At 71.2% G+C, this 57,055-nt stretch carries 48 protein-coding genes and 3 tRNA genes (1 of these 51 cut by a window edge); 37 read left to right on the plus strand and 14 right to left on the minus strand.

Annotated elements, in window-relative coordinates; all coding sequences use genetic code 11:
• The first annotated feature begins 443 nt into the window (after positions 1-443).
• The 16 genes from ACFQRD_RS14835 to ACFQRD_RS14910 all read left to right on the plus strand — a co-directional run bounded on the left by ACFQRD_RS14835 (position 444) and on the right by ACFQRD_RS14910 (position 22,091).
• Positions 444-1,451: a polyprenyl synthetase family protein gene (locus tag ACFQRD_RS14835; RefSeq protein ID WP_377019903.1), complete on the plus strand. Its 1,008-nt coding sequence runs from the start codon at positions 444-446 to the stop codon at positions 1,449-1,451.
• 388 nt (positions 1,452-1,839) lie between these two features.
• Complete coding sequence (locus tag ACFQRD_RS14840; RefSeq protein ID WP_377019902.1) at positions 1,840-2,814, plus strand: AAA family ATPase; 975 nt, start codon at positions 1,840-1,842, stop codon at positions 2,812-2,814.
• Complete coding sequence (locus ACFQRD_RS14845; RefSeq protein ID WP_377804670.1) at positions 2,811-4,238, plus strand: DUF58 domain-containing protein; 1,428 nt, start codon at positions 2,811-2,813, stop codon at positions 4,236-4,238. The genes ACFQRD_RS14840 and ACFQRD_RS14845 overlap by 4 nt, the downstream gene beginning before the upstream one ends.
• The gene (locus tag ACFQRD_RS14850; RefSeq protein ID WP_377804672.1) at positions 4,235-6,745 is read left to right on the plus strand and encodes a transglutaminase family protein; all 2,511 of its coding nucleotides are present in this window, start codon (positions 4,235-4,237) and stop codon (positions 6,743-6,745) included. Before ACFQRD_RS14845 ends, ACFQRD_RS14850 begins: the two co-directional genes overlap by 4 nt.
• On the plus strand, positions 6,742-8,616 hold the full coding sequence (locus ACFQRD_RS14855) for an RDD family protein (RefSeq protein ID WP_377804674.1): 1,875 nt from the start codon (positions 6,742-6,744) through the stop codon (positions 8,614-8,616). The genes ACFQRD_RS14850 and ACFQRD_RS14855 overlap by 4 nt, the downstream gene beginning before the upstream one ends.
• Positions 8,613-9,491 carry a PP2C family protein-serine/threonine phosphatase gene (locus ACFQRD_RS14860; RefSeq protein ID WP_377019896.1) on the plus strand — a complete coding sequence of 293 codons (879 nt, stop codon included), beginning with the start codon at positions 8,613-8,615 and terminating at the stop codon, positions 9,489-9,491. The genes ACFQRD_RS14855 and ACFQRD_RS14860 overlap by 4 nt, the downstream gene beginning before the upstream one ends.
• Positions 9,488-12,256, plus strand: coding sequence for an FHA domain-containing protein (locus ACFQRD_RS14865; protein ID WP_377804676.1), 2,769 nt, complete (start codon positions 9,488-9,490; stop codon positions 12,254-12,256). Before ACFQRD_RS14860 ends, ACFQRD_RS14865 begins: the two co-directional genes overlap by 4 nt.
• Positions 12,253-13,899 (plus strand): protein kinase, encoded by a 1,647-nt coding sequence (locus ACFQRD_RS14870; protein WP_377804677.1) that lies wholly within the window; start codon positions 12,253-12,255, stop codon positions 13,897-13,899. Before ACFQRD_RS14865 ends, ACFQRD_RS14870 begins: the two co-directional genes overlap by 4 nt.
• 111 nt (positions 13,900-14,010) lie before the next feature.
• On the plus strand, positions 14,011-14,724 hold the full coding sequence (locus ACFQRD_RS14875; protein WP_377019892.1) for a hypothetical protein: 714 nt from the start codon (positions 14,011-14,013) through the stop codon (positions 14,722-14,724).
• A gap of 73 nt (positions 14,725-14,797) precedes the next feature.
• Entirely contained in the window at positions 14,798-19,261 is a 4,464-nt protein-coding gene (locus ACFQRD_RS14880) for an FtsK/SpoIIIE domain-containing protein (protein ID WP_377804678.1), read from the plus strand.
• A gap of 155 nt (positions 19,262-19,416) precedes the next feature.
• Positions 19,417-19,686, plus strand: a complete 270-nt coding sequence (locus ACFQRD_RS14885; RefSeq protein WP_377804679.1) for a WXG100 family type VII secretion target — start codon at positions 19,417-19,419, stop codon at positions 19,684-19,686.
• Between the two features lie 119 nt (positions 19,687-19,805).
• Entirely contained in the window at positions 19,806-20,288 is a 483-nt protein-coding gene (locus ACFQRD_RS14890) for a hypothetical protein (protein WP_377792930.1), read from the plus strand.
• Positions 20,289-20,603: 315 nt separating this feature from the next.
• On the plus strand, positions 20,604-20,870 hold the full coding sequence (locus ACFQRD_RS14895; RefSeq protein WP_377792929.1) for a hypothetical protein: 267 nt from the start codon (positions 20,604-20,606) through the stop codon (positions 20,868-20,870).
• A 47-nt stretch (positions 20,871-20,917) separates the two neighbouring features.
• A complete protein-coding gene (locus tag ACFQRD_RS14900; protein ID WP_377019886.1) occupies positions 20,918-21,184 on the plus strand; it encodes a hypothetical protein in 267 nt (88 codons plus the stop codon).
• Positions 21,185-21,496: 312 nt separating this feature from the next.
• Positions 21,497-21,760 (plus strand): hypothetical protein, encoded by a 264-nt coding sequence (locus tag ACFQRD_RS14905; RefSeq protein ID WP_377019884.1) that lies wholly within the window; start codon positions 21,497-21,499, stop codon positions 21,758-21,760.
• Between the two features lie 61 nt (positions 21,761-21,821).
• Positions 21,822-22,091 carry a hypothetical protein gene (locus tag ACFQRD_RS14910; RefSeq protein ID WP_377804680.1) on the plus strand — a complete coding sequence of 90 codons (270 nt, stop codon included), beginning with the start codon at positions 21,822-21,824 and terminating at the stop codon, positions 22,089-22,091.
• A 206-nt stretch (positions 22,092-22,297) separates the two neighbouring features.
• Here ACFQRD_RS14910 and ACFQRD_RS14915 read toward each other — a convergent pair whose 3' ends face one another.
• Positions 22,298-22,786 (minus strand): YajQ family cyclic di-GMP-binding protein, encoded by a 489-nt coding sequence (locus tag ACFQRD_RS14915; RefSeq protein WP_377019882.1) that lies wholly within the window; start codon positions 22,784-22,786, stop codon positions 22,298-22,300.
• Between the two features lie 279 nt (positions 22,787-23,065).
• Between ACFQRD_RS14915 and ACFQRD_RS14920 the strand changes: the two genes are divergently transcribed.
• The 8 genes from ACFQRD_RS14920 to ACFQRD_RS14955 all read left to right on the plus strand — a co-directional run bounded on the left by ACFQRD_RS14920 (position 23,066) and on the right by ACFQRD_RS14955 (position 26,924).
• A tRNA-Tyr gene (locus ACFQRD_RS14920) sits at positions 23,066-23,147 on the plus strand.
• 86 nt (positions 23,148-23,233) lie between these two features.
• A tRNA-Thr gene (locus ACFQRD_RS14925) sits at positions 23,234-23,306 on the plus strand.
• A 54-nt stretch (positions 23,307-23,360) separates the two neighbouring features.
• A tRNA-Met gene (locus tag ACFQRD_RS14930) sits at positions 23,361-23,437 on the plus strand.
• Positions 23,438-23,535: 98 nt separating this feature from the next.
• Positions 23,536-23,706: a 50S ribosomal protein L33 gene (gene rpmG, locus ACFQRD_RS14935; RefSeq protein ID WP_114855632.1), complete on the plus strand. Its 171-nt coding sequence runs from the start codon at positions 23,536-23,538 to the stop codon at positions 23,704-23,706.
• Between the two features lie 163 nt (positions 23,707-23,869).
• Positions 23,870-24,319 (plus strand): MaoC family dehydratase, encoded by a 450-nt coding sequence (locus tag ACFQRD_RS14940; RefSeq protein WP_377019881.1) that lies wholly within the window; start codon positions 23,870-23,872, stop codon positions 24,317-24,319.
• A 103-nt stretch (positions 24,320-24,422) separates the two neighbouring features.
• Positions 24,423-24,890, plus strand: a complete 468-nt coding sequence (locus ACFQRD_RS14945; RefSeq protein WP_377804681.1) for a MaoC/PaaZ C-terminal domain-containing protein — start codon at positions 24,423-24,425, stop codon at positions 24,888-24,890.
• Positions 24,887-26,014: a UDP-N-acetylmuramate dehydrogenase gene (locus ACFQRD_RS14950; protein WP_377804682.1), complete on the plus strand. Its 1,128-nt coding sequence runs from the start codon at positions 24,887-24,889 to the stop codon at positions 26,012-26,014. Before ACFQRD_RS14945 ends, ACFQRD_RS14950 begins: the two co-directional genes overlap by 4 nt.
• A gap of 40 nt (positions 26,015-26,054) precedes the next feature.
• Positions 26,055-26,924, plus strand: a complete 870-nt coding sequence (locus tag ACFQRD_RS14955) for a helix-turn-helix transcriptional regulator (protein ID WP_377804683.1) — start codon at positions 26,055-26,057, stop codon at positions 26,922-26,924.
• A 26-nt stretch (positions 26,925-26,950) separates the two neighbouring features.
• On the opposite strand, the gene ACFQRD_RS14960 is transcribed toward ACFQRD_RS14955, so the two are convergent.
• Positions 26,951-27,853 carry an oxidoreductase gene (locus ACFQRD_RS14960; RefSeq protein ID WP_377804684.1) on the minus strand — a complete coding sequence of 301 codons (903 nt, stop codon included), beginning with the start codon at positions 27,851-27,853 and terminating at the stop codon, positions 26,951-26,953.
• Between the two features lie 194 nt (positions 27,854-28,047).
• On the opposite strand from ACFQRD_RS14960, the gene glyA reads away from it, so the two are divergent.
• Genes glyA through ACFQRD_RS14975 form a run of 3 tightly spaced genes read left to right on the plus strand, consistent with a single transcriptional unit; the run spans position 28,048 to position 31,071 of the window.
• Positions 28,048-29,316 carry a serine hydroxymethyltransferase gene (gene glyA, locus ACFQRD_RS14965; protein ID WP_377019876.1) on the plus strand — a complete coding sequence of 423 codons (1,269 nt, stop codon included), beginning with the start codon at positions 28,048-28,050 and terminating at the stop codon, positions 29,314-29,316.
• Between the two features lie 37 nt (positions 29,317-29,353).
• On the plus strand, positions 29,354-30,253 hold the full coding sequence (locus tag ACFQRD_RS14970) for a bifunctional methylenetetrahydrofolate dehydrogenase/methenyltetrahydrofolate cyclohydrolase (RefSeq protein ID WP_377019875.1): 900 nt from the start codon (positions 29,354-29,356) through the stop codon (positions 30,251-30,253).
• Positions 30,250-31,071, plus strand: a complete 822-nt coding sequence (locus tag ACFQRD_RS14975; RefSeq protein WP_377804685.1) for an exodeoxyribonuclease III — start codon at positions 30,250-30,252, stop codon at positions 31,069-31,071. Before ACFQRD_RS14970 ends, ACFQRD_RS14975 begins: the two co-directional genes overlap by 4 nt.
• Positions 31,072-31,176: 105 nt before the next feature.
• On the opposite strand, the gene ACFQRD_RS14980 is transcribed toward ACFQRD_RS14975, so the two are convergent.
• From ACFQRD_RS14980 to sdhC, 4 genes are all read right to left on the minus strand, one after another.
• A complete protein-coding gene (locus ACFQRD_RS14980) occupies positions 31,177-31,926 on the minus strand; it encodes a succinate dehydrogenase iron-sulfur subunit (protein ID WP_377792920.1) in 750 nt (249 codons plus the stop codon).
• Complete coding sequence (gene sdhA / locus ACFQRD_RS14985; RefSeq protein WP_377804687.1) at positions 31,926-33,701, minus strand: succinate dehydrogenase flavoprotein subunit; 1,776 nt, start codon at positions 33,699-33,701, stop codon at positions 31,926-31,928. The genes ACFQRD_RS14980 and sdhA overlap by 1 nt, the downstream gene beginning before the upstream one ends.
• A 112-nt stretch (positions 33,702-33,813) precedes the next feature.
• On the minus strand, positions 33,814-34,281 hold the full coding sequence (gene sdhD / locus ACFQRD_RS14990) for a succinate dehydrogenase, hydrophobic membrane anchor protein (protein WP_377019870.1): 468 nt from the start codon (positions 34,279-34,281) through the stop codon (positions 33,814-33,816).
• 2 nt (positions 34,282-34,283) lie between these two features.
• Complete coding sequence (gene sdhC / locus ACFQRD_RS14995; protein WP_377019869.1) at positions 34,284-34,661, minus strand: succinate dehydrogenase, cytochrome b556 subunit; 378 nt, start codon at positions 34,659-34,661, stop codon at positions 34,284-34,286.
• Between the two features lie 279 nt (positions 34,662-34,940).
• Between sdhC and ACFQRD_RS15000 the strand changes: the two genes are divergently transcribed.
• From ACFQRD_RS15000 to ACFQRD_RS15035, 8 genes are all read left to right on the plus strand, one after another.
• Entirely contained in the window at positions 34,941-36,107 is a 1,167-nt protein-coding gene (locus tag ACFQRD_RS15000; RefSeq protein ID WP_377019868.1) for a mannose-1-phosphate guanylyltransferase, read from the plus strand.
• Positions 36,108-36,136: 29 nt separating this feature from the next.
• Positions 36,137-37,378 (plus strand): M20 family metallopeptidase, encoded by a 1,242-nt coding sequence (locus ACFQRD_RS15005; RefSeq protein ID WP_377019867.1) that lies wholly within the window; start codon positions 36,137-36,139, stop codon positions 37,376-37,378.
• A 215-nt stretch (positions 37,379-37,593) separates the two neighbouring features.
• Positions 37,594-38,712, plus strand: coding sequence for a BMP family protein (locus tag ACFQRD_RS15010; RefSeq protein WP_377019866.1), 1,119 nt, complete (start codon positions 37,594-37,596; stop codon positions 38,710-38,712).
• Positions 38,713-38,836: 124 nt separating this feature from the next.
• A complete protein-coding gene (locus ACFQRD_RS15015; protein WP_377019865.1) occupies positions 38,837-40,408 on the plus strand; it encodes an ABC transporter ATP-binding protein in 1,572 nt (523 codons plus the stop codon).
• Complete coding sequence (locus ACFQRD_RS15020) at positions 40,405-41,862, plus strand: ABC transporter permease (RefSeq protein WP_377019864.1); 1,458 nt, start codon at positions 40,405-40,407, stop codon at positions 41,860-41,862. The genes ACFQRD_RS15015 and ACFQRD_RS15020 overlap by 4 nt, the downstream gene beginning before the upstream one ends.
• Entirely contained in the window at positions 41,859-43,196 is a 1,338-nt protein-coding gene (locus ACFQRD_RS15025) for an ABC transporter permease (protein ID WP_377804688.1), read from the plus strand. The genes ACFQRD_RS15020 and ACFQRD_RS15025 overlap by 4 nt, the downstream gene beginning before the upstream one ends.
• 57 nt (positions 43,197-43,253) lie before the next feature.
• Positions 43,254-43,688, plus strand: coding sequence for a cytidine deaminase (locus ACFQRD_RS15030; RefSeq protein ID WP_377804689.1), 435 nt, complete (start codon positions 43,254-43,256; stop codon positions 43,686-43,688).
• Complete coding sequence (locus ACFQRD_RS15035) at positions 43,681-45,003, plus strand: thymidine phosphorylase (protein ID WP_377804690.1); 1,323 nt, start codon at positions 43,681-43,683, stop codon at positions 45,001-45,003. Before ACFQRD_RS15030 ends, ACFQRD_RS15035 begins: the two co-directional genes overlap by 8 nt.
• 28 nt (positions 45,004-45,031) lie before the next feature.
• On the opposite strand, the gene ACFQRD_RS15040 is transcribed toward ACFQRD_RS15035, so the two are convergent.
• The 3 genes from ACFQRD_RS15040 to ACFQRD_RS15050 all read right to left on the minus strand — a co-directional run bounded on the left by ACFQRD_RS15040 (position 45,032) and on the right by ACFQRD_RS15050 (position 49,030).
• A complete protein-coding gene (locus ACFQRD_RS15040; protein WP_377804691.1) occupies positions 45,032-46,108 on the minus strand; it encodes an NUDIX domain-containing protein in 1,077 nt (358 codons plus the stop codon).
• Between the two features lie 96 nt (positions 46,109-46,204).
• On the minus strand, positions 46,205-47,278 hold the full coding sequence (locus tag ACFQRD_RS15045) for a hypothetical protein (protein WP_377804692.1): 1,074 nt from the start codon (positions 47,276-47,278) through the stop codon (positions 46,205-46,207).
• 102 nt (positions 47,279-47,380) lie between these two features.
• The gene (locus ACFQRD_RS15050; RefSeq protein WP_377804693.1) at positions 47,381-49,030 is read right to left on the minus strand and encodes a DUF222 domain-containing protein; all 1,650 of its coding nucleotides are present in this window, start codon (positions 49,028-49,030) and stop codon (positions 47,381-47,383) included.
• Positions 49,031-49,103: 73 nt separating this feature from the next.
• On the opposite strand from ACFQRD_RS15050, the gene deoC reads away from it, so the two are divergent.
• Positions 49,104-49,769: a deoxyribose-phosphate aldolase gene (gene deoC / locus ACFQRD_RS15055; RefSeq protein WP_377804694.1), complete on the plus strand. Its 666-nt coding sequence runs from the start codon at positions 49,104-49,106 to the stop codon at positions 49,767-49,769.
• Between the two features lie 30 nt (positions 49,770-49,799).
• Here the strand turns inward: deoC and ACFQRD_RS15060 are convergent, their stop codons facing one another.
• Together ACFQRD_RS15060 and ACFQRD_RS15065 are read right to left on the minus strand one after the other, a co-directional pair.
• Complete coding sequence (locus ACFQRD_RS15060) at positions 49,800-51,587, minus strand: phospho-sugar mutase (protein ID WP_377804695.1); 1,788 nt, start codon at positions 51,585-51,587, stop codon at positions 49,800-49,802.
• A complete protein-coding gene (locus ACFQRD_RS15065; protein WP_377804696.1) occupies positions 51,584-52,438 on the minus strand; it encodes a purine-nucleoside phosphorylase in 855 nt (284 codons plus the stop codon). The genes ACFQRD_RS15060 and ACFQRD_RS15065 overlap by 4 nt, the downstream gene beginning before the upstream one ends.
• Before the next feature lie 79 nt (positions 52,439-52,517).
• Between ACFQRD_RS15065 and ACFQRD_RS15070 the strand changes: the two genes are divergently transcribed.
• Positions 52,518-53,981, plus strand: coding sequence for an NAD(P)H-quinone dehydrogenase (locus tag ACFQRD_RS15070; RefSeq protein WP_377804697.1), 1,464 nt, complete (start codon positions 52,518-52,520; stop codon positions 53,979-53,981).
• 28 nt (positions 53,982-54,009) lie between these two features.
• Here ACFQRD_RS15070 and ACFQRD_RS15075 read toward each other — a convergent pair whose 3' ends face one another.
• The 3 genes in view from ACFQRD_RS15075 to ACFQRD_RS15085 are tightly spaced (at most 56 nt apart) and all read right to left on the minus strand, a layout consistent with a single transcriptional unit that may run on beyond the window.
• Positions 54,010-55,788 carry an acetyl/propionyl/methylcrotonyl-CoA carboxylase subunit alpha gene (locus tag ACFQRD_RS15075; protein WP_377804698.1) on the minus strand — a complete coding sequence of 593 codons (1,779 nt, stop codon included), beginning with the start codon at positions 55,786-55,788 and terminating at the stop codon, positions 54,010-54,012.
• 56 nt (positions 55,789-55,844) lie between these two features.
• Positions 55,845-56,579 (minus strand): Maf family protein, encoded by a 735-nt coding sequence (locus tag ACFQRD_RS15080; RefSeq protein ID WP_377804699.1) that lies wholly within the window; start codon positions 56,577-56,579, stop codon positions 55,845-55,847.
• Positions 56,579-57,055: the 3' end of a DUF885 domain-containing protein gene (locus ACFQRD_RS15085; protein ID WP_377804700.1), read on the minus strand. Its footprint extends 1,215 nt past the window's final position; 477 of the gene's 1,692 nt are visible here — the last part of the coding sequence; the start codon falls outside the window, past its right edge; the stop codon is at positions 56,579-56,581. Before ACFQRD_RS15085 ends, ACFQRD_RS15080 begins: the two co-directional genes overlap by 1 nt.

Below are 57,055 nucleotides of genomic sequence, written 5' to 3' on the forward strand. Positions count from 1 at the left end.
GCCGGACATCTTCACTGGGAGTGGGAGTGAGCTGGAGACCCCTTGAACAAGGGGTTTCGCTCCTCCCACTCCCTTTTTTCGCGCCCGAAAACAACCGACCCCAGCGCAGATCGGCGATCCCGGGATGCGGGCGCGAGGGAGGCGGTCCCAGGGTCCCAGGTACTCGGGGGAGCCGGCACGGAAGCCCCGCCCCAGCGCCGCGTGCACCGGGCAGAACAGGCCCGTCCGCCCGGCGAGCGGCCGCTGGGCGTTCTCCCCGTCACGCCGGGACCGACCCCACAGGGCGGCGCGGGCTCGCGCGGGTAGACTTGGTGGCCGCGTGCGTGTTGTGTTCCTTCCGTGGCCGGCGCATGCTCGGCAGCGTCGACCGCCGCCGACCCGCCCGATGTCCGTGTCGGGGGCAGGCGTCCCAGGCGCCGCCCTCGCCCAGCCCCAGGAGAGCCATGCCGTCCTCGCTGCCGGTCGTGCCCGACATCGATGAGCAGCTCGCCTCGCGCGTCGCCGAGCGCCTCGCGTCCGTGGAGAGCGAGCTGCGCGAGTCCGTGGCCACCTCCGATGACATCGCCCGGTGGACGGCTCGCCACCTGATGGATGCCGGCGGCAAGCGCGTGCGCCCGATGCTCGTCCTGCTCGCCGCCTCCCTCGGCGATATCGACCGCGACGGCGTGCTCGATGCCGCGGTTCTGGTGGAGCTGACGCATCTGGCGAGCCTCTATCACGACGACGTGATGGACTCCGCGCCCACCCGCCGCGGCACCGACAGCGCCCACGCGCTCTGGGGGAACAACGTCGCCATCCTCACCGGCGATTTCCTGTTCGCCCGGGCCAGCGCCCTCAGCGCGCGTATAGGCGCCGAGGCGGTCCGGCTCCACTCGGAGACCTTCGAACGACTGTGCCTCGGTCAGCTCCACGAGACCGTCGGGCCGACTCCGTCCGACGACCCGTTCGAGCACTACATCTCGGTGCTCTCCGACAAGACGGCCTCGCTGCTCGCTCTGGCCGGTCAGCTCGGGGCTCTGCTGGCCGGTGCCCCCGAGGGAGCCGGTGACGTGATGCGGCGTTATGGGGAGAAGGTCGGTGTGGCTTTCCAGCTCGCCGACGATGCCCTCGACCTCGCCAGTGATGGCGAGACCAGCGGGAAGACCCCCGGCATCGATCTGCGCGAGGGCGTGCCGACCATGCCCACCCTGCTGATCCGTCGCCGTGCCGCGGAGGCTGCGGACCCGCGCAGCCGCGAGATCGTGGCCCGGCTGGACGGGGATATCAGCAGCGACGACGCGCTGCGCGAGCTGGTCGCCATGCTGCGCGAGGACCCGGCACTGGAGGAGACCCGCGACTTGGCCCGTCGCACAGCTGACGAGGCCGTCGCCATTCTGGCTGAGCTTCCCGACGGACCGGTTCGCGAGGCGCTCACGGAGTTCACCCGGACCCTGGTCCAGCGCCGGCGGTGAGCCGCGCGTGACCCGTCCCCAGGGTCGGTGCCCTGAAATCCCCGACTGATCGCGCTGGAGCGGTCCCTCGTGGCATGGGCAACTCCGGACGAGTACCCTGTGACCGTCGTGCGCGCGCCAGGGGCGGCCCGCCCGCGGGCGTTACCCGTCAGGACGGCCGGGGGGCACCATGCGCACGGCGAGTCGACCACGATCGTGTTCGGGGGGATCCATCATGTCGGTCACCGCTGGAGTGACGCGGCTGCGGCGGCATCACGGCGCCCCCGCGAGCGCCGTGCTCCCGGTCCTCTTCGCGCCGCCGGCCTCGAGCCCCGGCGCGGGTCCACCGGACGAATCCTGACCACGTGAGAGCCGCCCACCCCTCCGAGCAGAAAGCATTGCCCCTGACATGAGCATGACCCCCGAACAGGCCCGCTGGTTCGCCGAGACGTTCGACAAGCTCGTCCAGAGCGTCGGCCAGGCCGTTCTCGGCAAGAACGAGGTGGTCCGCCTCGTACTGACCGCCATGATGGCTCCCGGCCACGTGCTGCTCGAGGACGCTCCCGGCACCGGCAAGACGTCGCTGGCGCGGTCGATCGCTGCCACCGTGCAGGGCACCAGTACCCGCATCCAGTTCACTCCGGATCTCCTGCCCTCGGACGTCACGGGCGTGACGATCTACGACCAGAACACGAAGTCCTTCGAGTTCCACAAGGGGCCGGTGTTCGCGAACGTCGTCCTGGCCGACGAGATCAACCGCGCCTCCCCGAAGACCCAGTCGGCGATGCTCGAGGTCATGGAAGAAGGTCGGGTCACGGTGGACGGCGTGACCCACGAGGTGGGCAACCCCTTCATGGTTATCGCCACCCAGAACCCCATCGAGCAGGCCGGCACCTATCGGCTTCCCGAGGCGCAGCTGGACCGCTTCCTGATGAAGACGTCGATCGGATACCCGGACCATGCCTCGAGCGTGCAGATCCTCCAGGGGTCCGCGCTGCGCGATCGCAGCAGCCACCTCACTCCCCGGATCTCCCTGCAGGCCGTCAACGACATGACCGAGCTCGCGGCCACGGTGCACGTGGACCCGGCGGTCCTGGAGTATGTCTCCCGCCTGATGGAGGAGACGCGGATGGCTCCCGAGGTACGCGTCGGCGTGTCCATCCGCGGCGCGCTCGCCCTGATGCGCGTGGTCAAGGTCTGGGCGGCGGTCAGCGGACGCCACTACGTCATCCCGGACGACGTCAAGCACCTCGTCGAGCACGTGTGGCTCCACCGTTTCGTCCTCGATCCCGAGGCCGAGTTCGCCGGCACCACCGCCAAGTCCGTGATGACCAAGATCCTCAGCGAGGTGGCGCCTCCGCAGGCGCGTCAGCAGTCCGCATGAGCCCCGAGACGCCCCTCCCCACCGATACCGCCGAGGCCGAGGTCGCCAAGGCGGAGGCGAGGCGACGCCGCGCCACGGCCAGGGCCGAGGCCCGAGCCGAAGCACGCCGGCGGCGCAAGCAGACCAGGGCCGCTCGCCACGGCACCGCCGGGGCGGGAGCCCCGTCGGCCGACGACGCGGTGAGCCCCGGCGGCGAGGACGGGGCCGCCTCCAGCACCGGACTCGCCGCGTGGCGTGATCGGGGCGCCGAGCTGTGGATGCGGCGCATCCATCCGGTCCTCGACGTCGTCTCGCCGATCGGGTGGGCGGTCCTCGCGGTCGCTGCATTCTGCTGGATCGTCGGCCTCTGGCTGCACGTGACCGAACTGAACGTGGTCGCACTCGCCCTCACAGTGCCTCTGGTGGTCGCGGCGCTGTTCGTCCTGGGCCGGGCCTCGTATCGGGTCACGCTCGATCTCCAGACGCACCGGGTAGTGGTCGGTACGCGCGCCGTCGGTCGCGTCGAGGTCGCGAACCCCACCCAGCGCACCATCCTGCCCTCGCGCATCGAACTGGCGGTCGGTTCCGCCACCGCCCAGTTCATGGTGCCGCGGCTGGCCGCCGACGCCGCTCACGAGGAGCTGTTCGCCGTGCCCACCAAGCGTCGTGCCGTGCTCGTGGTGGGGCCGGTGCGTTCGGTCCGCGACGATCCGCTCTCGCTGATGCGCCGCCAGGTCACCTGGGCCCGGTCGCAGGAGCTGTACGTCCATCCCCGCACGGTGCGACTGGACGAGGCCGCCAGCGGCTTCCTCCGCGACCTGGAGGGCACCCCCTCCTCGGATCTCTCCAGCTCCGACATCGCCTTCCACGCGCTGCGCGACTACGCGCCCGGCGATGACCGGCGCCATGTCCACTGGCGCACCACCGCCCGCACCGGCAAGCTGATGGTCCGCCAGTTCGAGGAGACCCGCCGTTCCCACGTGGCCGTGGCACTGGACAACCTCGCCGAGCACTACGCCACCGAGGGGGAGTTCGAGCTCGCCGTCTCCGCGGCCGCCTCCATCTCGGCCCAGACCCTGCGGGAGGAGAAGGAGCTGACTCCCTTCTCCTTCGACAGGCGTCAGCGCACCGGCAGCTTCCGCCAGCTGATGGACGATTACACGGTCATCGACCAGCTCGGTGGGCAGCTCGCCCTGCATGAGCTCGGGCAGAAGGCGGCGGATCTGGCCCCCAACGCCTCGGCGGTGATGATGGTGGTCGGCTCCCACACGACGGCACGGGAGCTGAACTCGGCCGCGAACCAGCTTCCGATCGGCGTGATGGCCGTGGCGATCCGGTGCGTGGACGACGCCGAGGTGCGCCGGTCCGCGATCGGGGGCCTCGACGTGGTCACCGTCGGGAGCCTGGACACGCTGGCCCGAGCATTGCGGGCGGTGGGTCGATGACCGCCACCGATCCTCGCGCCACCTACTTCGCGTCCGTGTCGACCCCTCGCCGCGCCACGGACATCGTCGTCCTGGCCGCCCTGTTCGTCCTGGGCCTGTTGGGCTTCCAGCACGTCTACGGCGGGGTGCAGTACATCCTGACCGGGATCATGGCGCTCGCGCTGGCCACCCTGATCGCGCTGATCGGCGCCCGCTGGCGGTGGGGGCCGCTGCGGATCACCCCGCTGCTGCTGGTGGTGTACTTCCTGTTCGGCTCCATGTTCGCGGCTCCCACCCGGGCGATCTGGGGAATCATCCCCTCCCTCGGCTCGCTGAAAGAGTTGCTGTTCGCCCCCGTGACCAGCTGGAAGTCCGCCCTGACCGTGGCCCCGCCCGTCGGATCCGCGCAGGGCGTGCTCGCCGTGGTCTGGATCAGCATGCTGCTGCTGACGCTGCTGTCGATGACCATCGTCATGCGTACCCGCCGCTACGTCCTCGCATGGCTGTTCCCCCTCGCGCTGACGCTGCTGTCGGTCCTCTTCGGCACCCACGAGGCCTTCCTGCCCCTTGTGCGCGGGGTCCTGTTCGCGATCATCTCCGTGGCCTGGTTGACCTGGCGTTTCGAGAGCGGCCGCCTGGACAGTGCGCAGTCCACCATCATCTCCGACACCGTCCGGCCCGGCTCCTGGCAGAACCCCGTGCTGCGCCGCCGCGTGATCGGAGGTGCCGTCATCATGGCGATCGCGGGCGCCGCCGCCTTCGGTGCGCATTCGTTGCTGGATCCGCCCGAGGGGACGACGCGATACGCCCAGCGGGACCAGATGACCCCGCCGTTCGACCCGCGCGAATACGTCTCCCCGTTGACGCAGTTCCGCGGCTATCTCAAGGACCAGCGCGAGGAGGAGCTGTTCACGATCTCGGGAGTGACCAGCGGCGAGCACGTCCGCCTGGCCACGATGGACAAGTATGACCTGCACGTCTACGAGGTCGCCGGCAGCCAGGAGAAGAACACCGCCTCGGGTGCATTCCTGCGCACTGCAGGCGGCGTGAACCTTCACGACCCCAGCGAGCAGCAACGGACCTCGACCGTCACCATCGGGGCGTACACAGGGGTCTGGCTGCCCACGCTGGGCGCGCGCACCGACCGTATCGATCTCGGCGATCTGCCGCCCGAGAGAGCGGGCGTGACAGCTGAGAACCTCTATCTCAACGAGAAGTCGCAGACCGCGGTCAACGTCGTCGGGCTGCGTGAGGGCGACACCTATGACCTGCGCTACGAGCCGTACACCGAGCCGACCACCGAGGAGACGCGCACGGCTCGATTCGCTGATGTCGACCTGCCGGAGAACAGCAGGGTCGACGAGATCAGCGCGCTCGCCGAGGAATGGGCCGGCGAGCCGGGCTCGGACTACGAGAAGTTCCAGAACCTGTCGCGGTCGATCAAGACCGACGCCTACTTCTCGCACGGCCTGGACGACGACACCGCCTCACTGTCCGGGCACGGCGTGAGCCGGCTGCTCGCGATGCTCGAGGAGCCCAGCTTCGACGAGGAGCAGGCGGACGCACAACCGCTGGGGCGCATCGGCGACGAGGAGCAGTTCGCGGCCCTGACCGCGGTGATGGCGCGTTCGATCGACATCCCGGCGCGCGTGGTCATGGGATTCGAGGTCCCCGAGGGCGAGGAGGGGACCGTCTCCATCACGGGTGGGGACGTCACCGCGTGGGTCGAGGTCGCCTTCGACGGACTCGGGTGGGTGCGCTTCGACCCTGCCCCGGACGAGGACGACGAGCCGACCCAGCCCGAACCCAAGGAGGTCGAGAAGCCCCTGCCTCAGGTCGCTCAGCCCCCGCCTCCGCCCGCCGAGCCGCCGAGCCCCCCGCCCGGCGCGATGAGTGATGACACCGACGACGAGGAGGACCCCCAGGACGAGACCGTCTCCTGGGCCGTGTACGTCGGAGCCGGTCTGATCCCGCTCGTGATCGGGATGGCGCTGGCGGCCATCATCGTGGCGAAGGCCGTTCGGCGCGGCCGACGGCGCAGCCGCGGGCCCCTGCCCCAACGCATCGACGGCGGCTGGCAGGAGATCCTCGACCTGATGACGGACCTCGGTCAGAGGCCTGACCCGATGATGACCCGGGCGGAGACTGCGGCGCGCCTGGAGGCGGCGACCCCGGCCATGGGGGCGTTGACCCTGGCCGGTCGGGCCGACCGCGCCGTGTTCGGGCCCGACGACCTGCCGGACGCGGCGGCCGAGGAGTACTGGTCCCACGTGATGGCGGCCCGGCGTACCATGTCTGCCGCCGTGCCGTGGTACAAGCGGATGTTCGCGGCGGTGTCGCTGCGCTCCTTCCGCAGGAGATCGGCGGATCGCCGCAGCGATCGCAAGCGCACCCGCGCCGCCGAACGCGCCCGTGAGAAGGCCCGGCGTCGCACCGAGGCGATGCGTCGTCGGTCCTCACGCGGCACGCTGCGGGGCATGTCCACCAGCGCCGCGAAGAAGTCGCCGAGGAGGGGCCCGTCCCGATGAACCAGACGCGTTATTGCAGCACCTGCGGGACTCTGCTGATGGAAGGCGCCGCGATCTGCGGCGAGTGCGGGGCCCGCTATCAGGCGTCGCCGTACGAGCGCCGGGCGACGGACGCCCCAGGGGCATGGTCACAGCCCCCCAAGCCCCGTTCACGCGACCTCGGCGGTCCCGAATCGGAGGAGTCGGAGGAGGAAGGGATCGAACTGATCTCGCGCGACGCCCTCGAGCCGAAGCAGCCGGGCGCGACGGCACTCCGCTCCCAGGAACAGTACGATCAGGTGATGGTCACTCAGCCACCGATGAACCAGAGCGGTCCCGGCGCATCGTTCAGCCAGCCGAGCGGGCCGGGGTCACCGGGCTCCGTGCCGGCGTCCGAGGAGCCGAACAGCCCTGAACTGGGCCCACCCCTGGACGGCTGCGCGCCCGCGACGCCCCTGAAGCGCTTTCTCGCGGCGCTGATCGATGCCGTGATCGCCCTTGTGGTGCTGGTCCCGTTCCTGATCGGCGTGATCCTGCTGCTGATCCAGGACCCCATCACCCTGCTGCCGCAGATCCTCATCGGAGTCGGCGCCGCTCTTCCCGCCGCCTATGCCGTGCTGATGATCTGGCTGTCCGGCGCGAAGGGCATCAGTCTCGGCAAGCTCATCCTCGGGCTGCGCATCACCCGATACAGCGAAGGTGGTCCGATCGGTTTCCTGCGCGCGCTGGGTCGCTGGTTCCTGTACGGCATCATCTGGCCGGTCATGGCGCTGTCGATCTTCCTGGATCCGCGCAAGGTGCTGAGGGGCTTCCACGACCGGGCGGTCGATTCCGTGGTGGTCGACATCAAGGCCGGCCGCAATCCCTTCACGCCGCGACCCGACGACTTCGAACGGCCCGGGGCCGAGCATTACCTCGGGGCTTCCTCGGTGCACGTCGACGCCCACGAGAACCTCCTGGCCGAACCCGGTGCGGCATGGAGGGGAGACGCCCAGGCCCAGGGGACCGGCGCATCGGCCGCGGCGCACCCGTCGTCCTCCGGCGCGTGGGCCGCGCAGCCACAGGCCGAGAGCCCGTACGCGCCGCCCGCCCCGTCGGGCTCCTCCGCCTCGGAGCCCCAGGTCTCCGCTTCTCCCTGGTCCTCCCCGCCGCCGGCGTCGTGGGAGAACCAGTCCGCTGCGCCGCAGCAGAGCGAGGACAGCGGATGGGCGCCCCCGCCCCCTGCTCAGCAGGTGCCGGCACCGCAGCAGCCGCAGCCCTCATCGTGGGACGAGCCGCAGCATCCCGAGACGCAGGCGCCCCAGCTGTGGAGCCCGCCGCCTGCGGCAGCTGCCCCGCCGGCACCGGCCGCCGCCGCCCCGCCGGCTCCCGGCAGCGCACAGCCGCCCGAGCCGCAGCATCACCCTGATGCTGCTGCGGAGCCGGTCCCTGCTCCGAGCGAGCTCACCGCGGATGCCTGGGACCCCGGCGATGGCGAGGTCGACGAGCGGACTCGGATGACCGCGCCGGATGAGCCGCTGGAGGATCTCGAGCAGACCCGGGTCTCCGTGGCCTCGCTGCCGCCGGCGAGGAAGCTCCGTCTGACCGATGACACCGGCACCGATCGGGTGGTGGACAGGGCCGTCGTGATCGGGCGCAATCCCACGGCCGCGGGCGGAGAGGTGCTGTTCGTCCTGAAGGACGACACCCGCTCGGTCTCCAAGACCCACCTCCGTGCCGACGGCACCGGCGAGGAGATCACGGTCACCGATCTCGGGTCGACGAACGGATCGACCATCCTGCGCGAGGACGGTTCCCGCGAGCACCTCGTCCCCAACACCCCGACCGTCCTGCCTGCCGGGGCCAAGGTCACGCTGGGGGATAGGACCCTGTCCGTGGAGAGGGAGCAGTGATCGACCGGTCTCTGTCGGATCCGGACATCCAGGGGACGATCCGGGCCGTCTCGGCGGCCGTGACGCACGTGGGCCACGTCCGCGCGACCAACGAGGACGGCGTTCTCAATGCGCCGCCGATCTATCTGGTCGCGGACGGCATGGGAGGTCACAATGCCGGCGAGGTGGCCAGCGCTATCGCGGTCGAGGAGTTCGAGAAGCTCACGATCCAGGAGAACGTCACCGTCGAGCAGCTCGGTGACGCCTTGCGCACCGCCGCCGAGAGGATCGGCGAACTCGGCGGGGAGACAACGCTCGGGGCCGGGACGACCGTCGCGGTCGTGGCCACGATGGTGCTCGACGGGATCGGGTACTGGGTCGTCCTCAATCTCGGCGATTCTCGGGTGTACCGACTCTCCGGGGAGATCTTCGAACAGGTCAGCGTCGATCACTCCGTGGTCCAGGAACTCATGGACCGCGGAGAGCTCAGCATCGATGAGGCCCGCGTGCACCCCTACCGTCACATGGTCACCCGCGCGCTGGGCGCCGGGCCGGAGTCGGAGCCCGATTACTGGCTGATCCCGGCCGAGGCCGGCGACAGGATGCTGATCTGCTCCGACGGCCTGACCGGCGAGGTCGAGGACGCCACGATCGAACGGATGCTGCGCGCGCCCTCGGACGTGCGCACGCTCAGCGAGGACCTGGTGCGCCTCGCGCTCGACAGCGGCGGTCGGGACAACGTCAGCGTGGTCATCGTCGAGGCCGTCGAGGTGGTGGGTGCGGCGCCGGGGCCCCGGCCCTCCGCCGCCGACGTCGCCACGCCCGCTGAGGAGTTCGAGGTCGACGAGGACACCTTGCCCCGGGCCATCCCGGGTGAGGGAGGCGAGAGGGGATGAGCGAGGAGGACGAGAAGACGACTCTGCTCGGGCCCGGGACGTGGACCCAGCAGGGCCCCGCCACCCTCGTCGTACGCGAGGCCGGCTGGGTGGTGCTGGTCCCGGGGCTCCGGAAGGAGGTCACCGAGGCCGCATGGACCGTGCTCGGCGAGAACCCGGCCCCTGAGGAGTTCCTCGACAAGCTGGTCGAGGCGGCGGAGCTCGAGAGCGCGGACAAGCTGACCGCGATCCTGTTCGGCTTCCTCGACGGCACGACGGGGACGTTCGGCGTGAAGGGGAAGACTCCGATCGCGGTCTACACCCCGGAGGGCTCCATCCAGATCGCCGGGACCGACGAGGAACCCTTCGTGCTGAAGACCCTCGAGGATGTGCGCCGCACCGCCTTCGGCGACCTTCCCGCCGAGGAATCCGTGGGCGCGCCGCGCGTCGCGGCCGGTATCGCCCGGGTGCGGGGATTCGTGCACGTGACCGTGGACCCCGCAGAACTGGACGAGGACGCCCGCGCGGCGCTCGCCGAGCAGGTCGAGAACGACGGGAGGTCCATCGAGGACCCCGAGGCCAAGAAGCGCCGCGCCGAGCGCCCCAAGCCGGCCCCGAAACCGGCTGCGAGCAGCACCAGCTCATCGGGCTCCTCCGGCTCCTCGGACCGGAGACCGATGATGGCGACCCGCAAGCCCGGGGAGATGCCGCCGTCGGTCTCCGGCGGCGCGACACCAGCGGCCTCCGCCGCCGAACCGGCCGACAGCGGCCCGAACATGTTCGACGATCTCTTCGCCGACAAGAAGTCCGAGCCGGAGGCGCCGGGGCCCCCAGCGGCCCCGGCCCCGAGCGAGCCGGCAGAGCCGGTCTCCGAGGAGGCCGCCCCGAGCTCTCCGGCCGAGCCGGCAGAGGCCTCGACGACCTCCGCGGCTGCTTCCGCCGCACCGACCGACCTTGCTCCGCCTCCCCGGAGTGCGGAGAGTGCCGAGGCGGGTCGCCGCCGCCTCGTGAGCACGTCGCTCTTCGACCGGAAGCGACGCAGCAGTCGTCCCGCCGTCGCGGAGCCGCAGCAGTCCTCTGCCGCCGGCCCGCCGGAGCCGAGTCCCGAGGTGTCTGCTCCTCAGCCGTCTGCTCCCGAGCCGTCTGCTCCTCAGCCGTCTGCTCCGCAGGAGCCGGCCCCGGCACCATCGGCCCCCGACGGCCCTGAGCGCCTCGAGAACCCCGGCTCGTCGTCCGTCGGCACGGACCCCTCCGACGTCACGGTCGCGCCGGACCCGTCGAGCTCGATCCCGACCCCCGAGCCGCCCGATGACGACGAGTTCGAATCCCCGCCCACCCAGATCGCGCCGATCGACGACGGCGAGGGGCCGGAGGACGACGAGCCCGCAGCCTCTCCGAGTGCTCCACGGCCGCGCCCGGCGGCCGTCTCGCCACCACCCGATCTGGAGAACACCGGAGCCTACGACGACCTGTTCGGCAAGACGGTGTTCCGTCGGATCGAGGACGCGGCCGTGCGGAGATCCGAGGAGGACGAGGACGACGAGGCCGCGGCGAGCGAGGACCCGGCAGCTCTCGCTGAGGAGCCGGCGCAGTCGCCGACCACTGCCGAGCCCGAGGACGACGAGCTGAACGGCGAACCGGAACCGGCTGCCCCGGAGCCCGCGACCGACAGCCACGGCGACTTCATCGACTGGGTCCCCGGAGTGGGCCGCACGGCACCCGAGATCGCGCAGGCCGCGGCTCGTCGTGCCACCGAGAAGCCGCGACCCGAGCCCGCATATCCGCAGGTGCAGATGGCAGAGCGGCCGCCCGCCCCGCAGACCGGATCCCGCCCCGCGGCGGTCCGGCCGGACGACCACAGAACCCAGAGCCCGCCGGCCCCGGCCCCCGGCTACGGGGGACAGGGCAGCGGCGGGTACGCAGGGCAGCAGGTCGGATACCCCTCCCCGCCGCAGGGCGCCGGACCTCAGTACGGCAACGCGCCCGTCGACCCGGCCGCGGCCGGGCACCAGGTCGGATTCCCGGGCGCACCGATGAGCGGGGCGCCGGCGCCCGGCGACCCCAGGCACGCCGGATACGCCGGGCCGCCCGGATACTCCGCGCCCAGCCCGGGTTCTCACCACCGCGGTGCCTACCCGTCCCAGCAGCCGCCGGCTCCCGGTGCCTCCGCACCCTCGTCGCACGCCCCGGGCGTCCCGACAGCGCAGCCCGCCGGAGCGGGAGCCGGCCGCCCGCGGCCACCGGCGCCGCCGCCGGGCAGCGCCCCGCCGGCCACGCCCGCGGCGCCCGGCGCCCCGACCGCCGGCCCCGGCCATCCTGCCGGAGGGGCCGTGGCGCTGCCGGGCCTGGTCTGCCAGAACGGGCATGCCAATCCTCCGGAGCGCTCGCAGTGCCGGGCCTGCGGGGCCCCTCTGCAGGGAGCGACCCGCACGGTGGCCCGGCCTCCGCTCGGGGTCGTGGAGTCCTCCACGGGCGAGAGGTTCGTGCTGGACCGCACCGCCATCATCGGCCGCCGGCCGCGCGCCTCCCGGGTCAGCGGCAACGACGTCCCGCAGCTGATCACCGTGCCGAGCCCCCAGCAGGACATCTCCCGCTCCCACCTCGAACTCCGGCTCGAGGGATGGCACGTGGTCGCACTCGACCTGGGAGCGACCAACGGGACGACGCTGCACCGCGCCGGGACGGACCCGGTGCGTCTGCGGCCGCGCGAAGGCGTCGTCCTGCACGACGGGGACCGGCTCGATCTCGGTGACGGCGTGCATCTGCTGATGAGGGAGCGGGTATGAGTCCGAGACCGCCCTCGCCGCCGCCCGGCCTTCCCGGATACGAGTACGAGCAGCTGCTCGGCTCCGGAGGCTTCGCCGACGTCTTCCTGTATCGCCAGTCCCGCCCGCAGCGACGGGTCGCGATCAAGGTCCTCCTCTCGAACGTGCTGGACGATACGGTGCGGCGGCAGTTCGACGCCGAGGCGAACGTCATGGCGCAGATGTCCACGCACCCCTCGATCGTGACGATCCATCAGGCCGAGGTCTCCGACGACCACCGGCCCTACATCGTCATGGAGTACTGCCCGCGGCCCAACTACGGGGTCCGTTTCCGCAAGGAGCGCATCACCGTCGCCGAAGCGCTGCGCGTCGGAGTCCAGATCGCGGGCGCTGTGGAGACCGCCCATCGTGCCGGCATCCTCCATCGCGACATCAAACCGGCGAACATCCTGGTCACCGACTACAACCGGCCGGCATTGACCGACTTCGGCATCTCCATAGCGACCGGACAGGGGCACGATGTCGATGATTCGCAGGGCATGTCGATCCCGTGGTCCCCGCCGGAGTTCTTCGCCGACCCTCCGCGCGCCGACGTGCGCAGCGACGTGTTCTCGCTGGCCGCGACCGTGTACTCGCTGCTGGCGGGACAGACCCCGTTCGAGCTGAGAGAGCAGCGCAACTCCGCCTCCGATCTCATCCACCGCATCACCTCCGAGCCGCTGCCTCCGCTGAACCGGCCCGACATCCCGCCCGAGCTGAACCGCGTGCTCTCGATCGCGATGGCCAAGGACCCGGCCAGTCGTTACGACACCGCTCTGGCCTTCGGCCGCGGGCTGCAGCAGGTGGAGCTCTCCCTCTCGCTGCCGGTCACCCAGATGGACGTGCTCGACGACCGCGGCACGCATTCCACGCACGGCTCCGAGGATGACGAGCTGGACATGCATACTCGGATCCGGAAGGTCGCCACCGTCGACCCGGACTCCGGCGGGCCTGCCTCGCGCGAGCGCAAGCGGCCGCTGGACCCGTACGCCGGAGTGGCCCCCGCCCACGTTGCGCCGTCGGCTCAGCCGGTCGGGACGCCCGCGACCGCCTCCGCCGCTGAATCGGAGGGGGAGTCGACCATGCTGCGGCCGGCCGGGGCGGCGCTCGCGTCAGCCGGGTCGGCCGCGCCCCCCGAGGCGAACGAGCAGCGTCCCCCCGAGCAGCGGAAGACGCCGGCCTGGCCGTTCGTCACCCTCGCCGCCGTGCTGATCATCGTGCTCGGAGTGGGCGCCACCCTCGCGGTGCGGATGTTCGTGGTGGAGCCACCCGAAGCGGCCCCCACCTCCGACATCAATGTGGCCACGGGGGCCGCGGAGCCGCCCGGGCCGCCGCAGGACCCCACGGTCGAGATCATCGCTCCCGAGGAGGGCAGCGTCACCGGGCGCGCCCAGGTGACCTGGGAGGCACCGGAGAACTTCCGCGAGGGCCAGCTCTTTAAGGTGCGGTGGAAGGACATGCCCAGCAACTACGAGCGCTATGCCGCCGCCCAGGAAGTCTTCGGGCGCACGTCGCACGTGGTCGAGATCCCGCCCGGCCTCCCGGATCGCTGCGTCGAGGTGCAGACCGTCGACACCAACGGCCCGGCGAGCAAGTGGGTGGAGGCCTGTCTCGATGGGGGCTGACGGGTACGGTGCACTGATGGCCGAGGACCAGCGGGAACAGAATGCCGCGGTGGCGGACATGGGCGAGTGGACACGACGTGGCGAGCGCCGCGAGAGAGGGGATGAGTGACGATGGCGTCGACGATTTCGGTCGAGTTCTGCGGCGAATGGTTCCGGGTCGCCGAGGGCGAGGAGATGACGATCGGACGCGAGGCCGATCTCAGCGTCGACGACGAGAACCCGTTCCTCCATCGGCGCTTCCTCTCGATCGTCCAGGTCGAGTCCATGTGGTGGCTGGTCAATATCGGCTCGCGGCTGTCGGCCACGATCACGGATGGTTCCGGCTCCATGCAGGCGTGGCTCGCGCCCGGGGCCCGCATCCCGCTCGTCTTCGATGAGACCCGGGTCGTGTTCACCGCGGGCCCGACGACCTACGACCTCTCCATCCACGCCGAGTCCCCCGAGTTCGAGCGCACCGCCGGGCCCGACGACCCGGCGGGGGAGACGACCGTGGGCTCGGTGCAGCTCACTCCCAGTCAGAAGCTGCTGGTCCTCGCCCTGTCCGAGCCCATGCTCACTCGCGAGGGCTCCTCCGGGATGAGCTCCGTGCCGACGTCCGCGCAGGCGTCCAAGCGCCTCGGCTGGCAGCTGACGAAGTTCAACCGCAAGCTCGACAACGTCTGCGACAAGCTCGACCGGCTCGGCGTGCGCGGGCTGCGCGGTGGTCCGGGGAAGCTCGCGAGCAACCGTCGTGCGAGGCTGGTCGAGCACGCGGTGTTCTCCCGGCTCGTCACCATCGACGACCTGCCGCTGCTGGACCGGTCGCACGAGGTGGATGAGGACTAGCAACGACGGATCGGATCGCCCTCGAGGCTGATCCGGACGGCGGGCGAGGTGCCCGCCAGGGGGAGAGACACCTATGCGCATCAAACTCACTCTGCGCAGGCCCGAAGACCGGCTGACGGACCTCGAGGTGACGGCCGACGCCACGGCCACCGTGGCCGACGTGGCGCGCGCGCTGTATCTCGCGGACCCGCTGCGCAGCGAGGTCGAGGCTCCGGAAGGCCTCACGCTGCAGGTCCAGGATCCCGGCGCCGGCCCGGGCGCGAACGGCGTGCGGTCCCTGGACCGCGAGATCGATCTGATCCAGGCCGGCCTGCGCTCCGGCAGTGTGGTCTCCATCGCCCGCTCCTCGTCCGAGTACGCCACCCGCTCCGAGTCCCGCGGCGCGGCGGTCGCTCTCATGCGCGTGCTGTCCGGTCCGGAGGCAGGTCGTGAGTATCCGTTGCCCAGCGGCTCGAGCGTCGTCGGCCGCGAAGGCGACCTCGACATCCGCATCGCCGACCCCATGCTCTCGAAGCGCCACGCCCGCATCAACGTCGGCGACTCCATCGAGATCGTCGACCTGCACTCCTCCAACGGCGTGGTCATCGGCGGCGAGCAGGTCCAGCGCGCCGTGATCGGTCCGGCCGACACCGTCCTGATCGGCCAGACCACGTTCTCGGTGATCGCCCTGCACCGGCTGGGAGGAACCACCCCCAGCTCGCCGGTCGTCGAGTTCAACCGCTCCCCGCGCGTGGTGCCGCGGTTCCCCTATCGGCCGCTGAAGGCGCCCACGCCGCCCAAGGAACCGACCCCGCAGTTCTTCCCCATCTTCATGATGTTCGCCCCGATCCTCATGGGCGCCTTCATGTTCTCGCTGACTCGCAGCCCGTTCTCGCTGATGTTCGTGTTCATGATGCCGATGATGGCCACGGCCGGGTATCTGAACCGCAAGTTCCAGCAGAAGAAGCAGCTCGAACAGCAGATCAAGAACTTCGAGGACGGTCTGGCCTCCCTCAAACGCCGGGTCACCGCCGCGCAGGACCTCGAGCGGGCCGTGCGTCTGGTCGAAGCTCCGTCCGCGGCCGACACGGTCGATGCGGCCTTCCGGCTGGGGCGGCTGCTGTGGACCCACCGCCCCGAGCACAACGCCTTCGCCACGGTGCGCCTGGGCCTGGGGATCGCCGAGTCGCGGGTGGGCATCGAGATGCCGGGGGAGAACGACGCCATCCCCAAGTACTACGACATGCTCGATGACATGCACGAGGAGTACAAGATGATCGCCGGGGTGCCGATCGTCGCCGAGCTCCGCTACGCGGGCAACATCGGGGTGGCCGGCGGAGGGGACGAGGCCGACGGTGTGGCTCGCGGCCTGGTGACCCAGATGTTCTCCCTGCATTCGCCGGCGGAGATGGCGATCGCCGCGATCACCTCCCGCTCCAGCCGCGAGATGTGGCACTGGCTGAAGTGGCTGCCGCACACCTCGAGCCCGCATTCCCCGCTGCCCGGTGACCATCTGGCCGACACCCCCGGCCGCGGCACCTCGCTGCTCTCCCGCATCGAGGAGCTCATCGAACAGCGCGCCGGGGACGCTCCGGCGGCGCTGCGCACTCCGATGACCCCGGACATCACGCAGGACCCGCCCGTCCCGCCCGAGCCGGTCGCGCCGAACCTGGTGGTGATCATCGAGGACGACGCCCCGGTCGATCGCGCCCGCCTGGTGCGCATCGCCGAGCGCGGCCCGGATGTGGGCGTCCACGTGATCTGGAGCGCCTCCAACGTGGCGGCGCTGCCGGCCGCCTGCCGCACGTACGTCTCCGTGGAGGAGACCGTCGAGGGCGCGAGCGCCGGGCACGTCCGGGTGGGGGAGCGGTTCTACCCGGTCACCGTCGAGACGGTCTCGATCGAGGTGGCCTCGGGCGTGGCCCGGCACCTCTCCCCGGTGGTCGACGCCGGCGTGCCGATCGACGACGACTCCGACCTGCCGCGCTCCATCTCGTATCTCAAGCTCGGTGGGATGCAGATGGCCGAGGAGCCGAACTACATCATCGAGCGGTGGAAGGAGAACAACTCCCTGACCCCGCGTGACGGCTCCGAGCCGCAGCGGCGCAAGCACGACGCGAATCTGCGCGGGCTCATCGGTCACAACGGCCAGGACGCCTTCCACCTCGATCTGCGCACCAACGGTCCCCACGCCCTCGTCGGCGGCACCACCGGTGCCGGCAAGTCGGAGTTCCTCCAGGCCTGGGTGCTGGGCATGGCCACGGCGCACAGCCCCGACCGCGTGACCTTCCTGTTCGTGGACTACAAGGGCGGCGCCGCCTTCGCCGACGCCATCGCCCTCCCGCACGCGGTGGGCCTGGTCACCGACCTCTCCCAGCACCTGGTCCGACGCGCCCTGACCTCCCTGCGCGCCGAGCTGCAGTATCGCGAGCACCTGCTGAACCGGAAGAAGGCCAAGGACCTGGTCTCCCTCGAACGCACCGGTGACCCGGAGACCCCGCCGAGCCTGATCATCATCGTCGACGAGTTCGCGGCGCTGGCCAAGGAGATCCCCGAGTTCGTCGACGGCGTCGTGGACGTCGCCGCCCGCGGCCGCTCCCTGGGCCTGCACCTGATCCTGGCGACCCAGCGCCCCGCCGGCGTCATCAAGGACAACCTGCGGGCCAACACCAACCTGCGCATCGCTCTGCGCATGGCCGACGAGGCCGACTCCAAGGACATCCTGGGGGACAAGATGGCCGCCCACTTCGATCCGAGCATCCCCGGCCGCGCCGCGGCCAAGACCGGCCCCGGGCGGATCGCGACGTTCCAGTCGGGGTATGCCGGTGGCTGGACCACCGACGAGCCCGAACGTGCCCGCATCGACATCGTGGAGAAGGATTTCGGCACCGGTGAGCAGTGGGACGTCCCCGCACCTCCCACCAAGGAGGTCACGGACCCCGGCCCCAACGACATCTCCCGCGTGGTCTCCACCATCATCGCCGCAGCGGAGACCGCCGGCGTCCCTGCTCCCCGCAAACCGTGGCTGTCCGAGCTCGCCGACGCCTACGACCTCTCCCGTCTGCCCAGCCGGCGCACCGACGAGGAGCTGCTGATGGGCGTCATGGACGTTCCCGAGGACCAGGCCCAGCCGACGGTCTCCTACTACCCGGACCGGGACGGCAACATGGCCATCTACGGCACCGGTGGCTCCGGCAAGTCGACCACGCTGCGCACCATCGCGATCTCGGCCGCCTCGACCGTGCGCGGCGGTCCGGTCCAGGTCTACGGGCTCGACTTCGGCGCCTCCGGCCTGACCATGCTCGAGGAGCTCCCGCACGTGGGCGCGATCGTCTCGGGCGACGACGAGGAGCGCGTCGTCCGACTGCTGCGCACGTTGCGCGAGCTGATCGATGAGCGCGCCAAGGAGTTCGCGAAGGTCCGTGCCGGCTCGGTGTCCGAATATCGAGAGCTCGCCGGGAAGCCGGACACGCCGCGGATCCTGCTGCTGGTCGACGGCATGGCCGCCTTCCGGGAGGCCTACGACTACTCCAACCTCACCAAGTGGTTCACGGCCTTCGTGCAGATCGCGACGGACGGCCGGCAGGTGGGTGTGCACGTCATCGTCACCGGCGACCGCCCGAACGCCATCCCCACCTCCTTGGGCTCGTCCATCCAGCGCCGCCTCATCCACCGCATGGCCAGCGACGACGACTACGCCGGATTCGGTGAGCCGAAGGACGTGCTGGATGCCAACTCCCCTCCGGGGCGCGCCATCCTCGGGGGCCACGAGGTTCAGGTCGCCGTCCACGGCGGGGATGCCAACGTGGCCATCCAATCCCGGGAGGTCAGCAAGCTCGCGCAGGCCATGCGGCGCGCCGGCATGCCGGAGGCGCCCGAGATCCGGCGGCTGCCTGAGCGCGTCGAGTTCGCGGACCTGCGACCCGTGGTCGAGGGCCGGCCCGTGCTGGGGCTGGCCGACGAGACGCTCTCGGAGATCACGTACGAGCCGCGCGGCGCCTTCATGGTCACCGGACCGATGGGCTCCGGGCGCACCACGGCGATGCTCACCATCGCGACCGGGCTGAAGGCGATGCCCTCTCCGATGCGGCTGGTCCGCTTCTCGTCCCGGCGCACCCCGCTGACGGGTCTGCCGGTGTGGGACGTGGAGGGCTCCGACCCGGACACCGTCAAGGAGCTCGCCGGGCAGCTGCGCGGGACGATCGAATCCGGAGCCGTGGGGGAGGGGCGCCTGGCCCTGTTCATCGACGGCGTCGCCGACTTCACCGGCACCGGCGTCGAGAAGGATCTCGATCAGCTGATCCGCGCGTGCACTCGAGAGGGCCAGTTCGTGGTCGGCGAGAACGAATCGGCGTCGTGGTCCCAGGCCTACGTGCTCGCCCAGCCGTTCAAGGCGGGCCGGCGCGGTCTGCTGCTGCAACCGGGGGACATGGACGGCGACTCCCTGCTGGGAACGAGCTTGGGGCGGATCCGTCGTGCGGACTTCCCCGCCGGCCGCGGCTTCCTCGTCTACAGCGGTCGCGCGATGAAGCTGCAGGTCGCGCAGATCACCGCCTGATCCGGCGCCGTGCCGACGCGGAGTTATCCCCATGGGGACTCCTCCCCATGGTCCCTCCTGCGTCCTCGCTCTAGAGTGAGGACGTCGAACGACGGCAGGGGCCGGTGCACCGGATCGGGGGCGCAGGCGAGACTTCAGGAAGGGGAACCCGAACCGTGAACACCACGCAGGGTATGAATGTCGAAGAGGTCCGGCGGATGTCCAGCCAGCTGCGCGAGGCAGCTGAGGAGATCACGCGGATCGAACAGGATCTGACCTCCGGCCTCGAGGGCGTGGACTGGACCGGGCCCGACGCGGAGCGCTTCCGCGGTCAGTGGAGCGGGGAGATGGTTCCCGCACTGCAGCAGGTCATGAACTCGGTGAACGATCTGGGTGAGACCGCCGATCGCAACGCCTCCGAGCAGGAGGCGACCTCGTCGAGCTGATGAGGCGGCAGGTCCGAGAGGCGGCCGCGCACGAGGGCCCGAGCGGATGCGCCGCTCGGGCCCTCGTGCTTCCCTGATAGGTTGAGCGCCGTCACGGTGGGAGGAAACGGAGCATTTTCATGGCCAAGACAATCTCGTATCCGAGCGCGGACTTCCCCGGCCCGCCGCGGATCGCGATCGACGTGCCGGACGACTGGGAGACGCTGACGGTCCCCGGTGTGCAGCTCGCCGTCGCGCAGCCGCGCCTGGAGGGCCGGTTCCGGGCCAATGTCGTGGTCACCGTGCAGCGGTTCGGTCCGGACTTCACCCTGGAGGCGGCCAAGGCCGGTCTCGACCAGCGCAAGGCCGCGCTGCCCGAGCTCGAGGAGCTCGGCACGGGGGAGATCGACGTGGACGGGACCGCCTGGATCGCCAGCGAGTACGGGTACACGCAACCAGGCCGGCCCACGGTGGTCCAGGCTGCCCGCTACGCCGTCATCGACCGTGGAGGCGTTGCCACCGATGTGCTCGAGGTGGTCGGCAGCTGCGGAGCCGAGAGCGCCGAGGACGAGATCGAAACAGTCCGCTCGATCCAGGATTCGGTGCAGCTGGACCTCGACTGAGCAATGGGGCACCTGCCTCGCGACCCCGGACCTGCGCGCCAGGCCCGGGGTCCTTCATGTGTGCACGGGGTGGTGCGGAGCGTGCGGGGCGCATGGTTCCCGCCCCGATGGCGCGCGTCGCGTGCGAGCCGTGGGTGCGCGGCGCGAGGGCGGCCGCCGGCCGGGAACGGGTGGGGAGTTCTCCCCATCGACGCTCCGTGGCGCGGGCCATAGAGTGAAGTCATCACCGAGGGGGAACGTCACGGAAGCGGCCACAGCGCCGCAGAGGCCGCCTCCTGGCTGATGTCCGAAGAATCGCACTATGAGGGGAACACCATGACCAAGAAGGGTATGGATCCGGAGGCCGTCGAGGCCATCGCCAACGACGTCGACGAGCTCGTCGAGAACTTCAAGTCCATCTACGACGGCCGTCTCGGCCACGTCACCGACCTCGACTGGACCGGCGAGGACCGCGACAAGTACATCTCCGAGTTCGAGAGCGTCGTCGGCCAGGCGAACACGGCGGCCATCCAGCGGCTCACCGATCTCGCGAACCGCATGCGCACCAATGCGCAGCAGCAGCGCGAGGCCTCCAGCAACTGATCAGCGTCTGACCACAGAACTCACCGACCTCACTAAGGGGAAACACCATGGCTTTCAAGGGAATGAATCCGGACGAGGGTCGCGATACCGCGCAGCTGGTCGACGAGGCCGGCACCGTCGTCAACGACCTCACCGATACCCGTACCTCCGCGATCATGGGCGTTGCCTGGGTCGGCCCGGACTACGACTCCTTCACCGAGGACTGGAACGCGTTCCTGTCCGGACCGCTGGCCAACCTCTCCGACGCCTACAACCAGAAGGCGAAGGAGCTCACCCAGCACGCCGAGGAGCAGGACACCACCTCGAACCAGTGACTCCGTCCGGTGCCGTCCGCGGCCCGGTCCACTGCACGGCGGACGCCCCGTCTCCCGATCGGGAGACGGGGCGTCCGCCGTCGTCCCTCCTGCTCCGTCCACAGCCGCTGTTTCCTGCGATCTCGGCTCTGAGCTGGCAGAAGAATCGGTCGTGGAATTGGGGAGGGGCATGGGGAGTGCTCCCCATCGCGAAGCCCGGGGAGCCCGTCTAGAGTTGAGTCATCACCTGGAGGACAGGTGGCGGGACGCGGTTTCGGCTTCGACGGTCGGCTGCCCCGGGTGGAAAGACTCAGTCACGAGATGGAGGACATCATGGCGAAGAAGGGTATGAATCCGGAAGCTGTCGAGAAGATGGCTACCGAGATCACGCAGGCCGGAGATCAGGCGCAGCAGATCTACACGCAGGTCCTGGGCCGCGTGACGGAGTTCGACTGGACCGGCGAGGACCGTGACAAGTACGTCTCCGCTTTCGAGGGCGACCTCGGCAACCTGGTCCAGCAGATCGTCCAGCAGTGCACCGAATTCTCGGAGCGCGCGACGAAGAACGCCACCGAGCAGCGCGAGGCGTCCGCCTGAGAACTGCTCTCGGGCACGCTTCATAGATTCTTAGTTCTGACGACGGAAAAGGGGTAGCAGCATGGCTTTCAAGGGAATGGATCCGGAACAGGGCCGCGAGGTTGCGAATGCAATCCACGATGCCGGTGGGCAGGTCCTCGAGGCGATCGATACGGCCACGACGCTCGTGAACTCGGTGGAGTGGGTCGGTCCCGACTACGACGCGTACCGGGAGGAGTGGAACTCCTTCCTCTCCGGTCCGGTCAATCAGCTCGTCGAGGCGTTCAAATCCAAGCAGGATGAGCTGAACAGGCACGCCGACGAGCAGGACACGACCTCGAACCAGAACTGATCCTGCATCCGCGGTTCGTCCGTTCTGCGCCGAAGGGTCCCGCTCTCCCACAGGGGGAGCGGGACCCTTCTCTGTCTGCTCGTGTGCTGTCTGCTCCTGCCGGCGCCCACTCGTCGACCCCCGGCACCGGCGGCACGGGCCACCCGGGCACGGGTCCGAGACACGCAGCGGCGCCTACGCCGGCCGACTGTGCCCCCGGAGGCGGTTCAGCGGAAGTTGACGAACTGGAGCGCGACGTCGAGGTCCTTGCCCTTGAGCATGGCGATGACCGACTGCAGGTCGTCGCGGCTCTTGGACGAGACCCGCAGCTCATCGCCCTCGATCCGGGCCTTGACGCTCTTGGGGCCCTCGTCGCGGATGAGCTTGGAGATCTTCTTGGCGTCCTCGGTGCTGATGCCCTCCTTCAGAGCCGCACTGAGCCGCACCTCCTTGCCGGACTGCTTGGGCTCGCCGACATCCAGCGCCTTCAGCGAGATGCCGCGACGGATGAGCTTGGTCTGGAGCACGTCGAGCACCGCGAGGACTCGCTCCTCCGCGTTCGCGCTCATCGCGATCTCGTCCCCGCTGAAGCTGATGGAGGCATCGGTGTTGCGGAAGTCGTAGCGCTGCCCGACCTCCTTGACGGCCTGGTTGACCGCGTTGTCGACCTCCTGGCGGTCGAGCTTGCTGACGATGTCGAACGATGAATCTGCCACGGTGAATCCTTCCTGGTGCGGCCGCCGTGAGGGCGGCCGGTCGATGTTCTCCGGTGCGACGGCCCGTGCACGAGGGGCGGGGCACGGCCGCGGAGTGTGCGGCTCCGAGCCTGCCGCACCCCTGCGGGGGAGCGCCGGAGGGTCCCTGTGACCATCTTCATGCACGCCAGAGCGCCTACGGGTTCGCACCGCCGAGCGTGCACCGGTATGCTGTTCCAGGTCCGCTTCGCTGATGGGACCTCCGGCCTCGGCCGGCGGGCACCGGAGGCGAGGTTCTCCGGCAGGTTACCCGAGCGGCCAAAGGGAGCTGACTGTAAATCAGCTGGCATTGCCTTCGTGGGTTCGAATCCCTCACCTGCCACTGCGGAAGGTCCTTGTGACCCGAAGCACCGGGGCTTCCCGACGAATTGCCGTCACGGCGAGGAGTTGGGTAGAGTCCTCCGGGTTGCCCTGATAGCTCAGTCGGTAGAGCATCTCCATGGTAAGGAGAAGGTCAAGGGTTCGATTCCCTTTCAGGGCTCTGATGGATGCGGCGGCCCGTTCTCGTTCGAGATCGGGCCGTTTCATCGGTCAGGCCGGGGTAGCTCAGACGGTCAGAGCGCACGACTCATAATCGTGAGGTCGCGGGTTCGATCCCCGCCCTCGGTACCACGCCGGTCCATACCGGAGTGCATGATCCACATCCCCCCAGTACGGGGACCCACGAGGCGCGCCGCGGGGCGCGTCACCCGGACGGAAAGAGGCGAACCGTGGCGAGCAAGACCTCTGACGTGCGTCCCAAGATCACCATGGCATGTGTTGATTGCAAGGCGCGCAACTACATCACCAAGAAGAACCGTCGCAACACGCCGGATCGGCTGGAGCTCTCGAAGTTCTGCCCGACCTGCGGCAAGCAGACGGCTCACCGCGAGACCCGCTGAGCGGGACGAGCACTTCACCAAAGGCCACACGGGTATGTCCCGGGTGGCCTTTCGTGCGTCTGAGTCAGTCTGCGGTGAGTCTGCTCCGGGCCGGCGACGATGAGATCATCGGATCCGACAGCATCCGTCGGCCGTCCAGGCCGAGCCCTCCTCGGGAGATGACATGACGACGACCCCCGATCCCGCCTTCGCGGGCCGCAGCTACCCGCCGGGGCCGGTGCACACCGTCTCGGCCGCGAAGATCGCCGAGTTCGCTCGTGCCACCGGCGCGACCTCTGCCCTGCACACCGACGCCGAAGCGGCCCGCGCGGCCGGTCACGCCGACGTGATCGCCCCGCCCACGTTCCTGGTCTCCCTCGCCCAGGCCACCGAGGCGCAGTACATCCAGGACCCGGCCGCCGGCATCGACTTCTCCCGTGTGGTCCACGGCGAGGAGTCCTTCACGCTGCACCGTCCCGTCGTCGCCGGCGACCGTCTGGTGCCCACTCTGACCGTGGAGTCGGTGCGCGCCGCCGGCGGGCATGCCATGGTCACGACGCGCGTGGACATGGCCGATGAGGACGGAGCCGACGTGGCCGCCGTGCGCAGCATGATCGTGGTCCGCGGGGACTGACCGCGGCGCGACGCCCCGGCACCCCGACCCGACGCCCGTCCCACCCGGCCGTCCCGGCGCACCCCGCGCGCCGGCGCACCGGCCCCGGATCCCAGGAGCAGACATGACTGCAACTCCCGCCTCCCCGCTCACCCCCGCCGACCTCGCCGTCGGGCAGGAGCTCGCGCGCACGCAGCACGAGATCACCCGCGACACCCTCGTGCGCTACGCCGGGGCCTCCGGCGACTTCAACCCCATCCACTACAACGACGCGGTGGCCGCCGCCGCCGGCCTGCCGGATGTCATCGCCCACGGCATGCTCACCATGGGCACCGCCATCACCGGGCTGGTCGACGCCCTCGGCGATCCCACGGCCGTGCGTGAGTACTCGGTGCGCTTCACCAACCCCATCCCGGTGCCCGCCACCGGATCCGTGACGCTCGTGGTCCTCGCCGTCGTCGGCGCCGTCGACGAGAGCGCCGGTACCGCGCGGGTGGACCTGACCGCCCAGGTCGAGGGCACCAAGGTGCTCGGCCGGGCCCGCGCCACCGTCGCTCTCGCGCCCGCCGTCACGGAACCGGCCTCCGCATGAGGCTCTCCGATCTCACCACCCTCCGCATCGGCGGGCGGATCCGCACCCTGGTCGAGGCCCGCACGGCCGACGAGGTGATCGAGGCCGTCCGCGCCGCCGACGAGGCCGGCGAGCAGCTCCTGGTCCTCGGAGGCGGCTCGAACCTGGTCGCCTCCGACGAGCCGTTCGACGGCACCGTGGTGCTGCTGCGCGACCCCCAGGAGCCCCCGCTGCTGGACGCGGCCTGCGAGATCCCGGCATCGGGGGAGCCCGACGGGGTGGCCGTGGACCCCGCCGAGCTCACGCCGCTGGATCCCAGCTGCGGGGGAGTCATCGCGGAGCACTTCGCCGGGGTGCGCTGGGATCGTGCCGTCCAGTACGCGATCGCGCGCGAGATGGTCGGCATCGAATCCCTCTCCGGCATCCCGGGCACCGTCGGCGCCACCCCCATCCAGAACGTCGGCGCCTACGGGCAGGAGGTCGCCTCGACGATCTCCCGGGTGCGCACCTGGGACCGCGAGCAGAACGCGGTGCGCACGTTCTTCGCGGCGGACTGCGACTTCTCCTACCGCGACAGCGTCTTCAAGCGCACCCGATATGCCGGCCCGGTCCCGTCGGCCACCGGACGCTACGTCGTGCTCTCGGTGACGTTCCAGCACACCGTCGGCCGCCTCTCCGCCCCGATCCGCTACGCCCAGCTCGCCGAGACGCTCGGAGTGCAGGTGGGGGAGAGGGCGCCCATGCACGAGGTGCGCGAGGCCGTCCTGCGCATCCGCGGCGCCAAGGGGATGGTGCTGGACGCGGAGGATCACGACACCTGGAGCGCCGGCAGCTTCTTCACCAACCCGATCCTCGACGTCGCTCAGGCCGACCTGCTTCCCGAGGACGCTCCGCGCTTCGCCGCGGGCCAGGGGCGCATCAAGACCAGCGCGGCCTGGCTGATCAGCCATGCGGGCATCGAGCGGGGGCATGCCGTGGGGGAGCGCGCCGCCGTCTCCACGAAGCACTCGCTCGCCCTGACCAACCGCGGCGGCGCCACCAGCGACGACGTGGTCGAGCTCGCCCGGGACGTCCAGGGCCGGGTCCGGGACGCGTTCGGGATCCAGCTGGTGCCGGAGCCGGTGCGCCTGGGCGTCGACCTCTGACCCGTTCTCAGCTGCCCGGTACCGGCGCACAATGGGGAGCATGACTGCTGCGATCCATTCCCTCGGCGCCCTGATCCGCACGTGGCGCGAGCGCCTGTCTCCTGCGGCCGCCGGGATCGCCTCGAGCGGGGCGCGACGCACGGCGGGGCTGCGCCGCGAGGAGCTCGCACTGCTGGCCGGGGTGAGCGTCGACTACCTCACCCGCCTCGAACAGGGACGCGCCTCGGCGCCCTCGGGGCAGGTCGTCGACTCCCTCGCGCGGGCCCTGCAGCTGGACGAGGACGAGACCGCGGTGCTGTTCCGCAGTGCGAACCTGCTGCCGCCGGGCGGGGGCCGGATGGACGAGCGCGTTCCCCCGGGCATCGAGCGGATGATCGAACGGATGGCGGATCTTCCCCTGGCCGCCTTCGCGGCCGACTGGACCATGCTGCGCTCGACCCCCGCGTGGACAGCACTGTTCGCCGGTGTGATGGAGGCCGACGCAGAGCCTCCGAACCTCGCTGTGGCCACCTTCCTCGGGCGCGGAGGCGGCCCGACCCCGGCCCGGCACGAGGACCACGAGGCGCTGGAGGAGGCTCTGGTGGCGGACCTGCGCCGCTCCGCCGCCGAGTACGGGGAGGATCCGCGCTTCACCACTGTCGTGAAGCGCCTGCGGGACGGCAGCGAGCGTTTCCGGCGGCTGTGGGACGACGGCCGGGCCACCGCGCACCGCAGCATGCGCAAACGACTGGTCCACGACGTGATCGGTCAGGTCGATCTGGACTGTGACGTCCTGAGCGTCCCGGGCTCGGACGTGAAGCTGATCGTCTACTCCGCGGCCCCGGACAGCGAGGACGCCGAGGCACTGGCCCGGCTCAGCACGACGGCGGGCGGCGCCGGAGCCATCACGCCCCTGGTCGCCGCCCACTGACGCCCCGTGCTCGGAGCCCCAGTGACTCAGTGCCCCGCCGGTGCCTGCTCCACCTCCTCCAGGGTGGCCATGTCCTCGGCGTCGAGGGCGATGCTCCCCACGGCGAGGTTCTCCTCCAGGTGAGCGACGGAGCTGGTGCCGGGGATCAGGAGCATGTTCTCGTACGAGGCCAACAGCCACGCGAGCGCCACCTGCGCCGGCCTCGCCCCGTACGTGGCGGCGACGGCGGCGAGACGCGGTTCCGCGGCGATCTTCGCCGGCCCGCCCGTGAACGCCGAGCCCAGCGGGAAGTACGGCACGAAGGCGAGATCCAGCTCCCGGGCGGCCTCGAGGCTGTCCTGGCCGGAGCGGTCCAGGATCGAGTACGGGTTCTGCACCGAGACGACCCCGGCGATCTCCACCGCGCGCCGCACGACCTCGGCGCCGACGCTGGAGATCCCGATCTGCGCGATCGTGCCCTGGTCCCGCAGGCGCACCAGAACCTCCAGCTGGTCCTCGAGAGCAGGCTGGTCGAGCTCCGGGGCGTCGAGGTCGAACCGTCGGAGGTTGACCATGTCCATCCGGTCGACCCGCAGGCTGCGCAGGTTCTGCTCGACCTGCTCGACGAGCTGCTCCGGCCGGCCGGCGGGCAGCCAGGCGCCCTGCTCGTCCCGCTCGGCACCGATCTTGGTGACCAGGCGCAGGTGGTCGGGGTAGGGGTGCAGCGCCTCGCGGATCAGGTCGTTGACGACGTCGGGCCCGTAGAACTGGGCGGTGTCGAGATGGTCCACGCCGAGCTCGACGGCTCGCCGCAGCACGGCGCGCGAGCGGTCCGGGTCCGCGGGCAGTCCGAACACGCCGGGGCCGGCGAGCTGCATGGCGCCGAAGCCGATGCGGGAGACGGGGAGGGTGCCGAGGTGGCCTGTGGTGGTCAGGTGCGGTGTTGTCATGACCACGATCCTTCGCCAGGGGCGGCGCGCGGACCAGGACCTGATGTTCCGGGGGACCAGCAGGGCCACCCGGTCGCCCACGCTCGCCCGCGGCGGGCGCCCGCTCCCCGGGCGTGGCGTCGGGTATCGGCCCCAGCTCTTAGGATGGGGGCGCGGCCGCCGTGCCGCCCGACCCCGACCTTGCAGGAGGCCCTGTGAACGCCCTCGACCAGTCCCTCGCCGAGCTCGACCCGGACATCGCCCAGGTCCTCGATCGCGAGCTCGGCCGTCAGCAGCGCACGCTCGAGATGATCGCCAGCGAGAACTTCGTGCCGCGGGCGGTGCTGCAGGCCCAGGGCTCGGTGCTGACCAACAAGTACGCCGAGGGGTACCCGGGCCGGCGCTACTACGGCGGCTGCGAAGAGGTCGACGTCGCCGAGCAGATCGCGATCGAGAGGGCGAAGGCGCTCTTCGGCGCCGAGCACGCCAACGTCCAGCCCCACTCGGGTGCCACCGCGAACGCGGCGGTCATGCATGCTCTCGCCCGGCCGGGCGACAAGCTGATGGGGCTCTCCCTCGCCCACGGCGGCCACCTCACCCACGGGATGAAGATCAACTTCTCCGGTCGCCTCTACGACATCGTCGCCTACGAGGTGGATCCGGCCACCGGGCGCATCGACATGGACCGGGTCCGTGAGCTCGCCCTCGCCGAGCAGCCCAAGGTGATCGTCGCCGGCTGGTCCGCCTACCCGCGCCAGCTGGACTTCGCCGCCTTCCGCTCGATCGCGGACGAGGTCGGCGCGGCGCTGTGGGTCGACATGGCCCACTTCGCCGGGCTGGTCGCCGCGGGGCTGCATCCCAGCCCCGTGCCCTACGCCGACGTCGTCTCGACCACGATCCACAAGACCATCGGCGGGCCCCGCTCCGGCATGATCCTGTCCACCGAGCAGTGGGCCAAGAAGATCGACTCCGCCGTGTTCCCCGGCCAGCAGGGCGGACCGCTCATGCACGTCATCGCCGCGAAGGCGGTCGCGCTGAAGGTCGCCGCCTCCGATGAGTTCGTCGATCGCCAGCGCCGCACCCTGGAGGGGGCGCGGCTGATCGCCGACCGCCTCCAGGCCGCCGATACCCGCGAATCCGGCGTCAACGTGCTCTCCGGCGGCACCGACGTGCATCTCGTGCTCGTCGACCTGACTCAGAGCGAGCTCGACGGTCAGCAGGCGGAGGACCGCCTCCACGAGGTCGGCATCACCGTCAACCGCAACGCCGTGCCCAACGACCCGCGCCCGCCGCGGGTGACCTCCGGCCTGCGCATCGGCACCCCGGCCCTGGCCACCCGAGGGTTCGGCGCCGAGGAGTTCTCGGAGGTCGCCGACGTCATCGCCCTGGCGCTGACCGGTGGCGCGGACATCGACTCCCTGCGCCGGCGCACCGGCGCCCTGGCCGACGCGAAGCCGCTGTACGCCGATCTCCAGCAGTACTGATCATCATCCCGCGAGAGAACCGACCAAGGAGCTCCCCATGACGGCGCAGACCCTCGACGGCAAAGCCACAGCGACGGCGATCAAGGAGGAGCTCACAGGCCGCGTGGCGCGGCTCGTCGAGGCCGGGCATCAGCGACCCGGCCTGGCCACGGTCCTGGTGGGCGATGACCCGGGCAGCGCCGCCTACGTGCGCGGCAAGCACCGCGACAGCGAGCAGATCGGCCTGCACTCGATCCAGAAGCAGCTGCCCGCCGACGCCACCCAGGCCGAGGTGGAGGCGATCGTCGACGAGCTCAACGAGAACCCGGCCTGCACGGGGTACATCGTCCAGCTCCCCCTGCCGGAGCAGATCGACACCGACGCGATCCTCGAGCGGATCGATCCTGCCAAGGACGCCGACGGTCTGCATCCCATGAACCTCGGCCGCCTGGTGCTGAACGCCTACACCCCGATCCACACCCCGCTGCCCTGCACCCCGCGGGCCGTCATCGAGCTCGTCGAGCACTACGGCATCGATCTGCGCGGCAAGGACGTGGTCGTCGTCGGCCGCGGCGTCACCGTCGGCCGCTCGATCGGGGCGCTGCTGACCCGCCGCCAGTACAACGCGACCGTGACCCTGTGCCACACCGGCACCCAGGATCTCTCCGCTCACCTGCGGCGGGCCGACGTGATCGTCGCCGCCGCCGGTTCCGCCCATCTCGTCGGCCCCGAGGACATCAAGCACGATGCCGTGGTGCTCGACGTCGGCGTCTCGAGGCGCGAGGACCCGGCAGGTGGGAAGGCGAAGCTGGTCGGCGACGTCGACCCGGCCGCGGCCGAGGTCGCCGGCTGGCTCAGCCCCAATCCCGGCGGCGTCGGCCCCATGACCCGTGCGCTGCTGCTGAAGAACGTCGTCGAGGCGGCTGAGCGAGCCGCTGGGATCGAGGAGACCGCATGAGCCTGACCATCGCCACCGTCAACGTCAACGGTCTGCGCGCCGCGGCGCGCAAGGGCATGACGGACTGGCTGGCCGCCACCACGGCCGACGTCATCACCCTGCAGGAGGTGCGCGCTCCCGGCGAGCTGCTGGCAGGCCTGGTGGGGGAGGACTGGAGCGTGATCGGGGAGGCCTCGGAGCTCAAGGGCCGCGCCGGCGTCGCCATCGCAGCTCGCACCTCGTTGTCGACGATCGATCTCGAGGCCGTCCGGCCGGGCCTGCCCGGGCTCACCGAGCCGACGCACACGGGGCGCTGGCTCGAGGCCGACCTCGAGGACCCCCTGGGCGACGGCAAGGACCTCACGGTCATCTCGTGCTACATGCACTCGGGCAACGTCGAGAAGCCGCAGACGATGACCGACAAGTACGCCTTCCTCGACGTGATGATGGAGCGCCTGGCCGCGCTGCGGGCCGACGGCCGCCACGTCGTGCTCACCGGGGACATCAACATCGCCCACACCGAGTGGGACATCAAGAACTGGAAGGGCAATCTCAAGTCCGCCGGGTTCCTGCCCGAGGAGCGCGCCTACCTCGACCGGCTCACCACGGAGCTGGACTGGGTCGATGTGCACCGCCGGGTCCACGGCGATGGCCCGGGGCCGTACACCTGGTGGTCGCAGCGCGGGAAGGCGTTCGACAACGACGCCGGCTGGAGGATCGACTACCAGCTGGCCACGCCCGAGCTCGCCGCGCGCGCCACCTCCGCGCAGGTCGACCGCGCTCCGAGCTACGACACCCGCTGGAGCGACCACGCGCCCTTGGTGATCTCCTACTCCTGACCCGCCCCTGACGGCCGAAAAGCGCCCCACCGGGAGATCTCCCCCGGTGGGGCGCTTCGGCGTGGCGCGGCGAGGTCGCCGCGGAGGCGACCGGGAGCCGACGGCTCAGACGCGGCCGCGGATCACGGCCTGCTTCACCTCGGCGATCGCCTTGGTCACCTGGATGCCGCGCGGGCACGCCTCCGAGCAGTTGAAGGTGGTGCGGCAGCGCCACACGCCCTCCTTGGAGTTGAGGATCTCCAGGCGCTGCTCGCCGGCGTCGTCGCGGGAGTCGAAGATGAACCGGTGGGCGTTGACGATCGCGGCCGGGCCGAAGTACTGCCCGTCCGTCCAGAACACCGGGCACGAGGACGTGCACGCCGCGCACAGGATGCACTTGGTGGTGTCGTCGAAGCGCTCCCGCTGCTCGGCGGACTGCAGCCGCTCGCGGCTGGGCTCCTGGCCACCGGCGACCAGGAACGGCATGACCTCCTTGTAGGAGTCGAAGAACGGCTCCATGTCCACGATGAGGTCCTTCTCCACCGGCAGCCCCTTGATGGGCTCGACGGTGACGGGCTTGTTCAGATCGAGGTCCTTCAGCAGCGTCTTGCACGCCAGGCGGTTGCGGCCGTTGATCCGCATCGCGTCGGACCCGCACACACCATGCGCGCAGGAACGGCGGAAGCTCAGGGAGCCGTCCACATGCCACTTGATCTCGTGCAGGGCGTCCAGGACGCGGTCCGTGCCCTGCATGGTGACGGTGAAGTTCTCCCAGTGCTCGCCCTTGTCGTCCTCCGGGGTGTAGCGCGCGATGCGCAGGGTCACCTCGAACGTCGGGATCTCCTCGGCCTGAGGCTTCTCGGCGACAGCAGTCATCAGAACGTGCGCTCCTTCGGCTCGTAACGGGTGATCACGACGGGTTTGGTGCCCAGGCGCACCGTGCTGCCCTCGGACCCCTCCTCACCCGGCAGGGTGCGGTAGGCCATCGTGTGCTCGAGGAAGTTGACGTCGTCGCGGGTGTCGTGGTCCTCGCGGAAGTGGCCCCCGCGGGACTCCTTGCGGTGCAGGGCCCCCAGGGCCACGACCTCCGCGAGATCCAGCAAGTACCCCAGCTCGACGGCTTCCATGAGGTCCAGGTTGTAGCGCTTGCCCTTGTCCTGGATGGCCACGGTCTCGTAGCGCTTCTTCAGGGCGGCGATGTCCGCGAGCGCCTTCCGGCAGGTCTCGTCGGTGCGGAAGACCTGGACATTGGCGTCCATGGTCTCCTGCAGCTCCCGGCGGATGTCGGCGACGCGGTCCTCCGTGGCCGGCCGGTCGCGCAGCCGCTGGATCAGCTCGAGGGTCGGCGCCTCGGCGTCCGGCGCCAGCTCCGGGAGGTCCACGGTGCCGGCGTGCTCCGCGGCGGCGATGCCGGCACGGCGGCCGAAGACGATGATGTCCAGCAGCGAGTTGGTGCCCAGGCGGTTGCCGCCGTGGACGGAGACGCAGGCCGTCTCGCCCGCGGCGTACAGCCCTGGGACCACGTCGGTCGCGTTGCGCAGCACCTCGCCGCGGATGTTCGTGGGGATCCCGCCCATCCCGTAGTGCGCGGTGGGGAAGACCGGCACCGGATCCGTGTACGGCTCCACCCCCAGGTAGGTGCGGGCGAACTCGGTGATGTCGGGGAGCTTCGCGTCGATGTGCGAGGGCTCGAGGTGGGTGAGGTCGAGGTAGACGTAGTCCTTGTTGGGACCGGCGCCGCGGCCCTCGCGCACCTCGTTGGCCATCGCCCGTGCCACCACGTCGCGCGGGGCGAGGTCCTTCAGCGTCGGGGCGTAGCGCTCCATGAAGCGCTCCATCTCGCTGTTGCGCAGGATGCCGCCCTCGCCGCGGGCGGCCTCGGAGAGCAGGATGCCCAGGCCCGCCAGACCCGTCGGGTGGAACTGGAAGAACTCCATGTCCTCCAGCGGGATGCCGCGGCGCAGGGCCATCGCGGGCCCGTCGCCGGTGAGCGTGTGGGCGTTCGAGGTCGTCTTGAAGACCTTGCCGAAGCCGCCGGAGGCGAACACGACCGACTTGGCGCGGAAGACGTGGACCTCGCCGGTGGCCAGCTCGTAGGTGACCACGCCGGAGGCGCGCACGCCCTCGTCGGTGCGGGGGTCGCCCGTCATCAGCACGTCCAGGACGTAGTACTCGTTGAAGAACTCCACCTGCTGCTTCACGCAGTTCTGGTAGAGGGTCTGGAGGATCATGTGGCCGGTGCGGTCCGCGGCGTAGCAGGAGCGGCGCACCGGGGCCTCGCCGTGCTCGCGGGTGTGGCCGCCGAAGCGGCGCTGGTCGATCTTCCCCTCGGGGGTGCGGTTGAACGGCAGCCCCATCTTCTCCAGGTCCAGCACCGCGTCGATGGCCTCCTTGGCCATGACCTCGGCGGCGTCCTGGTCGACGAGGTAGTCCCCACCCTTGACGGTGTCGTAGGTGTGCCACTCCCAGTTGTCCTCCTCGACGTTGGCGAGGGCGGCGCACATGCCGCCCTGGGCCGCGCCGGTGTGGGAACGCGTGGGGTAGAGCTTGGTGACGACGGCGGTGCGGGCGCTCTTGGAGGCTTCCAGGGCGGCGCGCATGCCGGCGCCGCCGGCACCGACGATCACCACGTCGTAGTTATGGGTCTGCATGTCGGGTGACTGCTCCGTTTCGGGGTCGACCGGGTGGGACGTTCTGTGACGGGGGCGGCGAAGGAGAGGGGCGGCGCGGCCGGGGGCCGGTCAGCTGCCGGCGGGCGCGGGCTCAGCCCTCGCAGATGGCGGGCAGCAGGCTCGGCTCGGCACCGGCGGGGCACGGATCGAAGGTGAAGATCACCAGCGTGCCCAGGATCAGCGTGACGACGACCGCGAAGTACAGCAGCCCCTTCAGGGTCAGCCGCAGCGTCGAGCTGCGCGCGTAGTCGCTGATGATGGTGCGCACGCCGTTGCCGCCGTGGAGCAGGCCCAGCCACAGCATCAGCAGGTCCCAGACCTGCCAGAACGGGTTGGTCCACTTGCCGGCGACGAACGCGAAGTCGATGCCCTTGACGCCGAGACCGAGCCAGAGGTTCACGAACAGGTGGCCGAAGATGAGGATGACCAGCAGCACGCCGGAGACGCGCATGAACAGCCACCACATCATCTCGGAGTTGATGCCGCGCTGACCGGTGCGCTGGTAGCGGGTGCTGGGATCCGGGATGGCGGTCGCGGAGGACGCGGGAGGAGTGGTCATGATCAGCCTCCGAACATGTGCATGAGGTGACGGGGGACGAAGCCGGCCATGAGCACGACCCAGAGGACCACGACGGCCCAGAACATGCCGCGCTGGTGAGCGGTGCCCTTCGCCCAGAAGTCCACGAGGATGATCCGCAGACCGTTGAGCGCGTGGAAGACGATCGCGCCGACCAGCCCCACCTCGCCGAGGCCGAACACGACGGTCTTGTAGTGACCGATCACCTCGTTGTACGCCTCGGGGGACACCCTGACCAGGGCGGTGTCCAGGACGTGCACGAGCAGGAACAGGAAGATGAGCATTCCCGAGATGCGGTGTGCGACCCAGGACCACATGCCCTCGCGACCGCGATAGAGCGTCCCGGATTGGGCGGATGCCACGGAGATCCTCCAGAAGCGTCGGACGGCGCCGGGAGGCGGGATGCATGGCCGCGGAGGTGCGGCGCGTGGGCGGCGGGGAACGGATCCCGGGCCGCCTGCGCGGAGTTCGGTGCGCCCGCGAGGGCGACCGTTTCACGACACGGCGACATCATCATCGCCCCCGACAGGGGCGTGGCCAGCCTAGCACTATGACGTGCACTTTCTGTGCACCGCAGGGGTGCCCGACGGCGTCGCGGGCCGCTCGCCCGGGCGCGATGCGGACCGCTATACGCTGGCCGTATGCGCCAGGCTCCCTTCGTTCCCGTGGTCCCGGCCGGCGGAGCCGGAACGCGACTGTGGCCGCTCTCACGTCACGCGCGCCCCAAGTTCCTGCTCGACCTGACCGGCAGCGGCGACTCGCTGCTGCAGCAGACCCTGCGGCGGCTCGCGCCGCTGGCCGATCGCGCCCCGATCGTCGTGACCGGGGCGGACCACGCGACCGAGGTGGCGCGCCAGATCGAGCAGCTCGGGCGGAGCGCGCCGACCGCGGGGGGCGCGCGCGTGGTCGCCGAACCCGATCCGCGGAACTCCATGCCCGCGATCGCCCTCGCGGCGGCGCTCGTGGAGCGGGAGCAGCCCGATGCCGTGCTCGGCTCCTTCGCCGCGGATCACCTCATCACCGACCAGGACGCCTTCGCCCGCACGGTCGCCGCCGCGCGCCGCGCCGCCGAGCTCGGGTACCTGGTCACCCTCGGCATCGAGCCCACCCGCCCGGCGACCGGGTTCGGGTACATCGAGCAGGGGCCGGCGACCGACCCCGCCCTGCAGGCGGCCGGAGCACACCCGGTCTCCCGCTTCGTGGAGAAGCCCGACGGGGCCCGGGCCGAGCAGTTCCTGGCCGCCGGCGGCTTCTTCTGGAACGCCGGCATGTTCGTCGTGCGTGCCCGGGTGCTGCTGGACGAGCTGGCCGCGCAGATCCCCGGTCTCGCCCGCGGTGCCCGGGAGATCGCCGCCGCCGACGGGACGGGGGAGTTCGACGAGGTCCTCGCCGACGTGTGGCCCCGCATGACCAGCATCGCGATCGACCACGCCCTGGCCGAGCCGCTCGCCGCCGCCGGGAAGGTCGCCGTGGTCCCGGCGCCGTTCGACTGGGACGACGTCGGGGACTTCGCGGCCCTGGCCCGGCAGCTGCGTCACGACGGGTCCGGGGAGCGCCCGACGGGGGAGGGGGACCCGGCCGGCGACGCCTCCGATGTCCGGGTGCTGGGAGGAGCGAGCGTGGACGCGATCTCCTCCACGGCGACCGTGTACGGTTCGACAGATCGCCACATCGCCTTGGTCGGGCTCAAGGGCATCAGCATCGTCGACACCGAGGATGCCCTGCTGGTGCTCGCGGACGAGCAGGCCCAGTCCGTCGCGCAGCTCGTGGGCCGGCTCGGCGAGAACGGCTTCGGGCACCTGCGGTGAGGCCGCGCTGACAGAACAGGGGAGTACAGGTGGAGCAGTCTGAACAGACGGCGGGCACGGCCCGGCAGCCCTCGGTGCTGGGCCCGGACGGACTCATCGCCCGGACGATCCAGGAGCACGCCGACGACCTGCGCGACGTGCGCCGGCATCTCCACCGCCACCCCGAACTGTCCCACCAGGAGTACGGGACCACCGATGTCGTCGTCCGGCGGCTGTCGGACCTGGGGCTGAGCCCGCAGCGCATGCGCGGCACCGGCGCGATCTGCGACATCCCCGGCAGCGATCCCGATCTCCCGCTCGTCGCGCTGCGCGCGGACATGGACGCCCTGGGCATCCCGGAGCTGTCCACCGTCTCCTACCGCTCCACCGTCGAAGGCGTCTCCCACGCCTGCGGCCACGACGTCCACGTCAGCGCCGTCCTCGGCGCCGCCACCGCCCTGGTGCGGGTCGCCGAGGCGGGCGCTCTGCGCCGCGGGGTGCGGCTGATCTTCCAACCCTCGGAGGAGCGCCATCCCTGCGGAGCGCTCGAGCTGATCGGTCAGGGCGTCCTGGAGGGCGTCGACTCGATCTTCGCGCTGCACTGCGATCCCGGGGTCGACGTCGGCCACATCGGTCTGAAGCCCGGCCCGATCACCTCGGCCACCGATCCGGTCACGATCCACGTGCGCGGCGCCGGCGGCCACACCTCCCGGCCGCACCTCACCCAGGATCTGGTCTACGCGCTCGGCTCGATCGCCACCCAGCTGCCGGCCGCTCTGACCCGCCGCATGGATCCCCGCTCGGGGGTGAACCTCACCTGGGGCAGCATCCACGCCGGCTCCGCCTTCAACGCGATCCCCAGCCACGGCACCCTCGAGGGGACGCTGCGCTGCCTGGACCACGACGCCTGGGACCGGGCCGAGGAGCTGCTGGAGACGGTGCTCGCCGACCTGGTGCGCCCCTGGGGCGTCGAGGCCCGCGTCACCCATGACCGCGGCGTGCCGCCGGTCTCCAACTCCGCCTCCAGCGTGATGGTGCTCGGCGCGGCCGTGGCCGACGTGCTGGGCCGCGAGAACCTCGATCCCACCGCCCAGTCCCTGGGCGGGGAGGACTTCGCCTGGTACCTCGAGAAGGTCCCGGGGGCGCTCGCCCGGCTGGGCACGCGGACCCCCGGCGGGCGCACCTATGACCTCCACATGGGCGACCTGATGATCGACGAGCGCGCCATCGGCATCGGTGCCTCCGTGCTCGCCGGCGCGTGCGCGCGGCGGGACCTCGTCGGCGGGCCCTGACCCGCGGCCAGGCCGGAGAGTTTCCCGCCGATTCACCTCGAGGCCATACCGGCGTCATCCGCGTCGATTTCATAACGGTTGATGCACGGACCCCGCCCGGACCGCCCGCGCGGTCACGGCACGGCTAGGGTCCGAACCGGACCGCGACAGCGCTGTCGCCCGAGACCCGTGCCGGACCTGCCCGGCCCGACCCTGCATCCCCACCGGAGGAATCCATGAAGAGCATCACGCGTGCGCTCGCCCTGACCGGCGCCGGCGTCCTGACCCTCGCCGCGTGCGGCACCGCGCCCGAGGAGAGCGCCGGTGGCAGCGGCGGCAGCGACGGCGGAGGGGCCGCCAGCGACTACAAGGCCTGCATGGTCTCCGACTCCGGCGGCTGGGACGACAAGTCGTTCAACGAGTCCAGCTACAACGGCCTGCTGGCGGCCGAGGAGGACCTCGGCATCGAGAAGGCGACCGCGGAGTCGACCAGCGATGCGGACTTCGTGCCCAACATCAACAACATGGTCACCGAGGGCTGCGACCTCATCATCACGGTCGGGTTCCTGCTGGCCCCGGCCACCGGCGCCGCCGCCCAGGAGCACGAGGACATCAACTTCGCCACCGTCGACTCCACCGCCCAGGACGCCGACGGCAACCCGATCGAGCTGGAGAACGTCAAGCCGCTCGAGTTCAACACCGCCGAGGCCGCGTTCCTGGCCGGCTACCTCGCCGCCGGCACCACCGAGACCGGCAAGGTCGCCACCTACGGCGGCGTGGACCTGCCGACGGTCACCATCTTCATGGACGGCTTCGTCGACGGGGTCGCCCACTACAACGAGACCCACGACGCCGAGGTCGAGGCGCTGGGCTGGAACAAGGAGACCCAGGAGGGCTCCATCGTGGGCACCTTCGAGGACCAGTCCAAGGGCAAGGCCGTCTCCGACGAGTTCTACAGCGCCGGGGCGGACATCATCATGCCGGTCGCCGGGCCCGTGGGCGCCGGCACCCTCGCCTCCGCCAAGGAGGGTGAGGGCCGCAAGGTGATCTGGGTCGACAGCGACGGCTACGAGACCAACTCCTCCGATCCCGAGGCCCAGTCGCGCATCCTCACCTCCGTCATGAAGGAGATGACCACCGCGACCGAGGACGTCATCACCGGCGCCGCCGAGGGGAGCTTCGACTCCACCCCGTACGTGGGCACCCTGGAGAACGGCGGCGTGGGCCTGGCGCCGTACCACGACTTCGAGGACGAGGCCCCCGAGGAGCTGACCAGCGAGATCGAGGCCCTCACGCAGGACATCATCGACGGCACCGTGGTGGTCGAGTCCGCGGCGACGCCCGAGGGCGCCTGACCCGCTGATCCTCACGTGACCAGCCCGACGCAGGCGGTCCCCGCACCGGTGGGCGGGGACCGCCTGTGATGCCCCTTGATCTCCCGGCCGATCTCCACGGCCGGCGCCGACGGAAGCGAATGCTGTGAAGCTCGAACTGCGCGGGATCACGAAGACCTTCGGGTCGCTCGTGGCCAACGACGCCATCGACCTGGTCGTCGAACCGGGGGAGATCCACTCCCTGCTCGGCGAGAACGGGGCCGGCAAGTCGACCCTGATGAACGTGCTGTACGGGCTCTATCGCCCCGACGGCGGGCAGATCCTCGTGGACGGGTCCCCGGTGAGCTTCTCCGACCCCGGGGACGCCATGGCCGCGGGCATCGGGATGGTCCACCAGCACTTCATGCTGGTCCCCGTCTTCACCGTCGCCGAGAACGTCGTCCTCGGCCACGAACCCACCTCGGGCGGTCTGCTCGACCTCGCCGCCGCGCGGCAGCTGGTGCGCGAGATCTCCGCCCGCTTCGACTTCGACCTCGATCCCGACGCGCTGGTCGAGGACCTCCCCGTCGGAGCCCAGCAGCGCGTGGAGATCATCAAGGCCCTCAGCCGGCGCGCCGAGGTGCTCGTGCTGGACGAGCCCACCGCCGTGCTCACCCCGCAGGAGACCGACGAGCTGATGGGGATCATGCGCCAGCTGAGCGAGGAGGGCACCTCGATCGTCTTCATCACCCACAAACTGCGCGAGGTCAAAGCCGTCTCCGACCGCATCACGGTCATCCGCCGCGGCGCGGTCGTCGGCGAAGCCGACCCGTCGGCCGACCAGGCGCAGCTCGCCTCGCTGATGGTGGGCCGCCAGGTCTCCCTCGCCCAGGACAAGACCGAGGCCGCGGCCGGGGAGGTCGCCCTGGCGGTGAGGAACCTGCGAGTCAGCGACGCAGCCGGCAACCGGACCCTGGACGGGGTCTCCTTCGACGTCCGCCACGGCGAGGTGCTCGCGATCGCCGGCGTCCAGGGCAACGGGCAGACGGAGCTGACCGAGGCGCTGCTCGGCCTGCAGCAGAGCGTGCACGGATCCGCGCGGCTCGAGGGGCGGGAGCTCGTCGGCCGCAGCACCAAGCAGGTCCTCGACGCGGGCGTCGGCTTCGTCCCGGAGGACCGCACCCACGACGCCCTGGTGCCGGACTTCTCCGTCGCCGAGAACCTCGTGCTGGACCAGCACGACCGCGCCCCGTTCGGCTCGGCGCTGGCGATGTCCCCGAAGGCCGTGCGCGCGAACGCGGAGTCGCTGATCCCCGAGTTCGACGTGCGCACCGAATCGGCCGATTCCGCGGTCTCCACGCTCTCCGGCGGCAACCAGCAGAAGGTCGTGATGGCCCGCGCCCTCCACCGTGAGCTCGCGCTGCTGATCGCCTCCCAGCCCACCCGCGGGGTCGACGTCGGCTCCATCGAGTTCCTCCACCGTCGGATCCTCGACGAGCGCGACAAGGGCACGCCCGTGGTGATCGTCTCGACCGAGCTCGACGAGGTCGTCCAGCTCGCCGACCGCATCGCCGTCATGTACCGCGGCTCGATCCTCGGGATCGTCGCCGGCGACGAGGACCGCGACGTGCTCGGCCTGATGATGGCCGGCTACACCGTCGAGGCCGCCCGCGAGGCCGTCGCCGCCGGGGCCCGCACCACCGACTCGGAGCTCGCCGACGAAGGAGAGATCGTATGAGCACCCTCGCCCCCGAGGGCACCGCACCGGGCGTCGGCTCCGGCGGCGAGCCCACTCCTCCGCCGCCCGAGCAGGAGGCCGAGGCCCGCTGGACCGGGCTGGTCCAGTCCATCGCCCGCGGCGACACGCTCGTGGTGGTGATGAGCTTCGTCCTCGCCTTCCTCGTCGGTTCGGTGTTCATCGTCATCGCCGACCAGGAGGTGCGCGCCACCCTGGGGTACTTCGTCGACCGGCCCTCCGACGCCCTCATCGCCATCTGGCAGTCCGTCACCCAGGCCTACGGGGCGATGTTCCGCGGCGCCGTGTTCGACGGCCCCAGGTTCGCCGACGTCGCCTCGGACCTGCGCGAGGCCGGCGGCACCGGCACGTACGTCCTGTTCCCGGCGCTGGCCGCGGGTCTGCGTCCGCTGACGGAGACGCTGACCGTGGCGACCCCGCTGATCATCGCCGCCGCCGGCATGGCCGTCAGCTTCCGCGCGGGACTGTTCAACATCGGCGGCACCGGGCAGCTCATCGTGGGCGCCATGGCCGCCGGCTACATCGGCTTCACGTGGGACCTGCCGATCGTGATCCACCTGCTGGTGGCGCTGCTGGCCGGCGTTCTCGCCGGAGCCCTGTGGGGCGGTATCGCCGGTTTCCTCAAGGCCCGCTTCGGCGCCAACGAGGTCATCAGCACCATCATGCTGAACTGGATCGCCACGTATCTGCTGGCCTACGCCATGAAGACGGCCGCGTTCACCGGAGCCAACCAGGCGCAGCCCACCTCGCCGTCGATCGCGGATTCGGCGCAGCTGCCGTCCCTGCTGGGTTCGGCGTTCCGTCTCCATGCCGGCCTGTTCCTGGCCGCCGGGGCGGCGGTCGCCCTGTGGTGGCTGATGAGCCGCTCGACCCTCGGGTTCCGGTTCCGCGCCGTGGGGTCGAACCCGCGCGCCGCCCAGGTCGCCGGCATCTCCCCGGCCCGCACCTCGTTCCTGGTGCTGGCTGTCGCCGGTGCTCTGGTCGGACTGGCCGGTGCCGTGCACGTGCTGGGCACCGAGAAGCGGCTGTCCGAGGGGGTCGCCGGCAACATCGGGTTCGATGCCATCACCGTGGCGCTGCTGGGTCGCTCGGGCCCGGTGGGGATCGTCCTGGCCGGGCTGCTGTTCGCCGGGCTGTCCACGGGGGGCCAGTTCATGGACAGCAACCAGAACGTGCCGCAGGAGCTCGTGCAGGTGATCCAGGTGCTCGTGGTGCTGTTCATCGCGGCGCCGCCGCTGGTGCGCACCCTGATCGGCCTGCGGGGCGTGGACGATCCCTCGGCGGGCTCCCGCCGGCGCCGGCGCGCTCGTACTGCCCCCACCGACCCGCCCGGCGCAGCGCCGGCGGCGGCATCGCCCGCGCCCCCGCCCGGGGCCGACCCGCCCCGCGAGCACGGACCCGGCCATCGAGACGACGCGCAGGGAGAGGAACGATGACCGCTGCACCCGCCGTCGTGCCCGACGGGACCGAGACCGCCGCGGAGGCCGAGGACCGTCGCCCCGACAACTGGTGGCACCTGCCGGCCGCCACCACCGTCCTGGGACTGATCGCCCTGGTCGTGTTCGGGCTGCGCGGGATCCCCGGTGCCGAGTCGACCTTCGCCCTCGCCCGTGAGGGCGACCTGAACCCGCTGGGCATCGTGCCCGAGCGCGTCACCGTCCCCTCGATGCCGGCCACCATCGGGCTGTCCGTGGTCGCACTGCTCGCCTCGGCCGCCCTGTGGTCGCTGCACGCCCGCAGCGCCCGGCCGTCGGCCCGGGTGCGCGGCGGGCTCGTGGCCGTCTTCGCGCTCGCCTGGGTTCTCGCCTTCCTGACCTGGGTGATCTCGCAGCGGCTGCTGGATGTGACCTCCCTGCTGCAGGGCACCCTGATCCTGGCCGTGCCGCTCGCCTTCGGCGCCTTCTCCGGGGTGCTGTCCGAGCGTTCCGGCGTCATCAACATCGCGATCGAGGGACAGCTGCTCTTCGGCGCGTTCGGGGCCGCCCTGGTCGGCTCGCTCGCCGGGAACGTCTGGGTGGGCCTGGCAGCGGCCCCGATCATGGCGCTGCTGATGGGAGCCCTGCTGGCACTGTTCGCCGTCGGCTACCGGGTCCAGCAGATCATCGTCGGCGTGGTCCTGAACGTCCTGGCCATCGGCCTGACTTCGTTCTTCGCCGGCACCGTCATGGACCAGAACCCCGGCCGGTTCAACTCGCCGCTGAAGCTGCCCACGCTGCGGATCCCCCTGCTGGCGGACATCCCCGTCGTCGGCCGGGTCCTGTTCGAGCAGAACGTGCTGGTCTACCTGATGTGGATCATCGTGGCAGGTCTGACCGTGGCCCTGTTCCGCACCCGCTGGGGCCTGCGCGTGCGAGCGGTCGGCGAGCACCCGCGCGCCGCCGACACCGTCGGCATCCCCGTCAACCGCACCCGGTGGTCCAATGTGCTGCTCGGCTCCGCCGTCGCGGGTCTGGGCGGCGCCACACTGACGATCGGCACCGGTGTCGCCTTCGGCGAGGAGATGTCCGACGGGAAGGGGTACATCGCCCTGGCCGCGATGATCCTCGGCCGCTACCACCCCGTCGGCGCCCTGCTCGCGGCACTGACCTTCGCCTTCGCCGACTCCCTGCAGCTGCGGCTGGGCACCCTCGCGGCCGCGGAGGGCGGGGTCTCCATCCCCGGCGACTTCCTGCTCATGCTTCCGTACGTGGTCACCCTGTTCGCCGTCGCCGGCATCGTCGGCAGAGTGCGCGTGCCCGCCGCCAACGGCACCCCGTACGTCAAGCAATGAGACTGCCGGCGCTGTGACAGGCTGGGGCCCTGATCGGCACATCGGCAAGGAGGAACGATGACGGGGTCTGCTGTCCGGGTCGATGCACCCGGAGCGCCATTCACGCAGCTGCTCGAGGTGGCGCGGGACATAGCCTCACGCGCCTACGCGCCGTACTCGGGCTACCACGTGGGAGCCGCCGCGCTGGTCGACGACGGGCGCACGGTCTCCGGCTGCAACGTGGAGAACGCCGGGTACGGCGTCACCCTGTGCGCCGAATGCGGCCTGGTCGGTGACCTCATCGCCGGAGGGGGCGGCAAGCTGGTCGCCTTCACGTGCGTCAACGGCGCCGGCGAGGTGATCATGCCGTGCGGCCGCTGCCGCCAGCTGCTGTCCGAGCACGCCGCGGCGAGCATGGAGATCCTCACCCCGCAGGGCGTGCGCGGCATGGACGCCGTGCTGCCGCAGGCCTTCGGCCCCCACGACCTCGAGGAGACACGAGCACATGACTGATCGCGCCGACCGCGACGAGAACACCGGCGTCGAGCCCTTCGACGTCGTCGACATCATCCGCACCAAACGCGACGGCGGGGTGCTGGAGGACGAGCGCATCGACTGGGTCATCGACGCCTACACCCGCGGCGTCGTCGCCGAGGAACAGATGTCGGCCCTGGCCATGGCGATCTTCGTGCGCGGGATGGAGCGGGGCGAGATCGCCCGGTGGACCCGCGCGATGATCGCCAGCGGTGAGCGGATGGACTTCCAGGCGCTGTCCAAGCCCACCACCGACAAGCACTCCACCGGCGGCGTGGGGGACAAGATCACGCTGCCCCTGGCCCCGCTGGTCGCGTCCTACGGGGTGGCCGTGCCGCAGTTGTCCGGTCGCGGGCTGGGCCACACCGGAGGCACGCTCGACAAGCTCGAAGCCATCCCCGGATGGCGCGCGGACCTCACGGCTGGGGAGATGATGTCGCAGCTGGAGAGCGCCGGCGCCGTCATCTGCGCCGCCGGCTCCGGGCTGGCCCCGGCGGACAAGAAGCTCTACGCCCTCCGCGACGTCACCGGCACCGTCGAGTCGATCCCGCTGATCGCCAGCTCCATCATGTCCAAGAAGATCGCCGAGGGCACCGCTGCGCTCACGCTGGACGTCAAGACCGGGGCCGGCGCCTTCATGCGCGAGGAGTCCGACGCCCGCGAGCTCGCCCGCACCATGGTCGAGCTCGGCACCGACGCCGGCGTGCACACGGTCGCCCTGCTGACCGATATGTCCGCGCCGCTGGGCCGGACCGCGGGCAACGCCCTGGAGGTGCGTGAGTCCCTCGACGTTCTCGCCGGCGGGGGACCGGCCGACGTGGTCGAGCTGACCTGCGCCCTCGCCCGCGAGATGCTCGCCGCCGCCGGGGTCCACGACGCCGACGTCGAGGCCGCGCTCGCCGACGGACGCGCCATGGACTCGTGGCGAGCGATGATCTCCGCCCAGGGCGGCGACGTCGACGCACCGCTGCCGGAGGCGAAGCATGTCGAGGAGTTCCGGGCTCGCGAGGACGGCGTGGTGACGGGCCTGGACGCGATGGGTGTCGGCGTCGCGGCGTGGCGTCTGGGAGCGGGGCGCTCGCGTCCGGGGGAGGCCGTCCAGGCCGCCGCGGGAGTGGAGATCACCGCCCACATCGGGGACAGGGTGCAGGCCGGGGACGTCCTGGCGCGCCTGCACACCGACACCCCGGAACGTGTCGCCCGGGCCGTCGAGGCGATCGAGGGGTCCTGGACGCTGGACCCCTCCGGGGAGTCGGTGCCGTCGCGCAGCATCGTCAAGGACCGCATCGCCTGAGCGAGCCGTACAACCGCAACCACGCGGGTCAGCACGCTCGAGGTGGGAGCTTTCGCAGCGCAGGCAGGATGTGATCGGTCATCAGCGGCGCCAGCCGAGTACCGGTTCCCGGCTCGTCGACCCCGAACCAGCGGTGCCCGTCGATCTCGGCGCGCACGGTCAGCGGCTCCGGCAGAGGCGTGCGGGCGACGAACACCGTCGAGCGCACGATGGTGTTCGGCTCGTTCGCGGCGACGGCCTCGAACTCGCCGAGCAGCTCGAGCTCGGCCGGATCCAGGCGGACGTCGAGCTCTTCCTCGACCTCCCGCCCAGCTGCTTCGAGTGCCGATTCGCCCGGCTCCAGCTTGCCTCCGACCTGCATGTACGAACCGGTGCCGCGCTTGCGCACCGCCAGCACCTCGGTGCCGCGGGAGCCCTCGCGCAGGAAGCTCACGGCGGTGATGCGCAGGAGGTCGGTCGGCTGGCCGAGGCGTCGCTGGCTGATCTCCGCGGTGGCCATCTCCGTCAGCCGATACAGGTGGCGCGTGCCTGCCCGTAGACCTTCCGGGCGCATGCCCGCGCGGATCCACCCCTGCACCTGGCCGGGCTGCTCGCGCGCCAGTGCCCAGCCCCGGCGCAGCAGCGTCGCGGGCGGCTTGCGGTTCTCCCGCAGATCCCGGACCAGTCGCAGCGTGAACACGAGCGGCACGGGGCGGTGCAGCACGATCGCATCGGCGAGCAGCCCGGCGGCGGCGAGCGGTGCGATCAGCTCGGCGGCGAAGATCCCTTCCGCGATGATCAGGGGTGCGTCACCCGCGTCGACCCGTCCGGTCCCCACCCGCCGAGACTCGGAGATCGAATAGACGGGCACCTCCGCAGTGCCGTCGTGGGCGAGCGCCGTGAGGGCATCGAGGGCCGCGCCGGCATCCCACGAGGCGGGGTCGTCCCAGTCCACGATCCCGAATCGATGCGGCAGACCGGGGGCGTCGGCCTCGCAGTAGAAGTCGTCCAGGCTCAGCACCGGCAACCCGGAGCGACGGGACATCTCGCCCTTCCCGCTGCCGGAGGGACCGGCGAGCAGCACGATGCGTCGCGGCGGGCGAGGGCGGGAGGCGGGTTCGGTCACGGGCGACGAGTCTAGGCGCTCGAGGGGCCGGATCCGGGGCCGACGGGCGGTTCGGGCGGTGGTGAGGCGAACCGCTCACGTGCGCTCGGCGAGGGGTCAGCTCAGTCCGCGATCCAGCAGCATGTTGTAGGCGGCCTTGGCGGAGCCGGATTCGGTCATCACCCCGAAAGTCTCCTCACTCTCGTCGCGGGCGGCGCGGTCCCGCAGCTGGTAGAAGAAGACGTCGGTCAGTTCATCGCCGGCACCTCCGAGCACGTCGAGGAAGGTCGCGTAATGCTCCGCCTGCTCCTGCTGGGTGCTGCAGATGGAGCACGTGGGATCTCCGAGCTCACCGATGGCGACGGGTTTGCCGTATGTGCTGTGCAACCTCGCGATCCGGTCGACGAGGCCGCCCAGAGTCTCGGCCCCGGTATCGGCCCAATCGATGTAGGCGTCCACGGTGAGCAGATCCAGGGTCGGAGCGAGGACGGTGAGCACCTGGTGCCATCGGTCCTCGATGTCATCGCCCACCGGCCAGCCGTAGAGATTCGTGGTGATCTGCACGTCCCGGGAGTGGGCGCGGAAGATCCGGCCGGCCTCTGTGATGCGAGACGCCAGCTCCCTGAGGTACGCGGCGGGGGGACGGTCGCCCACCGCCTCGTAGCGCCGGTAATGCAGCGCGTCGGCCTCGTTGAAGACCTGGATCTGCTGGACCTGTGCTGCGAAGCGCACGGCCAAGCCTTCCCACCAGGCGGTGGTCTTCGACAGCCAGCGATCCTCGCCCGCGTCGGGGACGTCGTAGTGGTTGATCACCATGAGGCACACGCGGAGCCCGGCGTCCGCGGCGGCGGCCAGGATCCGGTGCATCTCGGCGACGGCGCTCTCGTTCCAGACGAGGTCGTCATCGGGGCCGTCGAAGGTCTCCAGGAGTGTCCCGCTCCCGGCGTTGAGCCGGACGCCGGATCCGCCCAGAGCCGACACCTCCGCGACGTCCTCGAGCACCCGCTCCACCGACGACCCCTCGCCCTCGGGCCCGAGGGAGCCGATCGTGAAGCCGAAGCGACCCGCGGACGATGACGGCTCGCCGCCGGCGGTGATGGACGACGTCGCGGCGAGGGTGCCGAGGGCCGCCACGCCGGTGACGCCGAGCGCTGCCGAGGTGAGGACGGTTCGACGACGGGGAACGCTCATGGTCGGAAGCTCTCGAGAGGCCAGTTCGGCGTCGTGCTGGGGCCGTCGCGACGAGTACCGGCTGCCGTTCGCAGACCCAATGGGAATGTACACCGGCCTGGGTCACGCTGCGAGGGTGACGACGTTCTGGCACAACGCATCGACGCATTCCGACAAGCTGAACCCCTGCCCGCCGGTCCGCGCCGCGATCCGGCGCGGATCTGCAGAGCCTGGTGGCGGAGTGTCGTGACCGTCGTCCTTCCCGGCTTCGGCGGCCTCGCCGGCCCCATCGCCCTGGACGCCGGGCGACGGCCTGGTCCGGACTCTCTCGAGCATGGCGGGCCAGCGTGCCTGTACCGGTCGGTCTTCCGCGTCCACCACCGAGAAGCGCGAGAGGCCGGCAGCTGATGCCGGAAGCGGCTGGAGGCGGAGCCCGCCTTCGTGGACGATGACGTGGTGGCGCCGGCACAGCAGCGCGAGTCCTTCTATATCGGTGCGGCCGCCCTCGGACCAGGGCGTCACGTGGTGAGCGTCCAGATGCCTGCTCTGGTGGCAGCCGGGGAACACGCAGGTCTCGTCCCGCAGCCTCAGGGCACGACGTTGGGCGCGGGAGGCGAGTCGGCGCGACCGGCCCAGATGGAGGACCTCGCCGGTCGTGTCGGTGATGGCGACGGAGACCTTGCCGGTGCAGGCGAGACGCTCCGCGGTCCGGGTCTCGAGCGGACCGCCGCCGGTCGTGCTGCACCGCTGGGGCATTCCTGCGGGAACGTCACGGCTCAGGGCGTGGGCGCTGACCTGGACCACCACCACCACATGCCGGTCCTCCCCGGAGCGGTCGTCGGGTGCCGCGGCGAGGTAACCCCGCGCCACGTCGAGCAGCGCATCGGCGCGGCGCTGTTCGAGAGTGGCCGTGGTGGTCACCTCCGCATCGGCACGGTCGGTGCTGGTCGGTTCGCCGGAGGCCTGACCCGCACCAGTCGGCGGGACATTCCGTGCGTCCGGGGTCACCGTCGTGGCGGCCGGCGCGTCATCGTGCCCGTCCCGGGCCATGGCCAGCTCCAGCGCGGTGGTCACCTCGGCGCCGACCTCTGCCGGCAGCACCGCCCGCAGTTCGACCATGCCATCGTCCCGGGTCCGCCAGCGCGCCTCGCGGATCGTCTCCTGGTCCAGTCGGCTCCCATCAGCCGCTCGGAAGGAGGAGATGGCGCGGGCGAGCTGAGAGGCCGTGGAGTCGCGGGCGAGCTCGACCAAGGCGTCCTCGTCGATGCGCCCGGCGACCCGGGTCATCTCGCGCACCTTGGAGAACGAGAGCCGCCCGGCACGGAACTCCCCGAGAGTTCGCGGCATCGTGGGCAGAACCCGCGCGATCCGCACGTGCTCGCGGGCGGTCCCGGCCGACATCGAACATGCCCACGCCAACCAGTGCGCCGTCGACTTCAGGCCGACGAACCAGCTCAGCCCGCCGCGGGCGTCGAACTCACCGACCATGAGCAGCAGCTCGCAGGTGGCCTCGGCGATGCGGGCCGCCTGGTCCTGGATACGGGACCCGAGACGTTCGGCATCGGTGCGGGACAGCGGGTCGTCCGGTACGGAGGGCGGGCCCGGTGCTGCGTGCTCGGCGGATGGGGCGGCCGACCTCTCTGCGCTGAGGCGGTCCGGCGGCGTGGACGGCGGGGCGAGGGACATCGTGACCTCCCGGTCGGGGAACGGGTGTTCGACCAGCCGACCAGGATCCGGTGCCGCGCACCAGGCGCCGCGGCGAAATGTGGACACCAGCGCGTTGTGGAGGAATGGGTGCGGGTGCCCGTGGATGCGCGGGGACCGGCCGGTCTGCCAAGATCAGCGCATGACGAATCTCGACCGCGACCAGCTCGCCGCACTCATCGATCACACCCTGCTGAAGCCCGAGGCCACGCCGGCCGATGTCTCCGCACTGCTGCGCGAGGCCGAGGACCTCGGCACGTACTCGGTGTGCATCTCGCCGTCGATGCTGCCGGTGCGGACCACCGTGAAGGTGGCGACCGTGTGCGGGTTCCCCTCCGGTCAGCATGCCCCCTCGATCAAGGCGGCCGAAGCGGCCGACTCCGTCGAGAAGGGAGCCGACGAGGTCGACATGGTCCTCAACGTCGGACTCGCCCGTGCCGGGGAGTTCGCCGCCGTCGAGGACGAGATCCGCCAGGTCCGCGCCGCCGCGCCGCAGCCCGTCGTGCTGAAGGTGATCATCGAATCGGCAGCGCTCACCGACGAGCAGATCGTCGCGGTGTGCGAGGCCGCCGAGCGGGCCGGCGCCGATTTCGTGAAGACCTCGACCGGGTTCCACCCCGCCGGTGGGGCCAGCGAGGAGGCCGTCGCCCTGATGCGGCGCACCGTCGGCGACCGGCTCGGGGTCAAGGCCTCCGGCGGGATCCGCACCCGCGAGGCCGCCGAGGCGATGGTCGCCGCGGGCGCGAGCCGGCTGGGGCTGTCCTCGTCGCGCGCAGTGCTCGAGGGCGGCACCGGCACCGGCTACTGAGCCGGGGCGCGAGGTGACGACCGGCTGGGCTCAGGCCTGGCCCAGAGCCTCCCTCAGCTCGTCCTTCAGGCCCCCGAGCCGATCGGCGGCGCGACTCCGGATCGCGCCCAGCTGGTCCGGGGACGTTCCCGCGGGAACGCTTTCTGCGACCTCGAGGTAGCACTTCAGCTTCGGCTCGGTGCCCGAGGGACGCACGACCACGCGGGTGTCGTCCTCGCTGAGAAGCAGCATGCCCTCCGTCGGCGGCAGGCCGGTCGTCTCGACGGATCCCGCGGAGAGATCCTGGGTCTCGACCACGGACGACCCGAGCAGCTGAGCCGGCGGCGCGGTGCGCAGCTGCTGCATCATCACGGAGATCTCGGTGAGGTCCTCGACGCGGATCGAGAGCTGCGCGGTGGAGTACAGGCCGTGCCGCTGCGCGAGCTCATCGAGCCTGCCCACCAGCGTGGTGCCCTCCGCGCGGGCCAGCGCCGCCATCTCGGCGACCATCAGCGCCGTGGAGAGCCCGTCCTTGTCGCGCACCACGTCCGGCAGCACGCAGTACCCGATGGCCTCCTCGTAGCCGAAGACGATTCCCGGCGCGCGGGAGATCCACTTGAAACCGGTCAGCGTGGTGGCCGGCTCGAGCGTGGCCGGCTGGGTCGTGGCCGTCTGCAGCGCGGAACCGGCTCCCTGCACCACGCGATCCAGCCATCGGCTGGAGACGATCGACCTGGCGAAGACGCCGCGGTACTCGTGCCGGCGGATCAGGTGGTCACCGAGCAGCACGCCCAGCTCGTCGCCGGTGAGCATCCGCCAGTCGTCCAGATGCGGATCGAGCACCGCGGCGGCGCAGCGGTCCGCATCGGGGTCATTGGCGATCACCACGTCGGCCTCGACGGATCGGGCCAGCTCCAGGGCCAGATCGATCGCGCCGGGCTCCTCGGGGTTGGGGAAGGCCACGGTGGGGAAGTCCGGATCGGGGTCGGCCTGCTCGGCGACGGTGTGGACCTCCGCGAACCCGCTGCGGTGCAGGGCGGCGAGCGCGGTCTCCGTGCCCACGCCGTGCATCGCGGTGTGCACGATGCGCACCTCTCGTGGTCCCTCCAGGTCGGGCAGGGTGCCGATCGCCGCGAGGTAGTCCTCGCGCAGCTGCTCACCCAGCAGCTCCCAGCCGGACCCGGCGACGGGGATCTCACGGACGGGGCCGACGGCAGCGATGCGGGCGGCGATCTGCTCGTCCGACGGCGGCACGATCTGGACGCCCCGACCGCCTGCCGCCGCGGCGCGGCCGCCGAGGTAGACCTTGTAGCCGTTGTCCGCAGGCGGATTGTGGGAGGCGGTGACGACGATGCCGGCGTCGGCTTCGAGGTGGCGGACGGCGAAGGCGACCAGCGGGGTGGGGCCGAAGCGGTCCAGCAGCTGCACGCGGGCGCCGGCAGCGGTGAGGATCGCCGCAGAGCGGTGGGCGAAGTCCTGGGAGTTGTAGCGCGCGTCATAGCCGATCACCACCAGCGGCCGGTCGAGGCCGAGGTCTCCGATGAGGTGGTCGGCCAGGCCGCGGGCGGCCCGGGAGACGACGGCGAGGTTCATGCGGTTCGGGCCGGGGCCCATGCGGTCGCGCAGGCCGGCGGTGCCGAACTGGAGATCTCCGGCGAAGGCGTCGGTCAGCTCGTCGAGGACCGAGCCGGCGGCGGACTCGTCGTCGGCCGCCGCCTCGTCCTCGCCTGACACCTGCTCGAGCAGGGAGGTGAGGGCGGCTCGGGTGGCCGGGTCCGGGTCGTCCGCGATCCAGTCCTCGATGCGCGAGCGCAGCGCGGGGTCGAGGCGGGGAGTCATCGCGCCGTCGCCCCGTCGTCGCCCCCGGCTGGTGCACCGGTGAGGCGGCGGACGGTCTCGGCCAGCAGCCGGGAGATCCGGGGACCCGCGTCACGGCCGGCCTCGAGGACCTCCTCGTGGCTGAGCGCCTCCGGACTGATCCCGGCGGCGAGGTTGGTGACCAGGGAGATGCCGAGCACGTCCATCCTGGCCTCGCGGGCCGCGATGGCCTCGAGGGCGGTGGACATGCCGACCAGGCTCGCGCCGACGGTCCGGGCCATCTGCACTTCGGCCGGGGTCTCGTACGTCGGCCCGGGGAACTGCATGTAGACGCCCTCGTCGAGAGTGGGGTCGACCTCCCGGGCGATCTCGCGCAGGGCGGGCGTGTACAGGTCGGTGAGGTCGAGGAAGTTGGCGCCCTCGAGCGGCGTGGTGCCGGTGAAGTTGATCTGATCCGAGATCAGCACCGGGGTGCCGGGGGACCAGTCCGGATTGATGCCGCCGCAGCCGTTGGTCAGGACCATGGTGCGGGCACCGGTGGCGGCGGCGGTGCGCACGCCGTGGACGACGGCGTCCACCCCGGCGCCCTCGTAGAAGTGGGTGCGGGCGCCGAGCACGAGGGCACGAGCGCCGCTGCCCTCGACCCGGATCGAGCGCAGGGTGCCGATGTGGCCGGCCACGGCGGGGGGCCGGAAGCCGGGAACGGTGGTGGCGTCGGCCTGCCACACCGTCTCGCCGAGCAGGTCCGCGGCGCCGGCCCACCCGGAGCCCAGCACCAGGGCGAGGTCGTGGGAGGGGACACCGCTGGCCTCGGCGATCGCAGCAGCGGCGTCGCGGGCGAGCAGATACGGGTCAGGGGCGGATTCCGTCATGGATCGAAGGTAACGCAGGTGCTCCCTCGTCCGCGCCCGATCGTGCCCCGCAGAAGGCGTCGTGCCCCACAATGGAGAGGTGAGCGATCCCAGCACCGCCCTCCCGTCGGACCCCCACCGTCTGCCCAGCGCCGGGGACCGCCCGCGCGTGGTGATCATCGGCGGCGGCCCCGGCGGGTACGAGGCGGCCCTGGCGGCGGCCCGGCGCGGTGCGGAGACGGTGCTCATCGAGGAGCGCGGCCTCGGCGGCGCCGCCGTCCTGACCGACGTGGTGCCCTCCAAGACCCTCATCGCCACGGCCGATGTGCTGGACGTGGTCGCCGGCTCACACGGCCTCGGGATCCGCGACGCCGACACCGGCTCCGCCCCCACCGCACAGACCCTCAACGTCGACCTCGCCGCCGTCAACGCCCGGGTCAAGCGGCTCGCCGCCGCACAGTCCGCCGACATCCGCTCCAGCCTGAGCGAGGCCGGCGCCCGGATCCTCGAGGGCCGCGGACGCCTGGCCGGCCCCGAGACGGTCGAGGTCCTCGACGGCGACGGGGACGTGAGCGCGAGCCTGCACGCCGACGTGGTGCTGCTGGCCGTCGGCGCCCGCCCTCGCGAGCTCGACGCGGATCCGTGCGACGGCGAGCGGGTGCTGAACTGGACGCAGCTGTACGAGCTCGAGCACCTGCCCGAGCACCTGATCGTGGTCGGCTCCGGCGTCACCGGCGCCGAGTTCGCCAGCGCGTACCGGGCGCTCGGCAGCGAGGTCACCCTGGTCTCCTCCCGCGAGAAGGTGCTGCCGGGGACGGACCCCGACGCCGCCGACGTGCTCGAGGACGCCTTCGCCCGTCGCGGGGTGAGCGTGCGCTCCCGGTCGCGGGCGGCCTCCGCCTGCCGTCGGGGCGACGGGGTGGTGGTGACGCTGACCTCCGGCGAGGAGATCGCCGGCAGCCACGCGCTGATGGCCCTCGGCGGGATCCCCCGCACCGGCGACCTCGGGCTGGAGCAGGCGGGCGTGCGCATCACCGAGCGCGGTCACATCGAGACCGACCGGGTCTCCCGCACCTCGGTGCGCGGGGTGTACGCGGCGGGGGACTGCACCGGCGTGTACCCGTTGGCCTCGGTCGCGGCCATGCAGGGACGGATCGCGATGCACCACGCGCTCGGCGAGGCGGTCTCACCGCTGATCGCCGCCCAGGTGTCCTCGGCCGTGTTCACCAGCCCCGAGATCGCCACCGTCGGCGTCAGCGAGCAGGACGTGGCCGACGGGGTGATCTCCGGGGAGGTGCTAGTGCTGGGGCTGGACACCAACCCGCGCGCGAAGATGCAGGGCATCTCCGAGGGGTTCGTGAAGCTGATCGTGCGCCCCGGCTCGCACACCGTGATCGGCGCCGTCGTGGTCGCCCCGCGCGCCAGCGAGCTGATCCTTCCCTACACGCTCGCCGTCGCCCATCGGCTCACCGCCGAGCAGGTCGCGGGGACGTTCACCGTCTACCCCTCGCTGGCCGGGTCGCTGGCCGAGGTGGCGCGGCGGCTCGACGGCGCGGACGACTGACGCGCAGCGGCGTCGAGCCGGCCGGGTCTCAGTCCTCGATCGAGCAGAGCACCGCGCCGGCGGAGACCGTCGCCCCGATCTCGGCGCTGAGCCCCGTGACCACCCCGGAGCGGTGGGCGGTGATCGGCTGCTCCATCTTCATGGCCTCGAGCACCAGCAGCAGGTCGCCGTCGGCGACGGTCTGCCCCTCCTCGGCGGCGAGCTTGACGATGGTGCCCTGCATCGGCGCGGTCACCGAATGGCCGCCCGCGGCGCCCTCGCCGACACCCCGGTGCTGCCGCTTGCGGCGCGAGCGCACCGCGGCCTGAGGCGCCCGCAGCGAGGCGGGGAGGCTGATCTCCACGCGCCGGCCATCGACCTCGACCACCACGGCCTCGCGATCCTCCGGCTCCTCGGGCTGGGCCGGCAGCGCGGCCGGAGGGATCTCGTTGGAGAACTCGGTCTCGATCCAGCGGGTATGGACCGTGAACGGCTGCTCGGGGTCCGCGGGGGCGAACGCCGGGTCCTCGACCACCGTGCGATGGAAGGGCAGCACCGTGGGCACACCCTCGATGTGGAACTCGGCCAGCGCGCGGCGGGAGCGCTCGAGGGCCTCCTGGCGGGTGGCGCCGGTGATCACGAGCTTGGCCAGCATGGAGTCGAAGGCACCGGAGACCTCATCGCCGGCGCGCACGCCCGACTCCATGCGCACGCCCGGGCCCGAGGGCACGTCGTAGCGCTGGATGCGGCCGGGGGCGGGCATGAAGCCGCGACCCGGGTCCTCGCCGTTGATGCGGAACTCGAAGGAGTGGCCACGGGCGATGGGGTCCGTTCCCGAGATCGTCTCCCCGGCGGCGATGCGCAGCTGCTCGCGCACCAGGTCGACGCCGGCGACCTCCTCGGTCACCGGGTGCTCGACCTGCAGGCGGGTGTTGACCTCGAGGAAGGAGATGGTGCCGTCGGCCCCGACGAGGAATTCGCAGGTGCCGGCGCCGACGTAGCCGGCCTCGCGCAGGATCGCCTTGGAGGAGGAGACCAGCTGGGCCTCCTGCTGGGAGGTGAGGAACGGCGCCGGAGCCTCCTCGACGAGCTTCTGATGGCGGCGCTGCAGCGAGCAGTCGCGGGTGGAGACCACCTGGACGTTGCCGTGCATGTCCGCCAGGCACTGGGTCTCGACGTGGCGAGGTGCATCGAGGTAGCGCTCCACGAAGCACTCGCCGCGGCCGAAGGCGGCAGTGGCCTCGCGCACGGCCGAGTCGAACAGCTCGCGCACCTCGGATTCCTCGCGGGCGACCTTCAGACCGCGGCCACCGCCGCCGAAGGCTGCCTTGATCGCGATCGGCAGGCCGTTGGCGCGGGCGAAGTCGACGACCTCGTCCGAGTTGGCGACCGGGTCCTTGGTGCCGGCGACCAGGGGAGCGCCGGCCTTCTGGGCGATGTGACGGGCCGAGACCTTGTCGCCGAGCTTCTCGATCGCCTCGGGCGAGGGGCCGATCCAGGTCAGCCCGGCGTCCATCACGGCCTGGGCGAAATCGGAGCGCTCGGAGAGGAACCCGTAGCCGGGGTGAATCGCGTCGGCCCCGGAGCGCTGGGCGATGTCGAGGATCTTGTCGACCACCAGGTAGGAGGAGGCGGCGGTGGTGCCGCCGAGCGCGTAGGCCTCGTCGGCGATCTGCGTGTGCAGGGCGTCACGATCGGGATCGGCGTAGACGGCGACGGAGCGGAGCCCGGCGTCCCGGCAGGCCCGTGCGATCCGCACCGCGATCTCTCCACGGTTGGCGATGAGCACCGTGGACAGGGGGCGGGGCTTGACGGAGCGTGCGGCCATGGGGCGGGGGTTTCCTTCCGGGAGTCAGCAGAGGTCGAGTGTAGTACCGCGGCGGGTCACATCGTCGCAGGGCCCGGGCGGGTCTCAGCGGCATCGGCGAGAGCCTCGCCACCTTGGGGCTCGCTCTCCCACAGCTGGTGGACGGCGAGGCCGATCTCGCCGAGCAGGCGGCGCAGCAGCGGCAGCGAGAGACCGACGACGGCATGCGGATCACCCTCCACGCCCTCGATGAACGGGCCCGCCCGCCCGTCGATCGTGAAGCCGCCGGCCACGCCGAGCGGTTCGCCGGTGGCGACGTAGGCCTCGATCTCCTCGTCGGTGACCTCCGCGAAGGTGACACGGCAGCTCGCCGTCGCGCCGAAGGTGCCGCCGGTCCCGCCGTCGGCCTCGTCGCGGTCGTCGATCAGCCAGTGGCCGGAGTGCAGGATCCCGGCGCGGCCGCGCATCGCCCGCCAGCGCTCCGCGGCCCGCTCGGCGGTGTGCGGTTTACCGATGACCTCGCCGTCCAGCTCGAGCATCGAATCGCAGCCCAGGACCACGTAGCCGCCCTCGCTGCGGGACGTCGCGGCCTGCGCCTTCTCGCGTGCCAGCAGCAGCACCTCATCGGCGGGGACGAGGGGGTCCTCGGGATCGCCGGAGGCGGCGGCGCGCTCGCGGGCGGCTGTGAGGATCCCCTCCTCGTCCAGATCGACCGGGAGGGTGCGGTGCTCGATGCGGGCGGCGCGCAGAGTGGCGCGGCGCCCGGCGGAGGCGGAGGCCAGCAGCAGCAAGGGGTCGTGATCGGTGGTCATCACAGGGCTCCTTCGAGGACGGACAGCGGCAGGCTTCCCAGTTCGAGGGCGCGGCGGTGGAAATCCCGGAGGTCGGTGGTGGCGCGCGCGGCCAGCTGCTCCCAGGCCCGCTGCCCGATCTTGTACGAGGGAGCCTGGCCGGGCCAGCCCAGGTACCGGTTCAGCTCGAAGCGCTGCTCGGCCTCGCTCACGCCCCAGTGGGCGGACATGAAGTCCCACGCTTTCTCGTACGTCCAGGCGCCGCCGGCCGAGCCGGCGATGCCCTCGGGCATGGGCAGGCCGACGTGGAAGCCGATGTCGAGGACCACGCGGCCGGCACGCAGGCGCTGCGCGTCGAGCATGCCCAGGCGGTCCCCGTCGTCGTCGAGGTATCCCAGCTGATCCATCAGGCGTTCGGCGTACAGCGCCCAGCCCTCACCATGACCGGAGACCCAGCACATCAGGGCGCGCCACCGGTTCAGGGAGCCGGCCTGCAG

The sequence above is a fragment of the Brachybacterium sp. GCM10030268 genome (assembly GCF_042666305.1).
Lineage (GTDB): Bacteria > Actinomycetota > Actinomycetes > Actinomycetales > Dermabacteraceae > Brachybacterium.

What these genes read in the sequence shown, in the direction of transcription:
- ACFQRD_RS15045 (WP_377804692.1), bottom strand. Translation starts at nt 47,278, where the DNA reads ATGAGCGTTCCCCGTCGTCGAACCGTCCTCACCTCGGCAGCGCTCGGC.
- ACFQRD_RS14975 (WP_377804685.1), top strand. Translation starts at nt 30,250, where the DNA reads ATGAGCCTGACCATCGCCACCGTCAACGTCAACGGTCTGCGCGCCGCG.
- ACFQRD_RS14955 (WP_377804683.1), top strand. Translation starts at nt 26,055, where the DNA reads ATGACTGCTGCGATCCATTCCCTCGGCGCCCTGATCCGCACGTGGCGC.
- ACFQRD_RS14890 (WP_377792930.1), top strand. Translation starts at nt 19,806, where the DNA reads ATGGCCAAGACAATCTCGTATCCGAGCGCGGACTTCCCCGGCCCGCCG.
- ACFQRD_RS14840 (WP_377019902.1), top strand. Translation starts at nt 1,840, where the DNA reads ATGAGCATGACCCCCGAACAGGCCCGCTGGTTCGCCGAGACGTTCGAC.
- ACFQRD_RS15060 (WP_377804695.1), bottom strand. Translation starts at nt 51,587, where the DNA reads ATGACTCCCCGCCTCGACCCCGCGCTGCGCTCGCGCATCGAGGACTGG.
- ACFQRD_RS14960 (WP_377804684.1), bottom strand. Translation starts at nt 27,853, where the DNA reads ATGACAACACCGCACCTGACCACCACAGGCCACCTCGGCACCCTCCCC.
- ACFQRD_RS14945 (WP_377804681.1), top strand. Translation starts at nt 24,423, where the DNA reads ATGACTGCAACTCCCGCCTCCCCGCTCACCCCCGCCGACCTCGCCGTC.
- ACFQRD_RS14900 (WP_377019886.1), top strand. Translation starts at nt 20,918, where the DNA reads ATGGCTTTCAAGGGAATGAATCCGGACGAGGGTCGCGATACCGCGCAG.
- ACFQRD_RS15025 (WP_377804688.1), top strand. Translation starts at nt 41,859, where the DNA reads ATGACCGCTGCACCCGCCGTCGTGCCCGACGGGACCGAGACCGCCGCG.
- ACFQRD_RS14980 (WP_377792920.1), bottom strand. Translation starts at nt 31,926, where the DNA reads ATGACTGCTGTCGCCGAGAAGCCTCAGGCCGAGGAGATCCCGACGTTC.
- ACFQRD_RS14905 (WP_377019884.1), top strand. Translation starts at nt 21,497, where the DNA reads ATGGCGAAGAAGGGTATGAATCCGGAAGCTGTCGAGAAGATGGCTACC.
- ACFQRD_RS15000 (WP_377019868.1), top strand. Translation starts at nt 34,941, where the DNA reads ATGCGCCAGGCTCCCTTCGTTCCCGTGGTCCCGGCCGGCGGAGCCGGA.
- deoC (WP_377804694.1), top strand. Translation starts at nt 49,104, where the DNA reads ATGACGAATCTCGACCGCGACCAGCTCGCCGCACTCATCGATCACACC.
- ACFQRD_RS14870 (WP_377804677.1), top strand. Translation starts at nt 12,253, where the DNA reads ATGAGTCCGAGACCGCCCTCGCCGCCGCCCGGCCTTCCCGGATACGAG.
- ACFQRD_RS15080 (WP_377804699.1), bottom strand. Translation starts at nt 56,579, where the DNA reads ATGACCACCGATCACGACCCCTTGCTGCTGCTGGCCTCCGCCTCCGCC.
- ACFQRD_RS14940 (WP_377019881.1), top strand. Translation starts at nt 23,870, where the DNA reads ATGACGACGACCCCCGATCCCGCCTTCGCGGGCCGCAGCTACCCGCCG.
- ACFQRD_RS15010 (WP_377019866.1), top strand. Translation starts at nt 37,594, where the DNA reads ATGAAGAGCATCACGCGTGCGCTCGCCCTGACCGGCGCCGGCGTCCTG.
- ACFQRD_RS15075 (WP_377804698.1), bottom strand. Translation starts at nt 55,788, where the DNA reads ATGGCCGCACGCTCCGTCAAGCCCCGCCCCCTGTCCACGGTGCTCATC.
- ACFQRD_RS15065 (WP_377804696.1), bottom strand. Translation starts at nt 52,438, where the DNA reads ATGACGGAATCCGCCCCTGACCCGTATCTGCTCGCCCGCGACGCCGCT.
- ACFQRD_RS14835 (WP_377019903.1), top strand. Translation starts at nt 444, where the DNA reads ATGCCGTCCTCGCTGCCGGTCGTGCCCGACATCGATGAGCAGCTCGCC.
- ACFQRD_RS14845 (WP_377804670.1), top strand. Translation starts at nt 2,811, where the DNA reads ATGAGCCCCGAGACGCCCCTCCCCACCGATACCGCCGAGGCCGAGGTC.
- ACFQRD_RS14895 (WP_377792929.1), top strand. Translation starts at nt 20,604, where the DNA reads ATGACCAAGAAGGGTATGGATCCGGAGGCCGTCGAGGCCATCGCCAAC.
- sdhD (WP_377019870.1), bottom strand. Translation starts at nt 34,281, where the DNA reads ATGACCACTCCTCCCGCGTCCTCCGCGACCGCCATCCCGGATCCCAGC.
- ACFQRD_RS14850 (WP_377804672.1), top strand. Translation starts at nt 4,235, where the DNA reads ATGACCGCCACCGATCCTCGCGCCACCTACTTCGCGTCCGTGTCGACC.
- ACFQRD_RS14970 (WP_377019875.1), top strand. Translation starts at nt 29,354, where the DNA reads ATGACGGCGCAGACCCTCGACGGCAAAGCCACAGCGACGGCGATCAAG.
- ACFQRD_RS14855 (WP_377804674.1), top strand. Translation starts at nt 6,742, where the DNA reads ATGAACCAGACGCGTTATTGCAGCACCTGCGGGACTCTGCTGATGGAA.
- ACFQRD_RS15030 (WP_377804689.1), top strand. Translation starts at nt 43,254, where the DNA reads ATGACGGGGTCTGCTGTCCGGGTCGATGCACCCGGAGCGCCATTCACG.
- ACFQRD_RS14880 (WP_377804678.1), top strand. Translation starts at nt 14,798, where the DNA reads ATGCGCATCAAACTCACTCTGCGCAGGCCCGAAGACCGGCTGACGGAC.
- ACFQRD_RS14950 (WP_377804682.1), top strand. Translation starts at nt 24,887, where the DNA reads ATGAGGCTCTCCGATCTCACCACCCTCCGCATCGGCGGGCGGATCCGC.
- ACFQRD_RS14875 (WP_377019892.1), top strand. Translation starts at nt 14,011, where the DNA reads ATGGCGTCGACGATTTCGGTCGAGTTCTGCGGCGAATGGTTCCGGGTC.
- sdhA (WP_377804687.1), bottom strand. Translation starts at nt 33,701, where the DNA reads ATGCAGACCCATAACTACGACGTGGTGATCGTCGGTGCCGGCGGCGCC.
- ACFQRD_RS15020 (WP_377019864.1), top strand. Translation starts at nt 40,405, where the DNA reads ATGAGCACCCTCGCCCCCGAGGGCACCGCACCGGGCGTCGGCTCCGGC.
- ACFQRD_RS15035 (WP_377804690.1), top strand. Translation starts at nt 43,681, where the DNA reads ATGACTGATCGCGCCGACCGCGACGAGAACACCGGCGTCGAGCCCTTC.
- ACFQRD_RS14865 (WP_377804676.1), top strand. Translation starts at nt 9,488, where the DNA reads ATGAGCGAGGAGGACGAGAAGACGACTCTGCTCGGGCCCGGGACGTGG.
- ACFQRD_RS14910 (WP_377804680.1), top strand. Translation starts at nt 21,822, where the DNA reads ATGGCTTTCAAGGGAATGGATCCGGAACAGGGCCGCGAGGTTGCGAAT.